The organism is Variovorax sp. GW822-FHT04E09 (assembly GCF_058800845.1).
In genome coordinates this window covers 1-56,255 of record NZ_JBXAMR010000010.1, presented here as the reverse complement: position 1 = coordinate 56,255, position 56,255 = coordinate 1, and the positions used below count along the sequence as shown (strand labels likewise).

Here is a 56,255-nt window from a genome sequence, read left to right as displayed (position 1 = left end):
AGGATGCGGACCTTGCCCGCGCGGTGGTGCTCGATGGTTTCCGAGGCGGTGTCGACCATCAGCGGCACCTGTCCGCCGATGAGGTCCTGCGCGGCCGGCGCGCCGCCGCGGTAGGCGACGTGCGTCATCGGCACGCCCGAGGCCTGTGCCAGCAGCTGGCCCGCGAAGTGCGGCACCGTGCCGGCGCCCGAGGTCGCGTAATTGGCCTTGCCCGGGTTGGCCTTCATCTAGGCCAGCACCGCCTTCAGGTCGCCCGCCGGCGCACCCGGCCCGGCCGTGACCGCGAAGTCGAAGGTGCTGCCGAGCGAGATCGGCGTGAAGTCCTTCACCGTGTCGTAGCCGAGGTTCGAATACAGCCACGGGTGGATCACCATCGCGCCGCTGGGCGAGAAGATGAGCACGCTGCCGTCCGGCGGCGAGCGCTTGAGTTCGGCCAGCGCCAGCCGGCCGGCCGCGCCGGGCTTGTTGTCGACGATGACGTTCTGTCCGAGCGACACGCGCATCTTGTCGGCCAGGATCCGCGCGACCACGTCGGCCGAGCCGCCCGGCGGAAAGCCGATCAGGATGCGCACCGTGCGCTCCTGCGCGAACGCCATCGGCGCGAGCGCCGTGGCAGTGATGACGGCAGCGGCCTGCGCTGCGAACTGGCGGCGTTGCATGGGGCGGTCTCCTCGGGGTGGTTGTTCTTCGGTGTGCTCTGTGCGTGTAGCCGTCAGCGCAGCGCGGCCAGCAGCGCCTCGTTCTGCGCCGGCAGGCCGACGCTCACGCGCAGCCATTGCGGCAGGCCATAAGGGCCGAGCAGCGAGACCTCGATGCCGGCGGCCAGCAGGCGCGCGTGCACGGCCGGCGCGTCGCCGACCTGCACCATCACGAAGTTGCCCGACGACGGCACGTGCGGCAGGCCCAGCGCGGCGAAGCCCGCGGCGAGCTGCTCGCGCCCGGCGGTGTTGAGTTCGTAGGTGCGCGCCAGGAAGTCGGTGTCGCCCAGCGCCGCCACGGCCGCGGCCTGGGCCGGCGTCGTCACATTGAAGCGCGGGCGGTGCGCGTTCATGCGCGCCGTGAGCGCCGGCTGCGACACGCCGTAGCCGATGCGCAGCCCCGCCAGGCCGAAAGCCTTGGAGAAGGTGCGCGCCACGATCAGGTTGGGCAGGCGGCGCACCCATTCGATGCTGTCGTAGCGCTGCGTGGGCGACAGGTACTCGGTGTAGGCCTCGTCGAGCAGCACCGTCACGTGCGCGGGCACCGATTGCAGAAACTCGCGCAGCGGCGCAGCATCGATGAAGGTGCCGGTCGGGTTGTTCGGGTTGGCCACGAAGACCAGCTTCGTGTCGTCGCCGATGGCGGCGCGCATCGCGTCCAGATCGTGGCCGAAGTCGCGCGAGGGCACGACGGTGGCGCGCGCGTGGGCGTGCGCCGTGGCCGCCGCATAGACGATGAAACCGTACTGCGAATAGACGACGTTCTCGCCGGGCTTCAGGCTGACCTGCGCCGCAAGCTCGAGGATTTCGCTCGACCCGCTGCCCAGCGTGAGCCACTCGGGCGGCACGTCGAGCCGCGCGGCCAGCGCCTGCTTGAGCGCGGTGCCGTTGCTGTCGGGGTAGTTGCCCGCACCTTCGAGGGCGGCGGCCGCAGCGCGGCGGGCCGACTCGGGCATGCCGAGCGGGTTTTCGTTGGAAGCCAGGAGGATCATTGCGGCGGGAGCTGATTATTTAAGAAGTTAAATATATACAGCTGCCACCGGCCCGGCCTCAGGGCCTACCCTTTGAAGCGGCGCTTGGGCTCTTATCGATTACCTTCATTTTTGTCACAGATAAATCTCACTTTCGGCTCTTACTGGCCCGCAAAGTATCGAATACAGTTCTCCCATGGCTTCACCTGGGGCAAGTGCGCCCCACTGCTGCGCCGCCCCCGATTTCCTGTTTTTTGCATTGCGTTCCCCAAGGAGAAACACATGACCGACCGCACCACCGCCCACCGACTCCAGGTCGCGACCGAACTGCACCGCTTCGTCGAAGAGAAGGTCCTGCCCGCCAGCGGCGTGGCCAGCGACGTGTTCTGGAAGGGCTTCGACGCCATCGTCCATGACCTGGCGCCCAAGAACGTCGCCCTGCTCGCCGAGCGCGACCGCCTGCAGAGCGAACTCGACGCCTGGCACAAGAAGAACCCCGGCCCGATCGCCGACATGCCGGCCTACCGCGCCTTCCTGGAAAAGATCGGCTACCTGCTGCCGCAGCCCAAGGGCGTGAAGGCCACCACGGCCAACGTCGACTCAGAACTCGCGCTGCAGGCCGGCCCGCAGCTGGTGGTGCCGATCCTGAACGCGCGCTACGCCCTGAACGCCGCCAACGCGCGCTGGGGTTCGCTGTACGACGCGCTGTACGGCACCGACGCCATCCCCGAAACCGGCGGCGCCGAAAAGGGCAAGGGCTACAACCCCGTGCGCGGCGCCAAGGTCATCGAGTTCGCGCGCAACGTGCTCGACCAGGCCGCCCCGCTGGCCAATGGTTCGCACAAGAACGCCACCGGCTACAGCGTGAAGGACGGCCAGCTGGTCGTCGCGCTGCAGGGCAGCACCACCGGCCTGGCCGATGCGTCGCAGTTCGTCGGCTACCAGGGCGACGCCGCCGCGCCGTCGTCGGTGCTGCTCAAGCACAACGGCATCCACCTGGACATCCGCATCGACCGCAGCACCGCCATCGGCAAGAGCGATGCGGCCGGCGTGAGCGACCTCGTGCTCGAAGCCGCGCTCTCGACCATCCTCGACCTGGAAGACTCGGTGGCCGTGGTCGACGCGGCCGACAAGGTCGTCGCGTACGCGAACTGGCTGGGCATCGTGCAGGGCACGCTCACCGAAGAAGTCGCCAAGGGCGGCAAGACCTTCACGCGCGGCCTGAACGCCGACCGCGAGTACACGGGCGCCAACGGCCAGCCGCTGAAGCTGCACGGCCGCTCGCTCATGTTCCTGCGCAACGTGGGCCACCTGATGACCAACCCGGCCATCCTGTACGAAGGCGGCAAGGAAATCCCTGAAGGCATCCTGGACGCCGTGGTCACCACCACCATCGCCATGATCGACGTCAAGCGCAAGGGCAACTCGCGCACCGGCAGCATCTACATCGTCAAGCCCAAGATGCACGGCCCGGCCGAAGTCGCCTTTGCCAGCGAGCTGTTCGGCCGCGTCGAGCAGCTGCTCGGCCTGCCCGCCAACACCGTCAAGCTCGGCATCATGGACGAGGAGCGCCGCACCAGCGTGAACCTGCAGGCCTGCATCGCCGAGGCCGCCGCGCGCGTGGCCTTCATCAACACCGGCTTCCTGGACCGCACCGGCGACGAGATGCACACCGCCATGCAGGGCGGCCCGATGATCCGCAAGGGCGACATGAAGTCCAGCGCCTGGATCGGCGCCTACGAAAAGAACAACGTGCTCGTCGGCCTGAACTGCGGCCTGCGCGGCAAGGCGCAGATCGGCAAGGGCATGTGGGCCATGCCCGACCTGATGGCCGCGATGCTCGAGCAGAAGATCGCCCACCCCAAGGCCGGCGCCAACACCGCCTGGGTGCCCTCGCCGACCGCCGCCACGCTGCACGCGCTGCACTACCACCAGGTCAGCGTGACCGCCGTGCAGCAGGAACTGGAAAAGATCGACGCCGACGGCGAGCGCGAGAACATCCTGAACGCGCTGCTGCAGGTGCCGATCGCTGCGCAGGCGAAGTGGACCGACGCCGAGAAGCAGCAGGAAATCGACAACAACGTGCAGGGCATCCTGGGCTACGTGGTGCGCTGGGTCGACCAGGGCGTGGGATGCTCGAAGGTGCCCGACATCCACAACGTCGGCCTCATGGAAGACCGCGCCACGCTGCGCATCTCGAGCCAGCACATCGCCAACTGGCTGCTGCACGGCGTGGTCACGAAGGCGCAGGTCGACGAGGCCTTCCAGCGCATGGCCAAGGTGGTCGACGAGCAGAACGCCGGCGACGCGCTGTACCAGCCGATGGCCGGCCACTTCGACACCTCGGCCGCCTACAAGGCCGCGCAAGACCTCGTGTTCAAGGGCATCGAGCAGCCCAGCGGCTACACCGAGCCGCTGCTGCACGCCTGGCGCCTGAAGGTCAAGGCCGCGGCCTGACGCGCGCCTTGCGCAGTGCCGGCCTCCGCCGGCACTGACGCCTCGGAGACACGCAACGAACGGCGCCCTCGGGCGCCGTTCTGCATGGGGCGCGACATGCCGGTAGCATCGACGCCGCCCTCTTCTCTCTCTCCGGTCTCCGTTTCTCCCGATGAACAAGCACGCGGCTTCGCCGCCCCCGACCCGCGGGTCGACCTCGGCCGCGGCCATGCTGGTCGCACTGGCCACCGCCTTCGCGCTGAGCCAGGCCTTTCGCACCGTCGGCGCCATGATGGCCACGCCGCTCACGCAGCACTTCGGCCTCACGCCGCAGGCGCTGGGCACGTGGGCCGGCACCTTCCATTTCACCTTCGGCATCATGCAGCTCGCGATGGGCGTGTCGATCGACCACTTCGGCGTGCGCCGCACCGTGCTCACCGCCTTTCCGCTCGCCATCGCGGGCGCCGCGCTGTGCACCGTGGCGCCGGGCTTCGGCGCGCTGCTGCTGGGGCAGGCGCTGATCGGCGTGGGCTGCGCGCCGGCCTTCCTGGCCTGCACCGTGTTCATCGCGCGGCACTTCGACGCCGCGCGCTTCACCGCCATGTCGGGGCTGGTGATGAGCCTCGCGGGCATGGGCATCCTGTTCACCGGCACGCCGCTGGCGCTGCTGATCGAGGCCGCCTCGTGGCGCGCCGGCTACGCCGCGCTGACCGCCTTCGCCGTGCTCTCGTGGATCGTCATCTTCTGGCGCGTGCACGAGCCCGCGCGACCAACGATTACATCGGACGAACCCGCGCCCGAACGCCAGTCCCTGCGCCAGGCCGTGCGCGACCTGCTGCCGCTGTTCGCCATGCCGCACACGCTCGGCCTGCTGTGCTTCGCCTGCGTGTCGTATGCCGCCTTCATCACGCTGCGCGGCCTGTGGCTCGGCCCCGTGCTGCACGACCGCCACGGCCTCTCGCTCGTGGCCAGCGGCAACGTGGCGCTGGTGATGACCGTCGCCGGCATGGCCAGCCCCATGCTGTTCGGCCGCCTCGACCCCGGCGGCGCGCGCCGCACGCGCTGGATGATGCGCTGCGCCTTCGCCGGCGCGGCGATGTTCGCTGCCATGGCCCTCACGCAGTCGCGCGCCATCGACATCGGCCTGCCGATCGTCTACGGCATGCTGTCGGGCTACAGCGTGCTGCTGTACGCGTACACCAAGAACGCCTACCCGGCGGCCGTGACGGGCCGCGCGATGGCGCTGCTCAACATGGCAATGTTCCTCGGCGTCTCGCTGATGCAATGGACCACCGGCGTCGCCGCCTCCTGGGCCGTGGCCCAGGGCAGCGAGCCGTTTCGCGCGGTGTTCCTCACGGTGAGCGGGATGCTGGCGGCGGGGACGCTGGCGTTCTGGGTGCTGCCGCGGGCGAAGGTGCCAGTGCGTCCCACGCCCTGATCGCCGACACGCGGCCTCACGCCGCATCCCCCAACCGCGCCCGTACCTCGCGCCGGCTCAGCTGCCGCTTGGCAACGGCATAGACATCGTGACGCCCATACATGTCGAAGTGCGTAGGCAGGCCCGGCGCTGAACGTCGCGCCGCGCCGCAGCGCGTGACCATGCAACGGCGCAGCACGTCGTAGCACTTGGGCTCCGCCTGCGTCGCGCTTGCGCGCTCAGAAAACTTCGCCAGCACGACCTCGAACCAGCAGCCGTCGACGCAGTGCCACTGCGTGGTCTCGTCGATCACGTGGTAGACCGCGTAAGGCGTGTCGCCCCGCCGCGCGGCCCGGTCCACACGGCGCGCCGCGCGCGCCTCGCGCAGGCGCCGGTTCGGCAGCAGGATGCCGGTGACCGGGTGCACGAACAGCTCGACGCCCGGCGCTTCGTGCAGCGGCACGCCGTCGCGGGTTCCCCAGCGGTAGGGTCGCACCCGCACCTCGCCATCGCACAGCACCGCGTCGCGCGCCACGAAGTCGTCGACGTGCAAAAAGATGTGCGCCTGCACCGTGCTGCGGCGATCGATGCCGCTGCACAGCTCGGCGTACACCTTGTCCCACGGCCGGTGCACCTGCTTGTGCAGCCAGCGCTTGAGCGGCTGGAGGTTTTCGCTCAGCCATTTCGGATGCTGCAGGCCGCGCTTCATGCCCAGGTGCGAACCGCGCTCGGGGCTGTTGCGCCACGGGCGGCCATCGCCCTGCACGCGCCAGCCGCCGCGCGGACGCTCGACGATCACCTTGTCCATGTCGTCACGCATCGTCGGCCCTCCGTGCGATGTCGCGCGCGGCTTTCTGCAGCGCCACCTTCTGCGCGCGCCGCTCGGCGCGGTGGGTGCGCAGGTGGCGGCCTGCGCCCTGGCTGGATTCGCGGCGCGCCATCGCGGCCACCACGGGATTGCGCGGTGCCGACGCGGGCACCGCAAAGTAGAACCGGCCCAGACGCTTGTCGTCGTCGCGGGCCTTTCGTTGAGCACTCATGTGCACACACTCCGAAAGAAACAAAAAGGCCCCGGCGAATGCAGTTGCGCGCGGGGCCCTTGTCGATTCGGCCGCGGCGGATGCGAAAGAGCACATCCGGCCGGGGCGGTCGGTGTGCGTCAGGTGTTCAGTGAACGGTTCATTGGTTGGTGTTCTCGCCCGGGAGGTTGATCGTCGCCGGGCGTGGTGTCGGAAAAAACTGTCGCTGAAAAAGGAAGGGCGGATTCTGGCGAGGGCTCGCGCCGCGCGCAAGCGGGGCGCGCAGTGCTGTGGCGCAAAGCTGACAGCACACGCCGGTTGAATCCGCTTCGCGCATCGCGCCGTATGGCATCTCAAGCGCATCGCGCCTCCGAGCTGTTGGCGGTTTCCACAGAGCCTTTCCTTCCAGGAGACATCCATGAAAAAACTCGTGATCGCCCTCGGCGTGTCGGTCCTGCTCGGCGCGTGCGCCGGCAGTGGCATGAGCAACGCCAGCAGCAGTGCCGCCACCCCCATGGTCGGCGGCGCGCCGATGTACCCGACGAAGGACATCGTCGACAACGCGGTGAATTCGAAGGACCACACGACGCTGGTCGCCGCGGTGAAGGCGGCCGACCTCGTGGCCACGCTCAAGAGCCCGGGCCCGTTCACGGTGTTCGCGCCCACCAACGCCTCGTTCGCGGCACTGCCGGCCGGCACGGTCGACACGCTGCTCAAGCCCGAGAACAAGGCCACGCTCACCAAGGTGCTGACCTACCACGTGGTGCCCGGACGCATGGACAGCGCGGCGCTGACGAGCGCGATCAACGCGGGCGGCGGCAAGGCGATGCTCAAGACCGCCAGCGGCGGCACGCTCACGGCCACGATGAGCGGCGGCACGGTGTGGGTGACCGACGCCAAGGGCGGCACGGCGGCGGTGACGATCGCCAATGTCTACCAGTCGAACGGCGTGATCCACGTCGTCAACAAGGTGCTGCTGCCAGGTTGAGTCAGCTCCGCTGCGCGGCCTCCGCTTCGTCGCGCAGCCATTGCGCGAAGTCCTGCGCGTCGCGGTTGCCCGCGGCGCGCCGCGACATCTCGATGAAGTAGCCGCGGTGCGATGCCACGCCCTGGCCGAGCGGCGCCACGAGCCGGCCGTCGCGCACCAGTTCGCGCAGCAGCGGCAGGCGCCCGATCACCACGCCCTGCCCCGCCACCGCGGCGGCCACCGCATCGGCGTACTGCGAGAAGCGCAGCGTGCTCTTCATGCGCAGGTCTTCCAGCACCATCACCTTGAGCCACGGCTCCCAGTCGGCGGTCGGGGCTTCGCTGTGATCCGGGTACTCGATGGTCAGCAGCGTGAGCTTGGAAAAATCGGACAGCTCGCGCAGCGACGCGGCCACCTGCGGCGCGCACAGCGGAATCACCGACTCCTCGAACAGCGCCGGACCCACGCCGCGGCCGATGGGTACGAAGCGCACCGCGAGATCGAGCCGGCTCACGTCCAGGTCGAGCACGTCGAGCGTGGCCGACACACGCACGTCGACCTGCGGATGCGTGCTGGTGAAGCGCGCCAGTTTCGGAATGAGCCACAGCGACGCGAAGCCCGGCGTGGTGGTGATCGACACCTGCCGCGGCGCGGCGCTGGCGCGCACGCGCGCAGTGGCGTCGCGCAGGCGCTCCAGACTGTCGGTGACGGCGCGCTGCAGCACGCCGCCGGCCTCGGTGAGCGCGAGCGCACGGTGGCGGCGCTCGAACAGCAGCACGCCCAGGCTGGCTTCGAGCTGCTGGATCTGCCGGCTCACGGCCGACTGCGTGAGGTGCAGCTCGCCCGCCGCCAAGGTGAAGCTGAGCCGGCGCGCGGCGGCCTCGAAGCTGCGCAGCAGCTCGAGCGGTGGCAGCTCGCCGGCAGGGGTTTTCGCATTCTCTGGAGGCATGCAACGAGTTCCGAATGACCGCGTGTAAGAGAGGGTTCGGCTCACTATATTCATTCGTATCACGAATGCAATGGAGGTTCCCATGAGCACCACCGACCGGTCCCCTTCCACCTTTTTCTCCTCGTCGAGCTCGCGCTTCCACGTGAGCCTGCCCAGCCGCGCCGTCTTCGCCGTGCCCGACGGCGCGGGCGTGGGCATCGAATGCCGCAGCGGCGCGGTGTGGATCACGCTCGACCGCGACCCGCGCGACATCGTGCTCGGGCCGGGCGAGCGCTTCGAAAGCACCGAGCACCGCCGCGTGCTGGTGTCGGCGCTGGAGTCGTCGTGCATCTCGGTGTCGGACGCGCAGCCCGCCGCGCTGCCGAACCCGGCCTCGCGCGCACAGGCTCGCGTGCGGTCGCCTTGGCGACTGGCGCTGCACGGGTTGTCCCCGGCTTGACCGCGGGCGCCGTGGCATCGAACCTCGATGCCATGGACCGCCCCCGCAGGGAGCAGCACCGCGCGCCGCCGTGACGACAGGCGGCTTTTTGCTTTGGGCGTCCGTTTTCCTTCTTGGCCTTGAAAGGGACACGCCCATGACCACCACTTCCGGCGCAGCGCTCGCATGACCGCGCCGCAACCCACACCCCAACCCTGCATCCTGTGCGAGCAGGCCGACGGCATCGCCACGCTCACGCTGAACCTGCCGCACAAGCTGAACCCGATCGCGAAAGACCTGCAGGTCGAACTGCGCGACGCGCTCGAGCGCATCCGCGACGACCGCACGGTGCGCGCCGTGATCCTCACGGGCGCCGGCAAGGCCTTCTGCGTGGGCGCCGACCTGAGCGCGATGGCGCCGCCCGGCGAACCCGGCCAGACGCTCGGCGACCAGACCGCCGAGTGGATGCAGAAGCTCAGCAACCCGCTCATCGAGACGCTGCGCACGCTGCCGGTGCCGGTGGTGGCAGCGGTCAACGGCCCGGCGGCCGGTGCGGGCGTAGGCCTGGCGCTCGCGGCCGACGTGACCATCGCGGCGCGCAGCGCCTACTTCTACCTGCCCTTCCTGCCCAAGCTCGGCATCGTGCCCGACCTGGGCTGCACCTGGGCCATCCCGCGCCGCGCCGGCCGTGCGCGCGCGATGGGCATGGCGCTGCTGGACGAGCGCCTGAGCGCCGGGCGCGCCGTCCAGTGGGGCCTGATCTGGGCCTGCGCCGACGACGAGCAACTGATGGACGAGGCCCGCGCCATCGCGCAGCGCCTGGCGCGCCTGCCGGCGCACGCGGTGCTCGAAGCGCGCGAGGCCTTCGACGCCTCGGAGCACCACACGCTGAAGGAACAACTGCACTACGAGAGCGAGCGCCAGCGCGCGCTCATCGACCGCCCCAGCTTCCGTGAAGGCGTGAGCGCCTTCCTGCAGAAGCGCCCTCCCGTTTTCGAAACCCGCTGACGTCCCCATGACCATCGAACGCACCCTCTTCACCGCCGACCACGAGGCCTTCCGCGACAGCTTCCGCCGCTTCATGGACAAGGAGATCGCGCCCTTCCACGACGACTGGGAAGAGCAGGGCTACGTCGACCGCGCCGTCTGGACCAAGGCCGGCGAGAACGGCTTCCTGTGCATGGCGCTGCCCGACACCTACGGCGGCGCGGGCGCCGACCTGCTGTATTCGGTGATCCAGTTCGAGGAACTGTGGGCACGCGGCTTCACGGGCATCGGCTTCGGCCTGCACAACGAGATCGTTGCGCCGTACATCCTGCGCTACGGCACCGAGGCGCAAAAGCAGCACTACCTGCCGAAGCTCGCCAGCGGCGAGATGGTCGGCGCCATCGCCATGAGCGAACCCGGCGCGGGCAGCGACCTGCAGGCGGTGAAGACCAGCGCCCTCCGCCAGGCCGACGGCAGCTACCTGCTCAACGGCAGCAAGACCTTCATCACCAACGGCTGGCATGCCGACCTGGTGATCGTGGTCGCCAAGACCGACCCGGCCGCGGGCGCGAAGGGCACGAGCCTGTTCCTCGTCGAGCGCGGCATGCCGGGCTTCGAGAAGGGCAAGCGCCTGAAGAAGCTGGGCCTGAAGGCGCAGGACACGTCCGAGCTGTTCTTCAACGACGTGCGCCTGCCCGCCGAGGCGCTGCTGGGCGAGGTCAACCGCGGCTTCGTCTGCCTGATGGAGCAGCTGCCCTGGGAGCGGCTGCAGATCGCGATCAGCGCGGTGGCGGCGTCGCAGGCCGCCATCGACCACACCGTGGCCTACGTGAAGGAGCGCAAGGTGTTCGGCCAGCCCGTGGGCAACTACCAGAACACGCGCTACACGCTGGCCGAGCTGCAGACCGAGGTGCAGGTGGCGCAGGTGTTCGTCGACAAGTGCATCGAGCTGCTCATGGCCGAGAAGCTCGACACCGCCACCGCGAGCATGGCCAAGTACTGGACCAGCGACCTGCAGTGCAAGGTGATGGACGAGTGCGTGCAGCTGCACGGCGGCTACGGCTTCATGTGGGAGTACCCGATCACCCGCGCGTACGCCGACGCGCGCGTGCAGCGCATCTACGGCGGCACCAACGAGATCATGAAAGAGGTGATCACGCGCGCGATGGGCCTCGGCGGGCGCTGACCCACGCGTCATTTGGCACCACTGGCGCCATGGAAAGGGCTGCGGGAGAATGCCGCGCATGCCCATCCTCAACGCCTTCTACGCCCAGTCGGGCGGCGTCACCTCGGTCATCAACGCCTCGGCCTGCGGCGTGATCGAGACGGCGCGCCAGCACCCGGACCGCATCGGCACGCTCTATGCCGGGCGCAACGGCATCCTCGGCGCGCTCACCGAGGACCTGATCGACACCAGTGCCGAGCCGGCCGAGGCCGTTGCGGCGCTGCGCAGCACGCCCTCGGGCGCGTTCGGTTCGTGCCGCTACAAGCTCAAGTCGCTCGAAAAAAACCGCCGCGAGTACGAGCGCCTGATCGAGGTGTTCAAGGCGCACGGCATCGGCTACTTCTTCTACAACGGCGGCGGCGACTCGGCCGACACCTGCTTCAAGGTGAGCCAGCTGTCGCAGTCGATGGGCTACCCGCTGCAGGCCATCCACGTGCCCAAGACCATCGACAACGACCTGCCGCTGACCGACTGCTGCCCGGGCTTCGGCTCGGTGGCGAAGTACGTGGCGGTGTCCACGCTCGAAGCCTCGTTCGACGTGCGCTCGATGGCCGCCACCTCCACGAAGGTGTTCGTGCTCGAGGTGATGGGCCGCCACGCCGGCTGGATCGCCGCGGCCGGCGGGCTGGTGGCCGACCATGGCATTCCGGTGGTGGTGCTGTTCCCCGAGATCGAGTTCGATGCGGCCCGCTTCCTGGCGCGCGTCGATGCCATGGTGCAGCAGCACGGCTACTGCTCGGTGGTGGTGTCCGAAGGCTGCCACCATCCCGACGGCACCTTCCTGGCCGAGCAGGGCGCGCGCGATGCCTTCGGCCATGCGCAGCTGGGCGGCGCGGCGCCGGTGGTGGCGCAGATGGTGAAGGAGGCGCTGGGCCACAAGTTCCACTGGGCGGTGGCCGACTACCTGCAGCGCGCGGCACGCCACATCGCCTCGGCCACCGACGTGAAGCAGGCCTACGAGTTGGGCCAGCGCGCGGTCGAGCTGGCGCTCGAAGGCCGCAACGCGGTGATGCCGACCATCGAACGCACGAGCGACGTGCCCTATGCCTACACGCTGGGCGCGGCGCCGCTCGAAGCGGTGGCCAATGTCGAGAAGCCGATGCCGCGCGACTTCATCTCGGACGACGGCTACGGCATCACCGAGAAGTGCCGCCGCTACCTGCTGCCGCTGATCGCGGGCGAGGACTACCCCGCCTACCGCGACGGCCTGCCGGTGTACGCGACGCTGCGCAACGTGGCGGTGCCGAAGAAGCTGCCGGCCTTCGCGCTCGCATGACGGTGGTCATCGACACCGCGCGCTGTCCGCTGTGCGGCGAGGCGAACCGCTGCGCGATGGAGATCGAGCGCGAGACCGGGCAGGCGCAGCCGCCCTGCTGGTGCATGGCCGCCGATTTTTCGCTGGCCCCGCTCGACACGCTGCCGCCGGCGCTGCGCGGCCAGGCCTGCATCTGCGCGCGCTGCGCCGCAGGAAAGCCGCCGCCTCAGGACTGAGCGACGTCGCCCTGCGACTGCGACTGGGACTGTGATTGGGACTGCGACTGCCCCTGTGCAGGCTCGGCAGCTTCCGTCGCAGCTTCCGCCACATCCCCCGCCGTCACCATCGTCGGCGCCGTGCCGCTGCGCTGCGCGGTGACCACGCCGTGGATGAACTGCAGCTTGCCCACCGCCGCGCGCGGCAGCACGAAGGGGTAGTAGTCGGGCTGGCCCATGCTGCGCGACAGCTCGTTGAGCATGCTGGTCAGCAGCACCCAGCCGTTGATGAAGTCCAGGAATTTCGCGGCGTCGGGATGCTCGGGCTGCCACAGGTCGGCGGCGGTGAACAAATCGTTCTGCAGCTCCACGTTGCTCGCGTCGATGCCGAAGCTCATGGCCGTGTCGGCGGTGTCGGCCATGTGCAGGTAGTGGGCCCAGGTCTCGGCCCAGTCTTCCCACGGGTGCATGCTCGCGTAGCTGCTGACGAAGCGCTGCGCCCAGTCGGGCGGCGGGCCCTGTTCGTAGTGCTGCTGCAGCGCGGCGCCGTAGTCGGCGCGCTCGTCGCCGAAGAGCGCGCGGTAGTCGTCGATCCAGCGCGTGGGCAGCACCAGCAGGTCCCAGTAGTAGTGGCCGATCTCGTGGCGGAAGTGGCCCAGCAGCGTGCGGTAGGGCTCGTGCATCTCGGCGCGGATGCGCTCGCGCACGGCGTCTTCGGCCTCCTCGGCGTTGAGCGTGATCAGGCCGTGCTCGTGGCCCGTCATCACGTGCGGGGCGCCCGGCATGTTGCTGAGAAAGTCGAAGGCCAGCCCGTGCACCGGATCGGCATGGCGGCTCACCACCGGCAGGCCGAGCGCGAGCAGCTGCGAGATCAGGCGGCGCTTGGGCATCTCGAGCTTGCGCCAGAGTTCGCCGTTGGCCTCCACCGACAGGTCGGGGATGGTGCGCGTGACGCTGCAGGCCAGGCAGTAGCCGGGCGCCAGGCCCTGCGTGTCGGCGGGAATGGCCTCGCCCTCGCGCGGCTGCGCCACCATCCAGTTGCAGGCGGCCGGCGTCATGAGGTTGGCGCAGCGGCGGTAGGTGGCGCCGTGCGGGTCGCCGAAGACGGTGAAGGTGTCGGGCAGCGCGCCCTCGCCTTCGGCCGGCGCCAGCGGCACCACGCCGAGCCGGTCGATCACGTAGCCCAGCGGCGTGTGGCAGGCCAGGCACTCGCTGTTGCGCAGGAACACGGGGCGCCCGCACTGGCAGCGGTAGGCGCGGCTGACGGTGGGGGCGGCGAGTTCGGCCGCGAGCGTGGGAGCGGCGTCGGGCACGGCGGGGTCGGCCGGTTCATTGACGGGTTCTTGAATCGACGGGTTCATGGCTTGTTTGTTCTTTTGATGACGACTTGACGCACAGGGGACAGCCGCCGCATTGTGCGACCGGCCCGCGCGCGGTCGACGCCGCAAACACCGATATGCTTGTAGGACGACGGACCCGCGACCGTCCCTGCGCCGCCCCATGACCTCCCCCAAAACCCCTGACACGCCGCCCTCCATGGGTGTCCTGCGCGCCCGCTACGGCGAGCGCTACCGCTGGTACCTGCTGCTGTCGGTCATGGTCGGCACGATGGCGTCCATCATGTCCTCGACCATCGTCAACGTGGCGATCCCCGACATGAGCCACCACTTCGCGCTGGGCCAGGAGCGCGCGCAGTGGGTCAGCTCGGGCTTCATGGTGGCCATGACGGTGTCGATGCTCACCACGCCGTGGCTGCTGTCGCGCTACGGCTACCGGCGCACCTACGTCGGCACCATGCTGTTGCTGCTGGCCGGCGGCATCGTCGGCGGGCTGGCCAACCACTACCCGCTGGTGCTGCTGGCGCGCGTGGCCGAGGGGCTGGCGGCGGGCGTGGTGCAGCCCATTCCGGCCATCATCATCCTGCGCGCCTTCGAGCCGCACGAGCAGGGGCGCGCCAGCGGCATCTTCGGCATGGGCGTGGTGCTGGCGCCGGCCATCGGGCCGAGCATCGGCGGCGTGCTGGTCGACCTGTTCGGCTGGCGCTCGATCTTCTTCATGGTGGTGCCCTTCTGCCTGGCCTCGATCTGGCTGGCCTACAGGTTCGTGCCCAAGACCGCGCCCGGCGGCGTGGCCGCGACGCGCGGCAGCGGGCTCGATGCGCGCGGCCTGGCGCTGGGCACCGTGGGCACGCTGTGCCTGCTGAACGGGCTGGTCGAGCTGCGCGGCGATTCGCCGCTGCAGGCCGCGCTGCTGCTGGCCGGCGCGCTCATCGCCTTTGCCGCCTTCGTCTGGTGGCAGCGCCGGCTCATGGCCTCGGGCGGCGCGCCGCTCATGAACCTCGCGCTCTTTCGCTACCGCCAGTTCGCCATGGGCAGCCTGGTCGCCTTCATCTACGGCACCGCGCTGTTCGGCTCGACCTACCTGCTGCCCGTGTACATGCAGGTGGGGCTGCACCTGTCGGCCTCGCACGTGGGCACCACCCTGCTGCCGGCCGGCATCGTGCTGGCCTTCACCATCGCGGGCGTGGGCCGGCTGGCCGACAAGCAGCCGACCTGGCTCCTGGTGAGCATCGGCCTGGCGCTGCTGGCGGTGTCGTTCGCGCTCATGGCCGTGCTGCGGCTGGACAGCCCGCTGTGGCTGCTGGTGGTGTTCGCGATCGTCGGGCGCATCGGGCTGGGCTTCATCCTGCCCTCGCTCAACCTCGGGTCGATGCGCCCGCTGGCCAAGCCGCTCATCCCGCAGGGCGCCAGCGCGATCAGCTTCGTGCGCATGCTCGGCGGCGCCGTTGGCGTGAGCCTGTGCGCCATCATTCTCGAATGGCGCCTGGCGGCGCACGGCGACTCGCTCGCCAACCCGGTGAGCACCGCGGCGCGGCTGGCCGCCTTCGACGAGGTGTTCCTGATGCTGGCCGGCCTGTGCGCGCTGGCCGTCTGCGCGGCCTGGCAGCTTCGCGAGCCGCCCGGCGAGGACACGGCGCAACACAGGGGGTAAACCCCGGCGGCGCGGGGACTCGCTTTCGCTTTCAATTGTTATCAGTTGTATCTAAAAGCGGAATCGGTTCCATGCATCGCAGACGTTTTCTCGCCGCCTCGGCCGCGGCGACGGCCGGACTCGGCCCCCTCCTTTCCTTGCCTTCCACCGCGCTGGCCGCCGAGAACGGCGTCAGCGACGGCGAGATCGTGCTCGGCCACACCGGCATCCTGAGCGGGCCGCTGGGCGTGCCGATCAAGGTCGTGATGGCCGGCGCCGGGCTGGCCTTCGACGCGGTCAATGCGCAGGGCGGGCTCGCGGGCCGCAAGCTCAAGCTGATCTCGCTCGACGACGAGCTCAAGCCCGAGAAGGCCGTCGCCAACTATGAGAAGCTGCTCGCCGAGCACCGCGCCTTCGCCTTCTTCGGCTGCGTGGGCTCGGGCACCACGGCCGCCGCGGCCAAGGTGCTGGGGCAGAGCGGCGCGCCGATGGTGGGCGGCTACGCGGTGTCGGATTCGGCGCGCGAGAAGGTCGCGGGCGCAGGCTATTTCGTGCGCGCCACCTTCGCGCGCGAGGCGCAGGCGCTGGTGCAGCACCTGAGCACCATCGGCGTCTCGCGCATCGCGGTCGCCTACCTCGACAACCCCGGCGGCGCCGAAGTGGCGCGGCTGGTCGAGGCGGCGCTCGACGCGCTCAAGCTCAAGCCCGTGGCCGCGGTGCCCGTGAAGGGCGACGGCACGACCAACGAGGCTGCGGGCAAGGCGCTGGCCGACAGCCAGGCGCAGGCCGTGCTCATGTACCTGGGCGGCGGCATCGGCGGCGAGGTCATGAAGAGCGCCTGGGCCGCCGGCGGTCGCCAGATGTTCTACGGCATGTCGATCGTGCCGGGCGACGTCACGGCCAAGCTCGTGGGCGACAAGACCAGCGGCCTGGCCATTTCGCAGATCGTGCCCTACCCCTGGAGCGAGGTCGACGCCACCGCGCGCGAGTTCCGCCAGCTGGCCGAGCGCGCCAAGGTCGACATCGGCTACCTCAGCTACGAAGGCTATGTGAACGCGCTCGTGATGATCGAGGCCCTGCGCCGCACCGGCCGCGACCTCACGCGCGCGAAGCTGCACGCCACGCTGAAGGCGATGAAGCTGCGCATCGGCAACATGGAGATCGACTTCACGGGTGCGAGCAACACGGGGTCGCGCTTCATCGAGATGGTGCGGGTGACGAAGGAAGGGCGCTTCCTGCGATAGAGACAGAGGCCGGCCCCGCTCACAGCCCCAGCTGCGTGAGCGCCCAGGCCACCGTGCCCAGCTGCATCACGTTGAGCACCATGCCCGCGATGTGGAGCTTTCGGAACTGCACGATCGACGTGTCCGTGGCCGGGATCGTGTGGCGCAGAAGGTCCATGCGCGGAATGATGAGCCAGCGGCGCAGCGCGAAGGCCAGGCCGGCGATGAAGGCCATGCCGACTGCGAAGAAGGGCTTGCCGCACCACGCATAGCTGAGCGCCGCCGCGCTCGCGGTGAGCACCACGGCCACGTAGTAGACGTTGAACAGGCCGCGAATGAAGCGCGAATCCAGCGGCGTGTCGTGCGAGAGCACGAGCAAGGGCAGCGAGCCCATCATGAAGAACCCCATCCAGACCAGCAGGATGACGGTCGCCATGAGCGCAACGACGATGGGAAGCATCTTTGAAAACCCTCCGCGGCGCGCAAGCATACGCCCGCTCGGGCGTGGCGTCTCTCGGCGCTTACACGGCGCGCGCAGCCGCCGGCACCCGTGCTCCGCCATCGGCCACCAGCGCCGCGCCGGTCACGAACGAGGCCTCGTCGCTCGCGAGGAACAGGCAGACAGCCGCCATCTCTTCGGGCGTGGCCATGCGGCCGAGCGCGATGCGCGCCACCGTCTGCGCGCGCGCGGCATCCTCGTCGATGCCGCGTTCGGCGGCCAGGTCGCGCATCTCCTGGCGGCTCATGGGCGTGTCGACCCAGCCGGGGCACAGCGCGTTCACGCGCACACCCTGCGGGCCGTAGGCCTGCGCAGCCGAGCGCGTGAGCGCGACCACGCCGGCCTTGCTGGACGCATAGCTGGCCATGCCGGCGCCGGCGTTGAAGGCCGCGACCGAGGCGATGTTGACGATGGCGCCACCACCTTGCGCGACCATGCCGGGCAGCACGGCGCGCTGGCAGCGCATGGTGCCGCCGAGGTTGACCTCGTGCAGCCGCTGCCAGTCGCCGTCGTCGATGTCGGCCGCATCGTCGTTGCGGACGATGCCGGCGCAGTTCACCAGCACGTCGATGCGCCCGAATGCGGCCTGCACCGCGGCCACGGTGGCGCGCACGGCCGCGTCGTCGGTCACGTCGCAGTCGAAGGCCGGGTCGTCGCCCACCGGCTGCGGACGCGGCCAGCCGGCCACCGCGACGCGCGCGCCCTCGGCCGCGAAGCGCGCGGCCACGGCGGCGCCGATGCCGGTCGCTGCACCGACGACGAGGCAGGCCTTGCCATGCAGGCGCGCGGTCATTCCGATGCCTCCGCGAAGAACGGGCTTTCAGGCAGCGTCGAGCCGCCATCGACCACGATCGTCTGCCCCGTGATGTAGCGCGCCGCGGGACTCGCCAGGAAGCGCATCGCGTAGGCGATGTCTTCAGGCCGCCCCAGTTCGCCGGCCGGGATGTGGCGCGCGATGCGCGCGGCCTTCGCCGGGTCGGACAGCAGCGAGCCGCCCTGCTTGGCGATGTAGCCCGGCTCCACGCCGTTCACGGTGATGCCCTCGCGCGCGTACTCCAGCGCTGCGGTGCGGATGAAGCCGTTCACGCCGGACTTGCTGGCCGCGTAGTGCGCGCTGCCCGGCATGGCCACGCGCGGCCCGGTCACCGACGAGGTGACGAGCAGCCGCCCGCCGCCGCGCGCACGCAGGTGCGGCACAGAAGCCTGCGTGAGCCAGAAGCAGGCCTTGAGGTTGACGGCCAGCGTGTGCTCCAACTGCTCGTCGGTCATCGCGTCGATGGCGGCCCAGGGGTTGACGGCCGCGTTGTGGACCACGATGTCGAGCGCGCCGAACACGCGCACGGCCTCGGCCACCGCGCGCTCGGCCTCGTCGCGCCGGCCGATGTCGCAGGCCAGCGCTTGCGCCGCGAAGCCGCGTGCGCGCAGCTCGGCCGCCACGGCCTCGCCCGCACTGCCGGTGCGGTTGGCGATGAGCACCGAGGCGCCCGCTTCGGCGAACACCTGCGCGATGGCCGCGCCGATGCCGCGCCCGCCACCGGTGATCAGCGCCACCTTGCCCTGCAGGCCGAAGAGATCGGGCGTGCTCATCCCTTGCACTCCCGCACGAACTCGGCGAAGGCCGCGTTGTGCTCGTCGACCTCGCGCTCGGTGGTGCCGGGGCAGCACAGCATCATGTTGTGGAAGGGCGTGATGAGCACGCCGCGGTTCATCATGTACAGGTGCAGCAGCGCTTCGAGCTCGCCGTCGCGCGTGCGGCGCACGTCGCTCGCGTTGCGCGGCGCGTCGGCACAGAAGAGCGTCTCCACGCGCGCACCGACCTGCGTCGCATGCCAAGGCAATCCCGCCGCGGCGATGCTGGCGTTGACGCCTTCGGCCAGGCGTTGCGCCAGCACCAGCATGCGATCGAAGGCCTCGGGCGTGAGCACCTGCGAGAGCACCGCGCGCATCACGGCCACGGTGAGCGCGTTGCCCGCGAGCGTGCCGCCGAAGCCGGCGTGCGCCGACTGGCGCTTGGTCGGGTGCAGCTTGGGCAGCACCTGCCAGACGCGCTCGGCGGTCTCGGCACTCAGCCCGAAGGCGGCGGCGGGAATGCCGCCGGCAATGGCCTTGCCGATCACGAACATGTCGGGGTCGAGGCCGTGCTGTCGCGTGTAGCCGCCCGGCCCGCTCGAGATGGTGTGTGTCTCGTCGATGACGAGCAGCGTGCCGGTCTCGCGCGTGAGGCGGCGCAGCGCGTCGTGAAAGCCGGGCGCGGGCGCGATCATTCCGTAGTTGGTCATGGCCGGCTCGGCCAGCACGCAGGCCACGTCGCCGGCGCGCAGCGCGCGCTCCAGCGCGGGCACGTCGTTGAACTCGACCACGGCCGACAGCTGGTCGTGCGGAAAGCCGTTGGGGTGGATATCGTTGCGCATCGCGACGGCGCCGTCGCGCAGCTCCACATGCGCCTCTTCCACCGAGCCGTGGTAACAGCCCGAGAACACCAGCACGCGCGGCCGTCCCGTGACCATGCGCGCCAGGCGGATGCAGGCGCGGTTGGCGTCCGAGGCCGAGGTCGTGAGGTTCCAGTACGGCAGGCCGAAGCGGCGCGACAGCTCTTCGCCGACCCAGGCCGCATCGTCGGTCGGCAGCATCAGCGAGCTGCCCACGCGCGCCTGCCGCGCCAGCGCCTCGACCACCGCCGGGTGGCCGTGGCCGCACATGCCGCCGGTGTCGCCCAGGCAGAAGTCGGCGTAGCCATTGCCGTCCACGTCGACAAAGCGCGCGCCGTAGGGCAGCTGCGCGTCCTGCACGTACAGCGGCCAGCCGCCGATCCAGCGGCGCATCCAGTGCGAGGGCGCGCCGTAGAGCCAGGCCTGCTGGCCCTGCGCAAAGCGTTCGCCGCTGCGCGCGTGGGTGCGCGCATAGCGCGCCTGTTCGGCCTGCATCAGGGCCTGCACGCGCTCGCGCGGCACGGTGGGTTCGAAGGTCGGGGTCATCGCAAACTCGGTCAAATGGAAGAAGAAGGAGAAACGCCCAGCATCGACAGCGCCTGCGCGTAGCTCGCGCCCGGATGCATCACGTCGAAGTGCACGGTGCGCAGGCCCACGCGCTGCGCGCCGGCGATGTTGCGCAGCTGGTCGTCGACGAACACGCAGGCGTCGGCGGGCAGGCCGAGCTGGTCCAGGCACTGCTGGTAGGCGCGCGCATCGGGCTTGAGGATGCCGGTGTGCGTGGCGTCCACCACCACGTCGAAGGCGCTCATGAAGGGCAGGCGCTGGCGAAAGCCCGCGCCATAGAACAGGTCGAGCTCGTTCGACAGGATGGCGAGCCGGCAGCCGGCGCGCCGCGCCGCCTCGATGGCCGCGAGCGCCTCGGGGCGGATGGCGGCCTCGGGGTCGGCGCCGCGTGCGCGCTGCACGAAGGTCTCCATGCGGTCCCAGCGTTCACCGACCAGCGCGCCCACTTCGCGCGTGCGCGCCATCCAGTAGTCGCGCTCCGAGAGCTTGTCGGCCTGCATGTCGCGCCACAGCGGATCGCTCGCGAGGTCGAAGGGGCCGCGCCAGGTCAATGTGCCGTGCGGCAGCGACAGCGCCTCTTCGGTGAGTGCGTGGGTCTCGAACAGCGTGCGGCTGATGACGCCGCCGAAGTCGAGCACGAGGGCTTGTGCGGCGGGGCTCATGCGAGCCTCCCAGCGGGCACGGTGCCGTCGGCCACCCAGGCGTCGAACACGCGCAATGCGGCGTCGCAGAAGGCGCCGTCGTTGATGTGCGCATCGAGCTCGACGAACCGCGCCGGGTCCACGCTGCCGCGCAGTGCCTCGGTGAAGGCCGCGAGGCCTTCGGGGTCGTGCAGCGGCTCGCCGGGGCGGTCCCATCCTTCGATGCCCTGCAGCGGCATCAGCAGGCAGGTGGCACCCTCGGCGCGCGCGAGGCGGCGCGCGATCTCGGCGGCCACGCCACGGCGGAACGCGGGCGCACTGAGCGCCGAGGCCAGCAGCCGGTTGTGGATGTGCGTGGGCCGCCCTTCCAGGCCTTCGGGCGTGGACTGCCAGGCCGGGTAGTCGAGCATGTCGATGGCGCCGGGCGCGACGATCTGCGGCGTGCCCGCGCGGCCCGCACCGAGCAGGCGATCAGGCCCGGCCGTCACGCACGAGCCGCCGAGCTGGTTGGCCAGCTCCTGCAGGCTGAAGTCCATCACCGCGCAGAAGCGGCCTTCGGCGGCCAGTGCCTCGAAGGCGCGACCGCCCATGCCGGTGGTGTGGAACACGGCGACCTCGTAGCCGCGCGCCTCGAGCGCGGGCTTGAGCGTCTTCATGTAGGTGAGCGCGCTGGAGCCCAGCGAGGTCATGCCCACCAGCGGCTTCTCGAAGGCCGGCACGCAGGCCTGGCGGCAGGCGCCGAGCACCGCGCCCGCGGCCTGGCTCAAGGCCGAGCGGCACAGACTGTTGAGGCCGTAGAGACCGCCGGCCCACAGCACCATGATGAGGTCGGGCGGGATGCGCTCGGGCGGCAGCAGGTGCGAGTAGGCGATGGTCGACACCAGCACCTTCGGCACGCCCAGCGGCAGCGCCTGCGCCACGTCGAGCGCCAGGTCGGTGCCCATGGTGCCGCCCAGCGCGAGCAGGCCGTCGATGCGGCCCTCGGCCTGCCAGCGCGCGGCGAGCTTCGCGGCGCCGCGTGCCATCAATGTCATGGCGCTGTTCTCGTCGCCGCTGTGCGCCACCTCGGCCACGGTCTTGCCGGCGGCCGCGGCCACTTCGGTGTTGGGAATGTCGGGCGTGAAGGGCGCGCCGTCGAGCACGCCCACGTCCATCACGACGACACGGCCGCCGCCGGCCTCGATGCATTCGCGCATGAACAGCAGCTCGGCGCTCTTGGTGTCGGCGGTGCCGATCAACAGGATCGTGGGCGATGCACTCACAGCGTCGCTTCCACGTCGGCGAACGCGCCTTCGAGCGCATCGACCATGAAGTCCACCTCCTCGCGCGTGATGACCAGCGGCGGCGAGAGGATGAGGTTCGGCCCCGAGATGCGCACCATCAGCCCGCGCTGGTAGGCCGCCTGCGCCACCTTGGCGGCGATCGGGTTGCCGCGCGGCAGCGTGGCGCGCGTGGCCTTGTCGGCCACCATCTCGATGCCCAGCATGAGGCCCATGCCGCGCACGTCGCCGACGAAGCTGAACTTGTCGACGAAGGGCCGCACGCGCGCCTGGAAATGCGCGCCCACGCGCGCCGCGTTGCCGGGCACGTCGAGCGCCTCGATCTGGTCCAGCGTGGCGAGCGCGGCGGCTGCGGCCACCGGGTGCGCGCTGTAGGTGTAGCCGTGGCCCACCGCGGCCTGGCCCGTGGGGTCGTTGAGGAAGACCTCGGCCACCTTGCTGCCGATGGCGGTGGCGCCCAGCGGCACGTAGCCCGACGAGATGCCCTTGGCCAGGCACCACAGGTCGGCCTTCACGTTCCACAGCCGCGTGCCGAACATCGCGCCGCCGCGCCCGAAGCCGGTGACGACCTCGTCGGCGATGAGCAGCACGCCGTACTTGTCGCAGATCTCGCGCACGCGCGGCCAGTAGTTGGGCGGCGGCACGATCACGCCGCCCGCGCCCTGGATCGGCTCGGCGATGAAGGCGGCCACGGTGTCGGGGCCCTGGAACTGGATCTCGCGCTCCAGCTGCGTGGCGCAGATCTCGCCGAGTTCTTCCGGGTCCTGCGTGTAGGGGTTGCGGTACAGCCACGGCGTGTCGACATGGAAGCAACCCGGCAGCAGCGGCTCGTAGGCGCGGCGGAAGTTCAGGTTGCCGTTCACGCTCATGCCGCCGAAGTGCACGCCGTGGTAGCCCTGGCGCAGCGCGATGAACTTGAAGCGGTCGGCCTGGCCCTTGAGCTTCCAGTACTGGCGCGCGAGCTTGAGCGCGCCCTCGACCGCGTCGGAGCCGCCGTTGCTGAAGAACACGGCGGCCACGCCGTCGGGTTCCATGGTCTTGACCAGGCGCGCCGACAGCTCGATGGCGCGCGGGTGCGTGGTGCCGCGGAACACGTTGTAGAAGGGCAGCTCGTCCAGCTGCGCCACGATGGCGTCGCGCACCGGCTGGTTGCTGTGACCCAGGTTCGCGGCCCACAGGCCGCCGACGCCGTCGAGCATCTTGTGGCCGTCGACGTCCCAGATCCAGCAGCCCTGGCCGCGCGCAATGATGTCGGGCTTGGTCTTGAGCATGGCCTGCGGATGCGCCATGGGGTGCCACAGGTACTGGGCGTTGTCTTGCTTGAGCGCCGCCACGGCGGCGGCATCGGTCGTTGTCATGCAGGTCTCCGGAAGTATTCGATGCGCGTGCTCAGGACGGCACGCCGACGGTGAGGGTCTTGACCTCGGTGTAGTGCAGCAGGCCCTCGGCGCCCATCTCCTGGCCGATGCCGCTTTCCTTCCAGCCGCCGAAGGGCATCTCGGGCTGCGAGACGCCGAAGTGGTTGATGCCGACCATGCCGGCCTCGAGCGCGTCGCCCAGGCGGTGCGCGGTGTGCAGGTCGCGCGTGAAGGCGTAGGCGCCCAGGCCGTAGGGCAAGGCATTGGCCTGCGCGATGGCTTCGTCCAGCGTGTCGTACGGCTGCAGCACGGCGATGGGGCCGAAGGGCTCCTGGCGCATCACGCGGCTGTCGGCCGGTGCGTTGGCGATCACGGTGGGCTCGAAGAAGAAGCCGGGGCGCTGCGCGCGGTGGCCGCCGCACAGCAGCTGCGCGCCGCGTTCCACGGCGTCGTCGACGAAGCGCTGCATGTCCTCGATGCGGCGCGCGTGCGCGAGCGGGCCCATCTGCGTGGCGGGGTCGGTGCCCTCGCCCAGGCGCAGTGCGCGCGCGGCCTGCACGAAGGCGTCGCTCCATCCGCCGAAGCGCGCGCGCGGCACGTAGAAGCGGATCGGCGACGCGCACACCTGGCCCGCGTTGCGGAACTTGGCGGCCAGCGACTGCTTGAGCGCGAAGGGAAAGTCGGCGTCGTCGCAGACGATCACCGGCGCGTGGCCGCCGAGTTCGCCGGTGAAGCGCTTCACATGCCGCGCCGCCTGCTCGCCCAGCAGCTTGCCCACGGCCACCGAGCCGGTGAACGACACCTTGGCGATCGCCGGATGGTCGATGAGGAAGGACGACACCTCGGCCGGGTCGCCGCACACCATGTTGAGTGCGTCGGGCGGCACACCCGCGTCGAGAAAGGCGCGCACCAGCAGCATGCAGGTGCCCGGCGTTTCTTCCGCCGGCTTGATGACCACGCTGCAGCCCGCGGCCAGTGCACTCGCGAGCTTGCGCGCCGGCAGGTTGGCCGGAAAGTTCCACGGCGTGAAGGCCGCCACCGGCCCCACCGGTTGGCGCATCACCGACTGCGAGAGGATGCCCTCGACGCGCGGCGGCACGAGGCGCCCGTACAGGCGCTTGGCCTCCTCGGCCTGGAAGTCGATGATGTCGGCCGACAGCGTGACCTCGCGCAGCGACTCGGCCAGCGGCTTGCCTTGCTCGAGGGTGAGCACGTGCGCAATCGTCTTGGCCTGCTCGCGGATGTTCTGCGCGGCGGCGCGCAGGATGTTGCAGCGCTCGAGCGCGCTCTTGCCGCGCCACTGCACGAAGCCGCGGCGCGCGGACGCGGCCGCTTCGGCGAGTTCGTCGCGGCCGGCCAGCGGCAGCTGCGCGATGACTTCTTCAGTGGCAGGGTTGACGACCGCGCGGCGGCCGCCGGCGGTCTGCGTGCGCCATTGGCCGGCGATGTGCAGTGCGAGTTCGGGGTAGTCCATGCCCTGCACGATAGGGAGCGAGCCCCTTGCCGCGTTATCGAAAACTGGCAAACCTCGCGCGGCCTCGTGCGTGATGCGCAAGGGCCTTCCTATACTGTCCGCGCCGATCTTCTTTCACGACGCCTTCACGCCACGACCTCACCGTGCCCCGTTCACGCACCCCTTCCCGGCCCAGCGCCAAGCCCCTGCCCAAGGCACGCAGCAGCGCCGCGAGCGCCCCGGCCTTCGACCTCGAGACCTTCCTGCCCTTCCAGCTCTCGGTGGTCGCCAACCGCGTGAGCCAGACGGTGGGCCAGTCGATTGCCAGCCGCTTCTCGCTGCAGATTCCGGAGTGGCGCATCGTCGTGGTGCTGGGCAAGTACGGTGCGCTGTCGGCGCTCGAAATCGCACAGAAGACGAGCATGGACAAGGCCCGCGTGAGCCGCGCGCAGCACCGGCTGGTGGACCTGGGGCTGGCCAACATGCACCCCTCGGCCGATGACCGCCGCAAGGTCATCGTGTCGCTCGAGGAAGAAGGCCTGGCGCTGTACCGCGACATGGTGCCGCTGGCACACGACACGGCGCAGCGCCTGTTTTCGCAGCTCACGGCGGACGAGCGCCAGGTGCTGCAGACCATCGTGCAGAAGCTGTTCGACAGCACCACCGGCTTCGAGCCCAGCGGCGAACTCGAATAGGCCACGGTCGGGTGGCTTAGGGGTTTGCCCTGTCACTTTAAGATCGTTGTCAACGAAACAATCTGGTCTGGAGATTGCTTCCGGCACGGGTCTTCGCACCCCTGCCACCGCTTCGCCGGACCGCCATGACCAGCCAGACCGCCTCCGTTCTTCCCGCCCCCACCGTCGCGACGCGCTGGACCCTGTCCACGCACGACATCGACGCCTACGCCAGCGGCCAGAACGGCTGGCACCTGGCGTGCGACATGCTCTCGGGCGGCAGCTTCGCCGGCTTTCTCGACCACGTGCAACTGCCCGGCCTGCGGCTGGTGCGCGAGACCACCAACCGCGCGCTGCGCCAGCACGGCGAGATGAACCCCGACTGCTGCGGCTTCGCCCTCACCTGCCGGCAGGACGGCGAGGCGCGCTTCTCGGGCCAGCGGCTGGACACCGAGTCGGTGATGGTCGGGCGCTGCGACGAGCTCGACCTGTGCAGCCCGCCGGGCTTCGAGCTGACGGGCATCGTGGTCGACAACGCGCTGCTGCAGTCGCTCACCGAACGCCTGAATGACCGCGCGCCGCCGGCCTGGCTCGAACGGCGCGTGGTGCTGCACTTCGACGACCCCACCATGCAGTCGCTGCGCGGCACCTTGCGCGGCGCCTTCAGCGCGCTCGACGCGATGCCCGGCCTGCTCGACGACCCCGTCGCCACGGTGCAGCTGCGCGACGACGTGCTGCTGGCCTGGCTCAACGCGCTGCCCGAAGACGTCGACCTGCGCGAGCTGCGCGCCACCGAGGCGCACCGCCGCGTGGTGCGCCGCGCCTGCGAGCTGATGATGTCGCGGCCCGACGAGCCGCTGTCGATGCTGCAGGTGTGCAGCCGCATCGGTGCGAGCCAGCGCAAGCTGAACTACTGCTTCCAGGAAACGCTGGGCCTGAGCCCCGCGCGCTACCTGCGGGCGCTGCGCCTGAACGGCGTGCGCCGCGCACTGAAGCGGCCCGAGTCGCGCTCGGTGCAGGACATCGCGGCGCACTGGGGCTTCTGGCACCTGAGCCAGTTCGCGACGGACTACCGGCGCCAGTTCGGCGAGCTGCCCTCGCAGACGCTGCGCGGCGCGGCGCTCACGAGGCACTGATCCGGTGCACGGGCCGAGGGGAATCCCTCGGTTTTCGGAGCGCCAGTTTTGCCGTTTTTTGATACCTGCTTGCGGAGGCGGTCGCTATCGTTGACCGCCATATGTCCGCCACGCTGCCACCCCTTCCCAGCGCCCGTTCGCTCGCCGCCGCCCTGCAACGCCGCGAGCTCTCGTGCCGCGAACTGATGCAGACCTGCCTCGCGCGCATCGAGCGCCTCAACCCGCAGGTCAACGCGCTCGTGTCGCTGCAAGCGCCCGAAGAGATGCTGCGCCAGGCCGACGCCTGCGATGCGCAACGCGCGCGCGGCGACGCTGTGGGCCGGCTGCACGGCTTCCCGATGGCGCCGAAGGATTTCGTTGCCACCGCCGGCCTGCCGACCACCATGGGCAGCCCGGTGTTCGCGAAGCAGGTCACGCCGCACGACGCGATCATGGTCGAGCGCCTGCGCCGCGCCGGCGCGCTCTTCGTGGGCCGCAGCAACACGCCCGAGTTCGGCCTGGGCTCGCACACCTACAACACGGTGTTCGGCACCACGCGCAACGCATGGAACCTCGACCACGCGGCCGGCGGCAGCAGCGGCGGCGCCGCGGTGGCGCTCGCGCTGCACATGCTGCCGGTGGCCGACGGCAGCGACATGATGGGTTCGCTGCGCAACCCCGCGGCCTGGAACCACGTCTACGGCCTGCGCCCCTCGCTGGGCCGCGTGCCCACCGGGCCGGGGCCGGAGCTGTTCTTCCAGCAGCTGGGCTGCGAAGGGCCGATGGGCCGCACGCCCGAGGACGTGGCCTGGCTGCTGTCGGTGCAGGCCGGTTACGACGCGCGCTCGCCGCTGAGCCTGGCCGGCGACGGCGAGGCCTTCGCGCAGCCGCTCGATGCGGAGTTGCGCGGCCAGCGCATCGCGTGGCTCGGCGACCTCGGCGGCCACCTGCCGATGGACCCGGGCGTGATGGCGCTGTGCGAATCGGCGCTGCGGCATTTCGACACGCTGGGCTGCAGCGTCGCACCTGCCGTGCCCGCCTTCGACTTCAACGCCCTGTGGACCGCCTGGCTGCGTCTGCGCGGCTTCATCGTGGCCGGCGCGCTGCGCGGGCTGCATGCCGATCCGGCCACGCGCGCGCAGCTCAAGCCCGAGGCCTGCTGGGAGATCGAGCAAGGCGAGCGCCTGAGCGCCGCCGCGCTGCATGAGGCGGCCGTCACGCGCACGCAGTGGCATGCCGCGCTGCTGAAGCTCTTCGAACGCTTCGACTTCCTGGTGCTTCCGGCCGCGCAGGTGTTCCCGTTGCCGGTGGACGTGCACTGGCCGCGCGAGGTCGGCGGCCGCGCCATGAACACCTACCACCGCTGGATGGAAGTGACCATCGGCCCCTCGCTCGCCGGCCTGCCCGCGATGGCCATCCCGGCCGGCTTCTCGCAGGCCGAGGGCACGCGCGGCCTGCCGATGGGCCTGCAACTCATCGGCCGCCCCGGCGCGGACCTCGACGTGCTGCGCATGGCGCACGGCTGGCACCAGGCCGTGCCCTTCGCGAACGTGCAGTCGCCGCTGCTGCAGCCGTAGCAACCACAAGCCCCCTGTTTCCGTACTCCGACACATCACACACACCCCGAGGAGAGAACCCATGCGCAGACGTTCGCTGATTGCTGCCGGCCTGGCCGCCGGCCTGTCCCCCATCGCCCTGCCCGCCCTGGCGCAGGGCCTGGGAGGCAAGACCCTGAACCTGATCGTGCCCTACCCCGCGGGCGGCGGCTCCGACATCAACGCGCGCCTGGCCGCGCCCGAGCTGTCGCGGTTGCTGGGCCAGCCGGCCATCGTCGACAACGTGCCCGGCGCCAGCGGATCGCTCGGCGTGATGAAGGCGGCCAATGCGCCGGCCGACGGCACGGCGCTGCTCGTGGGTTCGCCGATGGAGCTGATGCTCACGCCGCTCACGCTCAGCAGCGCGCGCTACAAGGCCGAGGACTTCCGCCCCATCGGCGTGATGGCCGTCACCTCGATGGTGCTGCTGGCGCGCAAGGACCTGGGCGCGGGCAGCGTCGACGAACTCATCGCGCTCTTGCGCCGGCCCGACACCAAGGAGCTGAGCTACGGCAGCATCGGCCCCGGGTCGCTGTACCACCTGCTGGGCGAGCGCTTCATGCAGCAGACGGGCACCAAGATGCTGCACGTGCCCTACAAGGGCTTCGCGCCGCTGGTGAACGACCTGCTGGGCGGGCAGATCGACCTGGTGTTTGCGCCGTTGGCCGGCAACGTGCCCGACCTGCTGGACGCCGGCAAGGTCAAGGCGCTGGGCATCGCGGCCTCGGCGCCGCACGAGCGCTTCACCGCCATTCCGCTGATCCGCAACAGCAAGGGCCTGGACGACTTCGTCTACAGCCTGTGGGCGGGCATCCAGGTGTCGCACCGCGTGCCCGAGGAGGCGCAGCAGCGGCTGCACACGGCCTTCAACCAGATGATGCTCAAGCCCGAGCTGCGCCGCGCGCTGGAACTCGGCGGCAGCAAGGTGGCGCCCGAACAGACGCTGGCCGAGCTGCGCCGCGGCTACCAGGCCGACATGGAGCGCTACCGCGCCATCGCCAAGTCGGTCAACCTGCGGCCCGAATGACATCCGCGGGCACGGGCCCGCGTTTTGCCAGTTTTCGATAACGCCGCGGCGGCGCGCAGAGAGAGGATGCGGACCTGTCCATCCTTCATCCGCCAAGGAGAACCTCCATGTCCGCCGACCTTTTCCCCGCAGCCTCCGGCGCCCTCACGCGCCGCCAACTCGTCATCGGCGGCGGCGCGGCCGCGCTGGCCGGCGTGCCCGCGCTGGCGCATGCGCAATCGAAGACCATCAAGATCGGCTACCTCACCACGCTGTCGGGCGTTCGCGCCAACTTCGGCGAGGCCGATCCGTGGAGCCTGGAGCGCGTGCGCGCCGCGCTGAAAGACGGCCTGACCATCGGCGGCACGACCTACAAGGTGGAGATCGTGGTGCGCGACACGCAGTCCGACGCCAACCGCGGCGCCACCATGTCCAGCGAACTGCTGCTGCGCGAGAAGGTCGACCTGCTGCTGGTGCAGGACAGCGACGCCGCGCTGGCCGCCGGCCAGCTGTGCGACGTCAACGGCGTGCCGATGGTCTCGACCATGGGGCCGTGGCAGGCCATCACCTTCGGGCGCGGCTCCACGCCGCAAAAAGGCTTTCCGTTCTCCTTCCATTTCTTCTGGGGCGCCGACGACGTGCTGAAGAACTTCTTCGGCATGTGGGAGCCGCTGAAGGTGGAGCGCACGCTGGGCACGCTGTACATCGACAACGGCCCGGGCCACGCCTTCGCCGATCCGGCCACGGGCATCCCGGGCGGCGCCAAGCAGCGCGGCTACAAGGAGACCAACGGCGGCTTCTTCAAGATCGCGACCGACGACTTCAGCAACCAGGTCTCCAGCTTCAAGGCGGCGCGCGCGAACATCGTCTCGGGCTTTGCCTACGCCAACCACTTCGCCACCTTCTGGAAGCAGGCACAGCAGGCGGGCTACCGGCCCGAGGTGGTGACGATGGCCGCGTCGTTCCTGTTCCCGAGCGCGGTGGAGTCGCTGGGCGCGGCGGGCAACGGCATGTCGACCGAGGTCTGGTGGACGCCCAACTTCCCGTTCAAGTCCTCGCTCACGGGCCAGAGCGCCAAGGCGCTGGCGGCCGACTGGGAGGCCACCACCGGCAAGCAGTGGACGCAGCCCATCGGCTACGGCCACGCGCTGTTCGAGGTCGGCATCGCCGCGCTGAAGAACGCCACCAACCCGAAGGACAAGAAGGCCGTGCGCGACGCGCTGGCCAACCTGCAGCTCGATTCGGTGGTGGGGCGCATCGACTTCAAGGGCAGCCCGATCAAGAGCGTGGCCGTCACGCCGATGGTGGCGGGCCAGTGGCGCAAGACCAAGGCGGGCAGCAAGTTCCCGTACGAGCTGGTCATCACGCACAACAGCACCGCCAAGCAGATTCCGGTGGAAGACGAGCTCAAGCTGCTGTCGCAGCTCAAGGCTGCATGAGCGATTGCCTCGTCATCGACGGCCTGTGCAAGCGCTACGGCGAGATCGTCGTGGCCGACCAGGTGGCGCTCTCGCTCGCGCGCGGCGAGTGCCTGGGCGTGGTCGGGCCGAACGGCGCGGGCAAGAGCTCGCTGTTCAACCTGATCACCGGCGTGGCCGTGCCCGACGCGGGCAGCATCCGGCTCGAAGGCCGCGAACTCGTCGGGCTGCGCGCCGATGCACGGGCGCGGCTGGGCGTGGCGCGCGCCTTCCAGATCCCGCAGCCCTTCGCGCACCTGAGCGCCTACGAGAACGCACTGGCCGCCGCCACCTTCGCCGCGCGGCTGCCGCGCGCGCAGGCCGCGCGCCAGGCCTGGGCCGTGCTGGAACGCACCGGGCTGGCCGACCGCGCCGACGTGCCGGCCGGCCGCCTGCCGCTCCTGGACCGCAAGCGGCTCGAGCTGGCCAAGGGCCTGGCGGCGCGGCCGCACCTGCTGCTGCTCGACGAGATCGCCGGCGGCCTCACCGAGGCCGAGGTGCAGGTGCTGGTGGCGCTGGTGCTCGAGCTGAAGCAGGACGTGGCGATGATCTGGATCGAGCACATCGCGCAGGCCTTGATGGCCGTGGCCGACCGCATCATGGTGCTGAACTTCGGCCGCAAGCTGCTGGAAGACACACCCGCCGCCGCCATGGCCAGCCGCGAGGTGCGCGAGGTCTACATGGGCGTGGGCGACGAAGACACCTTGCAGGAGAGCACCCATGTCGCTGCTTGAAGTGCGCGAGCTGTGCAGCCACTACGGCGACCTGCAGGCGCTGTTCGACCTCTCGCTCGACGTGGCGGAAGGCGAGGCCACCGCGCTCATCGGCGCCAACGGCGCGGGCAAGTCGACGCTGATTCGCGCCATTGCCGGGCTGGGCTCGCGCAGCCGCGGCGCCATCCGCTTCGACGGACAGGCCATCGAGGCCGAGCCGGCCGAGCGCATCGCGCGCCGGGGCATCGCGCTGGTGCCCGAGGGGCGGATGCTGTTCCCCTCGCTCAGCGTCGAAGAAAACCTGCGCATGGGCGCGCTGTGCGGCCGCACGGGCCACTGGACGCTGCCCACCGTGTATGCGCTGTTCCCGATCCTGCAGGAGTTTCGCCACCGGCCGGCCACGCAGCTGTCGGGCGGGCAGCAGCAGATGGTGAGCATCGGCCGCGCGCTCATGGCCAACCCGCGCCTGATGCTGTGCGACGAAATTTCGCTGGGCCTGGCGCCGGTCGTCATCGAGCAGATCTACCGCGCCTTCGGCGACATCCGCGCGCAGGGCACGGCGCTGCTCGTGGTGGAGCAGGACGTGACGCGCGCCTGCCGCATCGCGCAGCGCGTGTACTGCCTGCTCAAGGGCCGCGTCACGCTGGCGGGCCGCGCGAGCGACTTCAGCGCGGCGCAGATCGCCAACGCCTACTTCGGACACTGAACACCACCCCACCATGGCCTGGCTCGAAACCCTCATCAACGGCGTGCTGCTCGGCGGCCTCTATGCGCTCTTCGGCCTCGGGCTGGCGCTGGTCTTCGGCGTGATGCGCATGGTCAACCTCGCGCACGGCGAGTTCGTGGTGCTGGCGGCGTACTTCGCGGTCTTCCTGGCCACGCAGTTTCCCGGCGTGTCGCCGCTCTTCTTCATCGCGCCGGTGGCGCTGGCGGCCTTCGGCATGGGCTACCTGCTGCAGCGGCTGCTGCTGAACCGCGCGGTGGCCACCGACGATCCGCTCACGCCGGTGCTGGTCACCTTCGGCATCGCGGTGGTGCTGCGCAACCTGATGGTCGAGCTGTTCGGCGCCGACCCGCGCGCGCTCGACGGCGGCGCGCTGGCCACGGCCGGCTTCGAGATCGGCGGGCTGCGCATCGGCTGGTACCCGGTGCTGGTGCTGGTGCTCGCGGTGCTGGCCTTCGGCGCGCTGCAGTGGCTGCTGCAGCACTCGCGCTTCGGCCTCGTGGTGCGCGCCACCTCGGACCACCGCGAGATCGTGCGCACGATGGGCGTGCGCCCGCGCCATGTGTATGCGGTGGTGATGGGGCTGTCGCTGGCCTTCGCGTCGGTGGCGGGGCTGCTGCTGGCGCTGCGCACCTCGTTCACGCCGTTCTCGGGCGTGGAGCGGCTCTTGGGCGCGTTCGAGGTCGTGATCATCGGCGGCCTGGGCTCGTTCCGCTGGGCGCTGGTCGGCGGCATCGCGCTGGGCGTGGCGCAGCTCGTGGGCCAGCGGCTCGATTCCAACGCGGGCGCGCTGTACGCCCACCTGCTGTTCTTCGCGGTCCTGATGGTGCGCCCCAACGGCATCGCTGGCGCACGTACCTGAGATGACTTCGATGCGTCCTCCGTCCCTCGCCCCCTGGATCGGCTTCACCGCCGCGGCCCTTGCCATCGCCTTCGCGCCCACCGTGGCCGACGGCGGCCTGCTGCGCCTGCTCAGCGAGGTGCTGATCACGCTGGCCATGGCCCAGATGTGGAACCTGCTGGCCGGCTACACCGGGCTGGTGTCGATGGGCCACCAGGCCTTTGCCGGCATCGGCGCCTACCTGCTGTTCGTGGCCTCCGACCGGCTGGGCATCTCGCCCTACTGGATGGTGCCGGTGGCGGGCCTGGGCGGCGCGCTGCTGGCCGCGGTGGTGGCGCCGCTGATGTTCCGCCTGCGCGATGCCTACTTCTCGATCGGCATGTGGGTGCTGGCCGAGATCGTGCGCCTGCTGGTCGCCAAGTTTCCGCTGTTCGGCGGCGAGTCGGGCGTGCCGCTGCAGGCGGTGCGGCTGGTGGAGGCCGAGAGCTTCCAGCAGAACGCGTTCTGGATCTCGGGCGCCATCGGCCTGGCGGCGGTGGCCGGCGTGTACCTGCTGATGCGCTCGCCCTTCGGCCTGGGGCTGATGGCGGTGCGCGACAACGAGCTGGCCGCCACCAGCATCGGCGTGAACGTGTGGCGCAACCGCTTCATCGCCTTCGTGCTGTCGGGGCTGGGCTTCGGGCTGGCCGGCGGGGCGCACTTCATGGGCACGATGTTCGTCTCGCCCGACTCGGCCTTCGACATCAACTGGGTGGTGACGGCGATGTTCATCGTGATCATCGGCGGCATCGGCACCATCGAGGGGCCGCTGATCGGCACCGTCATCTACTTCGGGCTGCGCGAGCTGTTCAACACCTGGTTCGCGATGTCGGGCGGCTGGTACCTGATCGCGATGGGCTGCATCGCCATCGCTGTCATGCTGCTGGCACCGCGCGGCCTGTGGGGGCTGGCGCGCGAGCGCTGGGGCTGGCGCGGCCTGAGCGTGCAGCGCCATCCACCACCGCACGACGAAGCCTCGCTGCCCGCACCTCTTCCTCCCTCCACGCAAGGACGCACCGCATGAAGACCACCGCCTTCTTTCACGACGAACGCACCTTCTGGCACGTGCCCGGCGGGCTGCATGCCCTGTTCCTGCCGGTGGGCGGCTGGGTGCAGCCCATGGCCGGCAGCGGCATGGCCGAGTCGCCCGACTCCAAGCGGCGCATCAAGTCGCTGATGGACGTGTCGGGCCTGAGCGCGCAGCTCGACGTGCTGAGCGCGCCGATGACCAGCGAAGAAGACCTGCAGCGCGTGCACCCCGCCGGCTACCTGCAGAAGTTCAAGGCCGCCAGCGACGCCGGCGGCGGCGACCTGGGCGAGGTCGCGCCCTTCGGCCCGGGCAGCTACGAGATCGCGAAGCTCTCGAGCGGCCTGGCCATTGCGGCGATGGACAGCGTGCTGCAGGGCCGCCACCGCAACGCTTTTGCGCTCACGCGCCCGCCGGGCCACCACTGCCTGCGCGAGCACAGCATGGGTTTCTGCCTGTTCAACAACATCGCGGTCGCCATCGAGACCATGAAGGCGCGCCACGGCCTGGGCCGCGTGGCCGTGATCGACTGGGACGTGCACCACGGCAACGGCACGCAGGAGATCTTCTACGACCGCCCCGACGTGCTCACGCTGTCGCTGCACCAGGAGAACTGCTTCCCGCCCGGCTACAGCGGCGCCGAAGACCGCGGCACGGGCGCGGGGCTGGGCTTCAACGTCAACATCCCGCTGCAGCCGGGCGGCGGGCACGCGGCCTACATGCATGCCTTCGAGCGCATCGTGACGCCGGTGATCGACCGCTACCGGCCCGAGCTGATCGTGGTGGCGAGCGGGCTGGACGCCAACGGCGTCGATCCGCTGGCGCGCATGCAGCTGCACCCCGAGTCGTTCCGCCAGATGATGCGGCAGGTCAACGCGCTGGCCGCGAAGCACTGCGACGGGCGCGTGGTGGTGGTGCACGAGGGCGGCTACTCGGAAGCCTGCGTGCCCTTCTGCGGACTGGCGGTGGTGGAAGAACTGTCGGGCCACCGCACCGAGGTGGAAGACCCGTTCAGCGACTTCTTCGGGCTGCAGCAACCGTCGGCGCGCTTCGATGCGTTCCAGCGTGAATTGATTGGCGAGATGGCGGCGTTGCACGGGCTCTGAGACGGCGGCATGGACTAAGCTCGTCGCTGCCGGCCCGTGGCCGCGCGTCCTGCTTCAGAGTCCATGCCCCGCTTCATCAACCGCCGCACCGTCGTCGTTCTTTCTGCCCTCGTCCTCGTCGCCCTGCTCGGCCTGTGGGGCGCGAGCCGCTTCAACGTCAACCCGGCGCACGCACCCGGCGAAGTGATCGACCAGTTCGAGGGCGTGCCGGTGTACTACAACGGCGCCATCAACCACGTCGACGGGCGCAGCGTGGCGCCCGACGGCTACAACATCGGCCTGCGCTGGCAGTGCGTGGAGTTCGTCAAGCGCTACTACTACGAGCGGCACCAGCACCGCATGCCCGAGGCGCGCGGGCACGCCAAGGCCTTCTTCGACGCGGCCGTGGCCGATGGCGCGCTGAACGCGGCACGCAACCTGGTGCAGCACCGCAACGGCAGCGCGGTGGCGCCCGCCGTGGGCGACATCGTGGTGTTCGCGCCGTGGCTCTTCAATCCCTACGGCCACGTGGCGATCGTGTCGCGCGTGGACGCCGACGCGGTCGAGATCGTGCAGCAGAACCCCGGGCCCTTCGGCACCTCGCGCGAACGCCTGTCGCTGGCGCTCACCGCCGACGGGCGCACGCAGCTGGGCACCGAGCGCGTGCTCGGCTGGCTGCGGCTGCCCACCACTGCTGCTGCCTCCCCGAAACCCTGAATCGCGGTCTAATCACAGCCATGTGCCAATTGCTAGGGATGAACTGCAACACGCCGACCGACGTGACTTTCAGCTTCACGGGGTTCGCGCAGCGCGGTGGCCGCACCGACCACCATGCCGACGGCTGGGGCATCGCGTTCTTCGAGGACCGCGGGCTGCGCCACTTCGTCGACCACCAGCCGGCCTGCGAGTCGCCGGTGGCGGAGCTGATCCGGCGCTACCCGATTCAAAGCCGCAACGTCATCGCGCACATCCGCAAGGCGACGCAGGGCGAGGTCAACCTGCAGAACTGCCACCCCTTCGTGCGCGAGCTGTGGGGCCGCTACTGGGTGTTCGCCCACAACGGCGACCTGAAGGACTTCCGCCCGCGCCTGCACGGCAACTTCCACCCGGTGGGCAACACCGACAGCGAACACGCCTTCTGCTGGATCATGCAGGAGCTGGCCAAGTCGCACGCGGGCGTGCCCAGCGTCGAGGAGCTCACGCTCACGCTGCGCGAACTGGCGCCGCAGCTGGCGGCGCACGGCACCTTCAACTTCATGCTGTCGAACGGGCAGGCGCTGTGGGCGCATGCCTCCACCAACCTCTGGTACGTGGAGCGCCGCCACCCCTTCGTGACGGCGCAGTTGTCTGATGAAGACCTGGAGATCGACTTCGCCCAGCACACCACGCCCACCGACCGCGTGGCCGTGGTGGTGACGGCGCCGCTCACCACCAACGAGACCTGGACGCCCTTCGCCTCGGGCGAGTTGCATGTGTTCGTGGACGGCCAACGGATGCCGCGCTGAGGCCTGACATTCAGTCTTTTGGCTGACACTTTTTTGCAACAGCGCAAGAAAGTATCGATGAGTGAGTGCAAACAATGAACAATAACTGTTCTCATTTGCATCCGGTCGATCTTTCATGCCCGCTCCCCATTTCTTTCTCCGCCCGACCGTGGCCGCCTCGCTGCTGGCCCTTCACGCCCTGACGGCCCTGGCGCAGACACCGCCCGCCGAACCGGCGGCCCCCGCCAGCGGCACGCTGAGCACCGTCACCGTCGAAGCCAGCGCCGACGCCTCGGCCGAAGGCCTCACCAAGCCCTTCGCGGGCGGGCAGGTGGCGCGCGGCGGGCGCGTGGGCATCCTGGGCACCCAGGACATGATGGATTCGCCCTTCTCCAGCACCAGCTACACGCACGAGCTGATCCAGAACCAGCAGGCCAAAAGCGTGGCCGACGTGCTGCAGAACGACCCCTCGGTGCGCGTGGCGCGCGGCTTCGGCAACTTCCAGGAGTCGTACTTCATCCGCGGCTTCGTGGTGAATTCGGACGACATTGCCTACAACGGCCTGTACGGCCTGCTGCCGCGCCAGTACATCTCGTCGGAGCTGTTCGAGCGCGTCGAGGTGCTGCGCGGCGCGAGCGCCTTCTTGAACGGCGCCACGCCCACGGGCGGCGGCATCGGCGGCAACATCAATCTGCTGCCCAAGCGCGCGCCGAACGAGCCGCTGACGCAGGTCACGCTGGGCACGGCCAGCGGCTCGCAGAGCTATGTGTCGACCGACATCGCGCGCCGCTTCGGGCCCGACCAGAGCCTGGGCGTGCGCCTGAACGCGGCCCACCGCGACGGCGGCACCGGCGTGGACGCCGAGCAGGTCAAGCTCGACGTGGCCTCGGTCGGCTTCGACTGGCGCAGCCGCAACGCGCGCATCTCGGCGGACCTCGGCCACCAGGAACACCGGCTCACGCGCACGCGCCCGAACGTGACGCTCGGCACCGGCGTGACGCGCGTGCCGTCCGCGCCCGACAGCCAGCTCAACTACGCGCAGCCCTGGACCTACTCCAACGAGCGCGACACTTTCGGCTCGCTGCGCGGCGAGTACGACCTCACCGACAACGTCACGGCCTGGATCGCCGGCGGCGCGCGCAAGAGCCACGAAGGCAATGCGCTGGCCGGCCTCACGCTCACGAACAACCTCGGCATGGGCAACATGTCGCGCTTCGAGAACCAGCGCCAGGACAGCACCCGCACGGCCGAGGCCGGCGTGCGCGGCAAGTTCACGACCGGCCCGGTGAACCACACGGTGGTGGCCTCGTACTCGTACTACCAGCTCAAGGAGAAGAACGCCTACAAGTGGGACTTCTTCAACCCCCTGAAGACCCACCTGTACGCGCCCGTCGGCTACCCGATCCCGGCCTACACGGCGAGCGCGTTCCGCGGCAACGACATGGACAACCCCGCGCTGCTGACGCAGACGCGCCTGAGCAGCCTGGCGATCGGCGACACCCTGTCGTTCCTGGACGACCGCGCGCAGCTCACGCTCGGCGTGCGCCGCCAGAAGCTGGAAAGCACCGACTTCGCCTACGACACCGGCAAGCCCACCGCGTACGAGAAGAGCCGCACCAGCCCGATGGCCGGCTTCGTGTTCAAGCTGCAGCCGCAGGTGTCGCTGTACGCGAACTACATCGAGGGCCTGAGCAAGGGCGACACCGCGCCCACGGTGTCAACCGCCGGCGCCGTGCGCAACGCGGGCACGCAGCTCTCGCCCTATGTGTCCAAGCAGAAAGAGATCGGCATCAAGTTCGACGGCGGCCGCATCGGCGGCGGCCTGGCCTTCTTCACCACCGACAAGCCGCGCGCCCTCGTCAACAGCGCCGGCTACTACGTGGCCGAAGGCCGCGACCGCCACCAGGGCCTGGAGCTGACCGCGTTCGGCGAAGCGGCCAAGGGCGTGCGCCTGATGGGCGGCATCACCTTCCTGGACGCCAAGCAGCGCGCCACGGGCGACGCCACGACCGACGGCCGCCGCGTCATCGGCATCGCGAAGACGCAGGGCACCCTCGGCGTGGAATGGGACGTGCCGGGCGTGCGCGGCCTGTCGCTGGACGGCCGCGTGGTGGCCACGGGCCCGAGCTACGCCGACGCCGCCAACACGCTGCGCGTGCCCGGCTGGACGCGCTTCGATGTCGGCGCGCGCTACCTCACCGAGGTGGCCGGCAAGCTGGTGACGCTGCGCGCGCGCATCGACAACCTGACCAACCGCAATTACTGGGCCTCGGTGGGCGGCTACCCGAACAACGGCTACCTCGTGCTCGGCGCGCCGCGCACCTTCACGCTGTCGGCGTCGGTCGACTTCTGATCAGGCCGAGGCTAGGTGCGCCTCGAGCGCATCGATGAACATCTTCGGCACGTCGAAGCCGGTCTGTTCGGTGATCTCCTGAAAGCAGGTCGGGCTGGTCACGTTGATCTCGGTGACCGAGTCGCCGATCACGTCGAGCCCGATCAAGAGCAGGCCGCGCGGCGCCAGCACCTTGCCGATGGCTTCGGCGATCTCGCGGTTGCGCGCCGTGAGCGGCTGGGCCACGCCCTTGCCGCCGGCCGCGAGGTTGCCGCGCACCTCGGTGCCCTGCGGAATGCGCGCCAGCACGAAGGGCGCCGGCTCGCCCGCGATGATCAGGATGCGCTTGTCGCCCTGCGTCACCTCGGGCACGAAGCGCTGCACCATGATGGTTTCGGCGCCGTCCTTGTTGAGTGTCTCGACGATGGAGCCGAGGTTGAGCGCGTCCTGCTTCACGCGGAAGATGCCCATGCCGCCCATGCCGTCGAGCGGCTTGAGGATGATGTCGCCGTGCTCGGCATGGAAGTCGCGCACGGCCTGCGCGCTGCGCGTGACCAGCGTGGGCGTGACGAACTGCGGAAACTCCATGATCGCGAGCTTCTCGGGGTGGTCGCGCAGCGCGCGCGGCGAGTTGACCACCTTCGCGCCCTCGCGCTCGGCCTGCTGCAGCAGGTGCGTCGAGTAGATGTACTCGGCATCGAAGGGCGGGTCCTTGCGCATGAGCACGGCATCGAAGTCCTTCAGCGCCTTCGACTCGACGATGTCGACGCGGTACCAGTCCTTCGGGTCACCCGTCAGCGTGATCTGCTGCACCACCGCCGAGACGCGCCCGCCGGAGGTCCACTGGATGTCCTGCGGCAGGCAGGCCGCGATGCGGTGGCCGCGGCGCTGGGCCTCGCGCATCATCGAGAAGGTCGTGTCCTTGTAGATCTTGAAGTGATCGAGCGGGTCGGCGACGAAGAGGATGTTTTTCATCAGGCGTTCTTTCCGGCGCCGGGAGCGGCGGCTGTGGAGGGGTTTTCTGGCGGCATGTTGCCGGAAGCGGCGATGTCCTTGCCGGCGGGGGCTTTTTCAACAGGCACCTGCACCTGTGCACGACCGACCTGCTGCACCGCCAGCGCCACCGCGCCGGCCACCACGCCCCAGAAGGCGGAGCCGATGCCGGCCAGCGTCACGCCCGAGAGCGTGACCAGGAAGGTGATGAGCGCGGCCTCGCGGTGGGCCTCGTCGCGCACCGCCGCCGCCAGCCCGCCGCCGATGGTGCCCAGCAGCGCCAGCCCGGCGATGGCCGCGACCAGCTCTTTCGGGAAGGCCGTGAGCAGGCCCGTGACGGCCGCGCCGAACAGGCCGATCACCACATAGATGGCGCCGCAGCTCACGGCCGCCGTGTAGCGCCGCGCCGGGTCTTCGTGCGCCTCGCGGCCCATGCACATGGCGGCCGTGATGGCGCTCAGGTTGAGCGCGAAGGCGCCGAAGGGCGCAAGCACCAGCGTGGCAAGGCCGCTGATCGTGATGAGCTTGCTGACCGGCAGGTCGCTGTAGCCGCTGGCGCGGATCGCCGCCACGCCGGGCAGGTTCTGCGACGCCATGGTCACGACGAACAGCGGCAGCGCCAGGCTCACGATGGCCTGCCAGGTGAACACCGGCACCGTGAACACCGGCCAGGTGAGCGAGAGGTGCACGGCCGACCACGCCAGCTCGCCGCGCGCGGCCGTGAAGGCGATGGCCACCAGCAGCGTGAGCGGCACCGCGTAGCGCGGCAGCAGGCGCTTGCCCACGAGGTAGGTGGCGAGCATCAGCAGCACCAGCGGCAGCGCGGTCTGCGCCGCCGTGAAGGCCGAGATGCCGAAGCGCGCGAGCACGCCGGCCAGCAGCGCCGAGGCGATGGCCATCGGGATCTTGTTCATCACGCGCTCGAACCAGCCCGTGGCGCCCGCGAGCACGATCAGCACCGCGCAGACGATGAAGGCGCCCACCGCCTCGCCCATGCCGTAGCCCGCGCCGGCCACGGCCAGCACGGCCGCGCCGGGGGTGCTCCAGGCGATCATGACGGGCTTGCGCCACCACAGCGAGGGCAGCGCCGAAGCCAGCCCCATGCCGATGCCCAGCGCCCACATCCACGAGGCCGCCATCTCGGGCGTGGCGCCGAAGGCCTGGGCGGCCTGGAACACGATGGCCACCGAACTCGTGAAACCCACGAGCACGGCGACGAAGCCCGCGGTGAAGGCCGAAAGGCTCAGGTCCTTGAAGAATCGCATGCCGCGATTCTGCCCGCGACATCTCTTCGCCAGAAACACCGCGGAACCGGCTTTGCCGGGCCGCAGGTGTTGCCCCCGGTAGGGGGTTGGCGAAGCGACACGAAGTGCGCGTAGCCTGGGGGCGAGCCTAAATCTCGATCTTGGAGCCGAGCTCGACCACGGCGTTGTTCGGCAAGCCCAGGAAGGCCGCCGCGCCGCTCGCGTTGTGGTGCATCTGCGCGAACAGCTTCTCGCGCCAGGGCGCCATGCCGCTGCCCAGCGTGGGGATCACGACGTCGCGCGAGAGGAAGTAGCTGGTCGTCATCGGCTCGAGCTGGCAGCCGCGCATGCGTGCGTTGTCGAGCGCGCGCGGCAGGTCGATGTCGTTCTTGAAACCGTAGTGCACGATCACCTGCCAGCAGTGGTTGCCCAGCGCCTCGATCTCGATGCGCTTGTCCATCGGGATCCAGGGCACCTCGTGGTTGCGCACGGTGACGAACATGTTCTGCTCGTGCAGCACCTTGTTGTGCTTGAGGTTGTGCAGCAGCGCGTTGGGCACCACGCCCGGTTCGGCCGTGAGGAACACGGCCGTGCCGTCCACGCGCGCGGGCGGGCTCATGAACACCGAGCCGAGGAAGGACTTCAGGTCGATCGCGTCGGCGTGCTGCGCCTCGCCCATGAGGCGACGGCCTTCCTTCCAGGTGACCATCAGCGTGAACACGGCGCCGCCGATCAGGAGCGGGAACCAGCCGCCTTCGAACAGCTTGAGCAGGTTCGAGGCGAAGAACAGGAAGTCGACCACGAAGAAGATCGCGGTCGAGGCGATGCACAGCGCCAGCGGCAGCTTCCATGCGTAGCGGATCACGAAGAAGGTGAGGATCGTGGTGATCAGCATGTCGGTGGTCACGGCGATGCCGTAGGCCGCGGCCAGGCTGCTCGAGGTGCGGAACATCACGACCGCCATCACGATGGCGACGAACAGGCCCCAGTTGACCAGCGGGATGTAGATCTGGCCGGCCGTGCGCACGCTGGTGTGCTCGATGTTCAGGCGCGGCAGGTAGCCCAGCTGGATCACCTGGCGCGTGACGCTGAAGGCGCCGGTGATGAGGGCCTGCGAGGCGATCACCGTCGAGAGCGTGGCCAGCAGCACCAGCGGAATGAGGGCCCATTCAGGCGCCATCATGAAGAACGGGTTCTTCACGGCCTCGGGGTTCTCCAGCAGCAGCGCGCCCTGGCCCAGGTAGTTGAGCGTGAGCGCCGGCATGACGACCGAGAACCACGCGATGCGGATCGGCTTCTTGCCGAAGTGGCCCAGGTCGGCGTACAGCGCCTCGGCACCGGTCACGCACAGCACCATCGCGCCCAGCAGGATGAAGCTGGTGCCCGGGTTGTCCCAGATGAACTTCAGCGCATACCAGGGGCTCAGCGCCTTGATGATCTCGGGGTGGTGCGCGATCTGCCACACGCCCAGCACGGCGATGGCCGCGAACCATGCCAGCGTGACGGGGCCGAAGAACTTACCGATGCCCGCCGTGCCGCGCTTTTGCACCGCGAACAGGCAGAACAGCACGACCAGCGTGATCGGGATCACGTAGTGCTTGAAGTGCGGCGACACCACCTCCAGGCCCTCGACCGCCGAGAGCACCGAGATGGCCGGCGTGATCACGCCGTCGCCGTAGAACAGCGAGGTGCCGAAGATGCCGACGATCAGGAGCAGCTGGCGCAGCCTGGGCTTGTCGGCCACCGCCTGGGAGGCCAGCGCGAGCATCGCGACCAGGCCGCCCTCGCCTTCGTTGTCGGCGCGCAGCACGAGCACGACGTACTTGATGGAGACGATGACCGTGAGAGTCCAGAAGAACATCGACAGGATGCCGTAGACGTTCTCCACGGTGAACGGCACATGGCCGTGACCGAAGACTTCCTTGACCGCATAGAGAACGCTGGTGCCGATGTCGCCGTAGACGACGCCGATGGCGCCGACGATGAGGCCGGCAGAGATGTTTTTGGGGGCTGACACGGGGGTCGATGGGAAAAGGTTGGCTCGCAATGATCGACGCGTCAGTCACGCCGGGGTGCCGCGGCCGTGCCGCGCATCCCTCCGCCCTTTTGGTTCCGTTGCTGTGGGGCCGCTATTTTGCCGTTGCCCGCCGACGCCGCAACCCGCCCCCGCCGCTCATTCGTAGATTTCGGCGTCCGGGTCGGTCGCTTCCATCTCGTAACTGGCCGCGACCATGGCCAGGCGGCCCACCACGCCATACATGTAAAAACGGTTGGGGGCGCTGGCGCCGGGCTTGGCGCCCGGCTGCGGCAGCTGCGCGCTTTCCGAGAAGGCCAGCGGCACGTAGCTGGCGCCCGGCTGCTTGAGGTTCTCGTCGGCGGCGCGCTCGGCGTGCACGCGGTAGAAGCCGCCCACCACGTAGCGGTCCATCATGTAGACGACCGGCTCGGCCACGCCGTTGTGCACGCGCTCGTTGGTGAGCACGCCTTCCTGCACGATCAGCTCGGTGGGCTCGCGCAGGTCGCGCCCGGCGCTGGTCTTGGCGGGCGACGAGGTGGCAGTGCGCGACTTGCCGATCAGCGCCTCGACCTCCTTGGCGTCGCGCACGGTCACGACGCCGGGGCTTCCGCTGCCGCTGTGGCCGCCCTTGACGACCACGAAGGGCTTCTCGTTGATGCCGTATTCCTTGTACTTGCGGCGCACCTTGGTGAGCACCGCGTCGACATGGCTGGTGAGCACGTCGATGCCGCGGCCCTCGGCCACGTCGACGCCTTCGGCGCGCGCGTAGATCGGGTTGATGAGCCAGGGGTCGATGCCCAGCAGCTTGCCGAAGCGCTTGCACAGCTCTTCGTAGCTGTGCAGGTGGTTGCTCTTGCGGCGCACCGACCAGCCCGCGTGCAGCGGCGGCAGCAGGTACTGCTCGTGCAGGTCTTCGAGGATGCCTGGTGTTCCTGCAGAAAGCTCGTTGTTGAGCAAAATTGTGCAGGGATCGAAGTTCTTCAGGCCCAGGCGGCGCTTGGAGCGCACCACCGGTTCGAGCGTCACGGTCTCGCCGTTGGGCAGCTCGATCTTCTTGGGCGACTTGATGGCCGGATCGATCGAGCCGATGCGCACATTGAGGCCCGCCATGTGGAAAATGCGCACGAGTTGCGCGACGTTGGCGAGATAAAAGGTGTTTTTCGAGTGGTTTTCAGGAATGACGAGCAGGTTGCGCGCTTCCGGACAGATCTTCTCGATGGCCGCCTGCGCGGCCTGCACCGCCAGCGGCAGCATTTCCTTGGTGAGGTTGTTCCAGCCACCGGGGAACAGGTTGGTGTCGACCGGAGCCAGCTTGAAGCCCGCGTTGCGGATGTCGACGGCGCTGTAGAACGGCGGCGTGTGCTCCATCCACTCGAGGCGGAACCAGCGCTCGATGGCGGGCATCGAGTCGAGCACCCGCTGCTCCAGTTCGTTGATCGGGCCGGTCAGGGCAGTGACGAGATGCGGAACCATGCAGCGGCCTTGTTGGTTTTGTGCTTAAAGGTGGAGTGGAATTGTAGGATTTGGGGATGGCGCGCCCGATGACAAGCAGCCAAAGAGAACAAAGCACCCCAATCCACAACACACGTTGCAAGAACACCGCGGCACGGGCCTCGCCGCGCCGCCGGCCCGATGGCCCCGGCCCTTCGGACCCCGATTAACCGCGGACTTCGCCCTGCCCCAGCACCACGTACTTGAGCGAGGTCAGGCCTTCGATGCCGACCGGGCCGCGCGCGTGGAACTTGTCGGTGCTGATGCCGATTTCGGCGCCCAGCCCGTACTCGAAACCGTCCGCGAAGCGTGTGCTCGCATTCACCATAACGCTGGCCGAATCGACCTCGCGCAGGAAGCGTTGGGCGTTGATGTGGTCGCGCGTGACGATGGCGTCGGTGTGGTGGCTCGAGTAGCGGTTGATGTGCGCAATGGCCTCGTCCAGCCCCGCCACCACCTTGATGCTGATGACGGCGGCCAGGTACTCCTCGGACCAGTCGGACTCGACCGCATCGATCACCTTGGCCTGCGGATGGTGCGCCTCGCTGGCGCGCAGGATCGCGGCGGCGGCCGGGTCGCAGCGCATCTCGACGCCCTTGGCGGCGAAGATGGCGGCGATCTCGGGCAGGAAGTGGTCGGCCACCGAGGCCGCCACCAGCAGGCCTTCGGCGGCGTTGCAGGGGCTGTACTTCTGGGTCTTGGCGTTGTCGACGATGCGCAGCGCCATGTCGAACTCGGCCGTGTCGTCCACGTAGACGTGGCAGTTGCCGTCCAGGTGCTTGATGACCGGCACCTTGGCGTCGCGGCTGATGCGCTCGATCAGGCCCTTGCCGCCGCGCGGAATGATCACGTCGACGAATTCGGGCATGGCGATGAGCTGGCCCACGGCCTCGCGGTCGGTGGTCTGCACCAGCTGCACCGCATCGACCGGCAGGCCGGCTTCGGCCAGCGCGTCGGACACCAGGAGCGCCAGCGCCTTGTTCGAGTCGATGGCTTCCGAGCCGCCGCGCAGGATGGCCGCGTTGCCGCTCTTGATCGCCAGGCTCGCGGCCTCGATGGTCACGTTGGGACGGCTCTCGTAGATCATGCCGAAGACGCCGATCGGCACGCGCATCTGGCCCACGCGGATGCCGCTGGGCTGCTGCTTCATGCCGATGATCTCGCCGATCACGTCGGCCATGCCGGCCAGCTGCTCGCAGCCCTCGGCCACGGTCTCCAGGACCTTGGGCGTGAGCTTGAGCCGGTCGACCATCGGGGCCGACAGGCCGGCGGCCGTGGCACGGGCCAGGTCTTTCTCGTTGGCGACGGCCAGCGCGGGGCCGGCTTCGCGCAGGCGCCGGGCCAGCGCCTTCAGTGCTCTGTTTTTGGTAGCTGCATCCGCACGGGCCATGAGGAATGCAGCGGCTTTGGCTTGCAGACCGAGGGTCTGCATGTGCTCGCTGACGTTGAACGCGTTCATGACTGGCATTTTCCCACGCGGACCTTCGGCCCGGCTGACGCGGGCCTTTTAATGGCGATCGACGTCAGGCCCGGCGCGGCGCCGCGGCCGTGCTGCAGGCCCGGCACAGCATCAGCGCCAGCCGCTGCAGCGCCTGCCAGCCGCTGGCGGGCCAGTCGGGCTGCTTCAGGCCCTTGCAGATGCCGTCGACCAGATGGGCTGCGCGCAGCAGCCGGGTCAGCATGCGGTCGTCCAGGCGCGGCAGCACGCGCTCGAAGGCGCGCTCGCGCGGGCCCCAGATGCGGTTCTCGCGCAGCGCCATCGGCAGCGGGCGGCCGGCGGCCATGGCGTCCTTCACGCGCTTGAGGGCGCGGATGTCCTCGGCGATCGTGTAGTGCACCAGCACCTCGGCCTCGCCCTCGGCCTGCAGGCCGTCGAGCATGCGCGCCACGCGCTGCGGGTTGCCGGCCAGCACGGCCTCGGAGAGCTTGAACACGTCGTAGCGCGCCACGTTGTTGACCGCGCCCTCGACCTGCTCCCAGCTCAGTTCGCCCGCCGGGTGCAGCAGCGCGAGCTTCTGGATTTCCTGGTGCGCGGCGAGCAGGTTGCCTTCGACGCGGTCGGCAAAGAACTGCAGCGTGCGCTGGCCTTCGTCGCCGGGCATCACGCGCTGGTTCTGCAACCCCAGGCGCTGGGCGATCCATTGCGGCAGCGCGGCGCGCTCGATCGGGTCGACCTGGATGCTCACGCCGTTGTTCTCCAGCGCCGAGAACCAGGCGCCGGTGCGCGTGGCCTTGTCCAGGCGCGGCAGCATCACCAGCGTGAGCGTGCTGTCGTTGCCGGGCGCGCCCTCGGCCAGCTGCTGCAGGGCGACGCTGCCGTCCTTGCCGGGCTTGCCCGAAGGAATGCGGATCTCGACGATCTGCTTGTCGGCGAAGAGCGAAAGCGAGCCCCCGGCCGCCAGCACCGCGCTCCAGTCGAAGTGCGCGCCGGCCACGGTGTACGAGCTGCGCTCGGTGTGGCCCTGGGCGCGCGCGGCGGCGCGGATGGCGTCAGCCGCCTCCTGCGCGAGCAGCGGCTCGTCGCCGTGGATCGTGTAAAGCGGCTTCAGGCCCTTTTGCAGGTGGGCGCCGAGCTGGGCACTGGCAAGTTGCATTGAAAAAAGAACGGAAGCGACGCTTACAGGGACTGCACCGCCGCCAGCCGGCGCATCAGCTGCTGCGCGATGTCGGCCTGCATGTCGCGGAACAGCAGGTCGGCCTCGCCTTCCTTGGCCAGCGCGTTGGTTTCGTTGAAGCTCAGGTCGCGTGTCTGCGAGACCTCGGACGCGGGCAGCAATTCCTTGCCGCCCGGCGTGCGCAGGCTGAAGCGCACGCGCAGGCGCAGCTGCAATTCGCGCAGCAGGCCGGCGGAGTTGGTCGAGATCACGAAGCGGTCGCGGTCCTCGCCCAGCACGACCAGCACGGCGTCGGCGGTGCTGGCCTCTTCCTTGGGCACCAGCGTCACGTTGCCGGCCGCGCGCAACTCGCGCCGCAGCTGGTTGATGAGCGCCGTATTGCCTTCCAGCGACAGCGTCTTGAACGCGAAGTTCGGCGCCTTGCGCAGCGCGAAGCCGCAGCCGGACAGGGCCAGCGAAGCGCCTGCCACGCCGAGGCCCAGGAGAAAGCCGCGGCGCGGCTGCGAGGCATTGCGAATGTTCATGCGTCTGTCGTTTCCGTCGTTCTGCAGTGTCGGGTTCAGATGACCACGTTGACCAGGCGCCCGGGCACCACGATCACGCGCTTGGCCGGCGCGCCTTCGGCGAAGTTGACGAAATCGTCGCAGGCGAGTGCCAGCCGCTCGATCTCGTCCTTCGAAGCACCGGCCGGAACCAGCAGCTTGCCGCGCAGCTTGCCGTTGACCTGCAGCATGAGTTCGACCTCGTCCTGCGCCAGCGCGGCCACGTCGACCACGGGCCAGGGGGCGTCGAGCAGGTCGCCCGATGCCTTGTCGTAGCCGAGCTGCTGCCACAGCTGGTGCGCGATGTGCGGCGTGGCCGGGTACAGGCAGCGCAGCAGGATGCCGAAGCCCTCGCGCGCGGCGGCCGCGTCGCCCGCGCTGCCGTCGGACTTGAAGCCCTCGAGCGCGTTGAGCAGCTTCATCGCGCCCGACACCACCGTGTTGTATTGCATGCGCTGGTAGTCGTAGTCGATCTGGCGCAGCACGGTGTGCACCTCGCGGCGCAGGGCCTGGGCGGGCTTGCCGAAGCTCTGGCCGGCAAGCGCCACGGGCGCCACGTCGGCCTGGGCCACGCCGTAGTTCCACACGCGGCGCAGGAAGCGGTAGCTGCCCTCGACGGCCGCGTCGTTCCACTCGAGCGTGGCTTCGGGCGGCGCGGTGAACATGGTGTACAGGCGCGCGGTGTCGGCGCCGTACTTCTCGATCAGGTCCTGCGGGTCGACGCCGTTGCGCTCGCTCTTGCCCATCTTGCCCACGCCGCCGTACTCGACCTTGGTGCCGTCGGCCAGCGTGCCGCCGGTGATGCGGCCCTGCGCGTCGAGCACCGCCGTGACTTCGAGCGGCGGGAAGTAGTCCTTGCCGCCCTTCTCGTTGCGCTTGTAGAAGATGTGGTTGAGCACCATGCCCTGCGTGAGCAGCTTGGCGAAGGGCTCGTCGGCCTTCACCAGGCCCAGGTCGCGCATGACCTTGGTCCAGAAACGCGCGTACAGCAAGTGCAGGATCGCGTGCTCGATGCCGCCGATGTACTGGTCCATCGGCATCCAGTAGTCGGCGCCCTCGGCGACCATGGCCTTGTCGTTGGTCGGGTCGCAGTAGCGCATGAAGTACCACGACGAATCGACGAAGGTGTCCATCGTGTCGGTCTCGCGCCGCGCGGCCTTGCCGCACACGGGGCACACCACGCCGGCGTGGAAGCCTTCGTGCTTGGCCAGCGGGTTGCCCGAGCCGTCGGGCACGCAGTCGGTGGGCAGCACCACGGGCAGGTCCTTTTCGGGGACCGGCACCGCGCCGTGTTCTTCGCAATGGATGATCGGGATCGGCGTGCCCCAGTAGCGCTGGCGGCTCACGCCCCAGTCGCGCAGGCGCCAGGTGGTCTGCAGCTCGCCCAGGTCCTTCTGGCCCAGCGCATGCGCCACGGCGGCCACGGCCTCCTTGTAGGTCATGCCGCTGAAGTTGTCGGAGTTGATGGTCACGCCGCGCTGCTTGTCGCCGTACCAGTCCTGCCACTTGTGATAGTCGAAGTGCGGCTCGTCGTCGACCAGCACGACCTGGATGATCTCGATGCCGTACTTGTTGGCGAAGGCGAAGTCGCGCTCGTCGTGCGCGGGCACGCCCATCACGGCGCCGTCGCCGTAGCCGATGAGCACGTAATTGCCCACCCAGACCGGCACCTGCTCCTCGGTGATCGGGTGCTTGACCGTGAGGCCCGTGGGCACGCCCTTCTTCTCCTGCGTGGCCAGCTCGGCCTCGGTCGTGCCGCCACCCTTGCATTCCTCGATGAAGGCCGCGACCTTCGGATCGAGCGTGGCGGCGTGCGCGGCCAGCGGATGCTCGGGCGCGACGGCGCAGAAGGTGACGCCCATGATGGTGTCGGCGCGCGTGGTGAACACGTACATGCGGCCGTCCTGGATGAGCTTGCCGCTCGCGTCACGGATGTCATGCGTGAAGGCGAAGCGCAGGCCCTCGCTCTTGCCGATCCAGTTTTCCTGCATCAGCTTGACGCGCTCGGGCCAGCCCGGCAGCTTGTGCTGGGTGTGCTCGAGCAGTTCTTCGGCGTAATCGCTGATCTTCAGGTAGTAGCCGGGGATCTCGCGGCGCTCGACGGTCGCGCCGGTGCGCCAGCCCTTGCCGTCGATCACCTGCTCGTTGGCCAGCACGGTCTGGTCGACCGGGTCCCAGTTGACCACCTGGGTCTTGCGGTAGGCGATGCCCTTTTCGAGCATCTTCAGGAACAGCCACTGGTTCCACTTGTAGTAGCTCGGATCGCAGGTGGCGATCTCGCGGCTCCAGTCGATCGCCAGGCCCATGGCCTGGAGCTGGCCCTTCATGTAGGCGATGTTCTCGTAGGTCCACTTGGCCGGCGGCACGCCGTTCTTCAGCGCCGCGTTCTCGGCCGGCAGACCGAAGGCGTCCCAGCCCATGGGCATCAGCACGTTGTAGCCGCTCATGCGCAGGTAGCGCGTGAGCATGTCGTTGATCGTGTAGTTGCGCACGTGGCCCATGTGCAGCTTGCCGCTGGGGTACGGCAGCATCGAGCAGGCGTAGTACTTCTTGCGGCTCGCGTCCTCGGTGACACGGTAGACATCGGCGGCGCGCCATTGCGCCTGGGCAGCGGACTCGACGTCGCTGGGTTTGTAGCTGGGGTTCATGACATCTCGGCAGGGCCCGGCTCGACGGCGGCCGGGAAGGCGGATTATCGCGCCGTGCGTGATCGTCCCCCGGGCCCCATGCCGGAATCAGGCCCTTTCCTGCGGCGGCGGGGCGGGCGTCCACTCGTCGCCGAACAGTTCCGGCTCGCTGTAGGCCTCCAGATTCGCCCAGTGGTGGGCCGCGTCTTCCCGGTAGAACAGGCTGGCAAGCCCCGCCGCCAGGCGCCGTGCGCCGTCGCTGATGGCGGGAATGTCGCCCGACACCGTGCCGTGCGACAGCGCCGCCGGGTAGCAGAAGCAGTGGATGCGGTCCAGACCCGGGCAGGCGCCGAGCGCGTTTTCCTGGAATTCGAAGGCCGGCCCGAGGTCGGGCGAATCGGCCAGTTCGCGGTCCTCGTCGCCGGGCGCGGGCGTGAAGCGGTCTTTCCAGGTACGAATGTGCGCGGAAATGCCCGCGAATTCGGGGCGGGCGGCCCAGTCGACCTGGAAACCGGTCGACACGATCAGGAAGTCGAATTCGAAATCGCCCTTGGGCGTGGCCACGCGCAGCGCCTCGCCCTGCGGCGCCACGGCCAGGATGGGGCAGCCGAAGTTGAAGAAGGCGTTGGCGTGCCGCGACACCCGCAGCGTGCTGCCGTGCGGCGGCGGCACGTTCAGCACGTTGATGTAGTGGCGGATGCGCCATTTCAGCTCGTCAGGCAGGTCGTAGTGCCCCTGCGTGAGCCCCGGCACGCCGGCGCCCTTGCCCTTGTTGACGCGCGGCAGGTCGGGCCGGCGGATCAGCAGCTCGACGCTGTGCGCGCCGGCTTCGAGCGCGGTGGCGGCGCTGTCCATGGCCGAGGAGCCCGCGCCGACCACGCCCACGCGCAGGCCCTTCAGGCGGCCGTAGTCCATCTCGTCGGAGGAATGCGCCCACTTGGCACGCGGCAGGCCGTCGACAAAGGCGGGCACGGCCGGGCCGCCCAGGCCGTCGCGGCCGGTGGCCAGCACGACGCGGCGCGCCAGCACGCGGCGCTCGCCCTCGGGCGTGCGCAGGTCCAGGCGCACGGCGCTGGCGTCGGGCAACGGTTGCAAGCCAGTCACAGCGGTGTCGTTGCGCACGTCCACGCCCATCACGCGTCGGTACCAGACCAGGTAGTCCATCCACTGCAGGCGCGGGATCTTGTCCAGCGCGGCCCAGGCCTCGGTGCCGAACTGGGCCTCGAACCAGGCGCGGAAGGTCAGCGAGGGCAGCCCCAGCGCCGGGCCCGTGAGCTCCTTGGGCGAGCGCAGGGTTTCCATGCGCGCCGTGGTGGCCCAGGGGCCTTCGCGCCCGGCCGGGGCGCGGTCGAAGACCACGGCGCGGATGCCCTGCTGCGCCAGCGCGCTCGCCGCGGCCAGCCCGGCCTGGCCGCCGCCGATGATGGCCACGTCGAGCACGGGTTCGCCGTCGACCTGGCGCGGTGGCACCCAGACGCGGGCGGGCCAGCCGAGGTAGTCGAGGTCCTGAGCGAGCCGGCGTTCGAGCGCGGCAAGGCCGATGGGTGGGGCAGAGGGGGAGAAAGCGGTGTCGTCGGTGGTCATCGGTCGGGGGTCGGGGCGGCAGCGCCCCGCCCTGCTGAATTTACCCACTTCCGCGCGGCGCCCGCCTGCCACAGCGTACCGCTGGCCCGGATTTCGCATGCCACAATGAATTTCGACCACAGGGGCAGGCATGAGCGGCAGCAACGGCGAATGGTGGCGGGGCGCGGTGATCTACCAGATCTACCCGCGCAGCTTCATGGACAGCAACGGCGACGGCGTCGGCGACCTGCCCGGCATCACGTCGAAGCTCGACCACGTCGCCCGCCTGGGCGTCGACGCGGTCTGGGTCTCGCCCTTCTTCCGCTCCCCCATGAAGGACTTCGGCTACGACGTGGCCGACTACCGCGCCGTCGATCCGCTGTTCGGCACGCTGGACGACTTCGACGCGATGCGCGCACGCATGCACGCGCTGGGCCTGAAGCTCATCATCGACCAGGTGCTCTCGCACACCTCCGACCAGCACGCCTGGTTCGCCGAAAGCCGCAGCTCGCGCGACAACCCCAAGGCCGACTGGTACGTCTGGGCCGATCCCCAGCCCGACGGCACGCCGCCCACCAACTGGCTCTCGGTCTTCGGCGGCTCGGCCTGGCAGTGGGACTCGCGCCGCCGGCAGTACTACCTGCACAGCTTCCTGGCCGAGCAGCCCGATCTCAACTTCCATTGCGCCGAAGTCCAGGACGCCCTGCTCGGCGAGGTGCGCTTCTGGTGCGAGCGCGGCGTGGACGGCTTCCGCTTCGACGCCTGCAACCACCAGTTCCACGACGCGCTGCTGCGCGACAACCCGCCCGCCACGGTCGAATCGATGGGCGAGGTCAGCACCGTGCGCGCCGACAACCCGTATGCGATGCAGGTCCACCTGTACGACAAGAGCCAGCCCGAGAACCTCGTGTTCCTGGAGCGCCTGCGCCGGCTGCTCGACGGCTACGGCGCGGTCGCGCTGGGCGAGGTCGGCGACGAGAACGCGCCCCCGGTCATGGCGCAGTACACCGAACTCGGCAAGCGCCTGCACCTGGCCTACAGCTTCAGCCTGCTCACGGCCGACCACCGCCCGAAGCACCTGCGCCACCAGGTCGAATCGCTCGACGCCGCACTGGCCGTGACGGGCGGCTGGGGCTGCTGGGCGGTGTCGAACCACGACGTGCCGCGCGTCGCCACGCGCTGGAGCGATGGCCAGGCGCCCGACACGCGCCGCGACCGGCTCTGGCTCGCGCTGCTGCTGGCGTTGCGCGGCAGCGCCAGCCTCTACCAGGGCGAAGAGCTCGGCCTGCCCGAGGCCGACGTGCCCTTCGAACTTCTGCAAGACCCCTACGGCCGCGCCTTCTGGCCCGAGTTCAAGGGCCGCGACGGCTGCCGCACGCCGATGCCCTGGACCGCCGATGCGCCCAACGCCGGCTTCAGCACCGGCACGCCCTGGCTGCCGGTGGACGGCGCGCACCTGCCGCTGGCCGTCGACCAGCAGGAGGCCGACCCCGGCTCGATGCTCGCCTTCAGCCGCGCGCTGCTGCACTGGCGGCGCACCCAGCCGCTGCTGCGCACGGGCGCGCTGGCGTTCGTCGATGCGCCCGCGCCGCTGCTGCACATCGTGCGAAGCGACGGGGAGGCGGTGCTGCACGCGATCTTCAATACAGGAATCGAACCTGTCGCGCTTCCCTTGCCCGCGCCGCTGGTGCCGCTGACAGGCCACCCGCTCGCGCCGACCGCGACCGTCACCGCCGGTCCAAAGCCCCTGCTGACATTGGCGCCTTATGGCGTGTTCTTCGGCACGCCTGCCGAAGCAGGAGGACGCTGAACCCCATGCCCCCTTCTCCTTTCCTCCTCCCGGCCGACATCCAGGCGCTGATGCGCGCCGAGCACGGCGATCCGTTCGCCGTGCTCGGCCCTCACGAGACCGCCGACGGCCTCGAGGTGCGCGCGCTGATGCCCGGCGCGCGGCAGGTGGCCGTGGTGCATTCGCGCACCGGCTGGCCGCTGTCGATCCTTGCGCGGCACGAGGGCTCCGACCTGTTCAGCGGCCTCGTGCCCGCGGCCGAGGCGCGCATGGGCTACTCGTTCCAGGTCGACTGGGAGACCGGGCACGCCTCGCGGCTCGAAGACCCCTACCGTTTTCCCTTCGTGCTCGGCGAGACCGACGTGTGGCTGCTGGCCGAGGGCACGCACCTGCGGCCGTGGGAGCGGCTGGGCGCGCACCTGCGCGAGATCGACGGCGTGAAGGGCGTGGCCTTTGCCGTGTGGGCGCCGAATGCGCGGCGCGTGTCGGTGGTCGGCGACTTCAACAACTGGGACGGCCGACGCCACATGATGCGGCTGCGCCGCGAGTGCGGCGTGTGGGAGATCTTCGCGCCGCACGTGGCGACCGGCGACAGCTACGAGTTCGAGATCCTGTCGTCGCGCGGCGAGGTGCTGCGCAAGGCCGACCCCTTCGCGTTCTCGTCACAGCTGCGCCCCGGCACCGCCTGCGTCGTGGCGCCGCTGCCCGCGCCCGTGCCGATGCCCGCCGGGCGCGCCGAGGCCAACGCGCACCAGGCGCCGATCAGCATTTATGAAGTGCACCTGGGCTCGTGGCGCCGCAAGCACCATGGGCAGGAATGGCTGGACTACCGCGAGCTGGCCGACACGCTCGTGCCCTATGTGCGCGACATGGGCTTCACGCACATCGAGCTGCTGCCCATCACCGAGCACCCCTTCGACGGCTCGTGGGGCTACCAGCCCATCGGCCTGTATGCGCCGACCTCGCGCTTCGGCACGCCCGGCGACTTCCGCCATTTCGTCGAAGCCGCGCATGTCGCGGGGCTCGGCGTGATCCTCGACTGGGTGCCCGCGCACTTTCCGACCGACGCGCATGGTTTGGGCAACTTCGACGGCACCGCGCTGTACGAGTACGCCGATCCGCGCGAGGGTTTCCACAACGACTGGCAGACGCTGATCTTCAACTACGCCCGCACGGAGGTGCGCAACTACCTCGTGGGCAATGCGCTGTACTGGCTGGAGCGCTACGGCGTGGACGGCCTGCGCGTGGATGCGGTGGCCTCGATGCTGTACCGCGACTACAGCCGCAAGGCCGGCGAGTGGGTGCCGAATGCGCAGGGCGGGCGCGAGAACCTGGAGGCCATCGACTTTCTTCGCCGCATGAACCGCGTGGTGGGCGTGGAGCGTCCGGGGGCTGTGACCATCGCGGAAGAGTCGACGAGCTTTCCCGGTGTGACGCAGCCGCCGGAAGACGGCGGGCTGGGGTTTCACTACAAGTGGAACATGGGGTGGATGAACGACACGCTGGCGTATGCGGGGACCGATCCGGTCTACCGCAAGCACCATCACCAGCAGATCACCTTCGGGCTGATGTACGCGCACAGCGAGAACTTCGTGTTGCCGCTGTCGCATGACGAAGTGGTGCACGGCAAGGGGTCGATGATCGGGCGCATGCCCGGCGATGAATGGCAGAAGTTCGCGGGGTTGCGCAACCTGTATGGGTACCTGTGGGCTTATCCGGGGAAGAAGCTGCTGTTCATGGGCGGGGAGTTTGCGCAGTACGCGGAGTGGAATGCGGATCGCGGGCTGGACTGGCACTTGCTCGAACATGCGGGGCATCAAGGGGTGCGGCGGTTGGTGCGCGATCTGAACAACGTGTATCGGCACTTTCCTGCTTTGCATGAGCTGGACCACGAGGGGGCTGGGTTCGAGTGGTTGGTGCATGACGATGTGGCGCAGTCGGTGTTTGCGTTTGTTCGGCGGGCTCGGGATGGGGGGGTTGTTGTGGTGGTTTGCAACTTCACGCCTGTGCCTCGGCATGACTATCGGTTGGGGGTGCCTGTGGCTGGCTCGTATCGGGAGGTCATCAATACGGATGGGGTTGTGTATGGGGGGAGTGGGGTTGGGAACGGGGTTGTCGAGAGTTCTCCGGTGGGGTGGCATGGGAAGGCGGATTCTGTTGTTGTCAGCTTGCCGCCGCTCGCTACTTTGATGTGGGTGGTGGCTTGAAACGCTCTGGGCTGGTTTTTGTTCCGGGGCCGGGTCTCGGCCCGGCGGCCGACCTACTTTTCTTTGCTTCGCCAAAGAAACGTAGGCAAAAGAAAGGC

46 protein-coding genes and 2 pseudogenes (1 of these 48 running past the window's edge) are annotated in these 56,255 nt (G+C 69.6%); 25 read left to right on the top strand and 23 right to left on the bottom strand.

All coding sequences use genetic code 11. From position 1 onward, the window contains the following. Both AC1RL8_RS28655 and hisC read right to left on the bottom strand, forming a co-directional pair. A pseudogene (locus AC1RL8_RS28655) lies at positions 1–596 on the bottom strand (Bug family tripartite tricarboxylate transporter substrate binding protein); it reaches 310 nt to the left of the window's first position. A 116-nt stretch (positions 597–712) separates the two neighbouring features. Continuing rightward, positions 713–1,696: pseudogene (gene hisC / locus AC1RL8_RS28650) on the bottom strand (histidinol-phosphate transaminase); the annotation flags it as partial. Positions 1,697–1,951: 255 nt separating this feature from the next. Here hisC and AC1RL8_RS28645 point away from each other — a divergent pair. Continuing rightward, positions 1,952–4,126 (top strand): malate synthase G, encoded by a 2,175-nt coding sequence (locus AC1RL8_RS28645; protein WP_070063724.1) that lies wholly within the window; start codon positions 1,952–1,954, stop codon positions 4,124–4,126. A 151-nt stretch (positions 4,127–4,277) separates the two neighbouring features. Further along, the gene (locus AC1RL8_RS28640; RefSeq protein WP_492686714.1) at positions 4,278–5,543 is read left to right on the top strand and encodes an MFS transporter; all 1,266 of its coding nucleotides are present in this window, start codon (positions 4,278–4,280) and stop codon (positions 5,541–5,543) included. A gap of 16 nt (positions 5,544–5,559) precedes the next feature. Here AC1RL8_RS28640 and AC1RL8_RS28635 read toward each other — a convergent pair whose 3' ends face one another. Further along, positions 5,560–6,342: a hypothetical protein gene (locus AC1RL8_RS28635; protein ID WP_492686713.1), complete on the bottom strand. Its 783-nt coding sequence runs from the start codon at positions 6,340–6,342 to the stop codon at positions 5,560–5,562. Next, positions 6,335–6,562, bottom strand: coding sequence for a hypothetical protein (locus AC1RL8_RS28630; protein ID WP_095949708.1), 228 nt, complete (start codon positions 6,560–6,562; stop codon positions 6,335–6,337). Before AC1RL8_RS28630 ends, AC1RL8_RS28635 begins: the two co-directional genes overlap by 8 nt. 397 nt (positions 6,563–6,959) lie before the next feature. Here AC1RL8_RS28630 and AC1RL8_RS28625 point away from each other — a divergent pair, with 397 nt between their 5' ends. Next, positions 6,960–7,529, top strand: a complete 570-nt coding sequence (locus AC1RL8_RS28625; RefSeq protein WP_139702187.1) for a fasciclin domain-containing protein — start codon at positions 6,960–6,962, stop codon at positions 7,527–7,529. A 1-nt stretch (position 7,530) separates the two neighbouring features. Here the strand turns inward: AC1RL8_RS28625 and AC1RL8_RS28620 are convergent, their stop codons facing one another. Next, on the bottom strand, positions 7,531–8,457 hold the full coding sequence (locus tag AC1RL8_RS28620) for a LysR substrate-binding domain-containing protein (RefSeq protein WP_062479753.1): 927 nt from the start codon (positions 8,455–8,457) through the stop codon (positions 7,531–7,533). A gap of 82 nt (positions 8,458–8,539) precedes the next feature. On the opposite strand from AC1RL8_RS28620, the gene AC1RL8_RS28615 reads away from it, so the two are divergent. The 5 genes from AC1RL8_RS28615 to AC1RL8_RS28595 all read left to right on the top strand — a co-directional run bounded on the left by AC1RL8_RS28615 (position 8,540) and on the right by AC1RL8_RS28595 (position 12,578). Further along, entirely contained in the window at positions 8,540–8,896 is a 357-nt protein-coding gene (locus AC1RL8_RS28615) for a DUF2917 domain-containing protein (protein WP_062479754.1), read from the top strand. 165 nt (positions 8,897–9,061) lie between these two features. Beyond that, entirely contained in the window at positions 9,062–9,883 is an 822-nt protein-coding gene (locus tag AC1RL8_RS28610; protein ID WP_056584360.1) for an enoyl-CoA hydratase-related protein, read from the top strand. Positions 9,884–9,890: 7 nt separating this feature from the next. Beyond that, positions 9,891–11,048 carry an acyl-CoA dehydrogenase family protein gene (locus AC1RL8_RS28605; protein ID WP_492686712.1) on the top strand — a complete coding sequence of 386 codons (1,158 nt, stop codon included), beginning with the start codon at positions 9,891–9,893 and terminating at the stop codon, positions 11,046–11,048. Positions 11,049–11,106: 58 nt separating this feature from the next. Continuing rightward, positions 11,107–12,363 (top strand): 6-phosphofructokinase, encoded by a 1,257-nt coding sequence (locus AC1RL8_RS28600; RefSeq protein WP_492686711.1) that lies wholly within the window; start codon positions 11,107–11,109, stop codon positions 12,361–12,363. Then, positions 12,360–12,578, top strand: a complete 219-nt coding sequence (locus AC1RL8_RS28595; protein WP_070063714.1) for a cysteine-rich CWC family protein — start codon at positions 12,360–12,362, stop codon at positions 12,576–12,578. Before AC1RL8_RS28600 ends, AC1RL8_RS28595 begins: the two co-directional genes overlap by 4 nt. Here the strand turns inward: AC1RL8_RS28595 and AC1RL8_RS28590 are convergent. Next, entirely contained in the window at positions 12,569–13,918 is a 1,350-nt protein-coding gene (locus AC1RL8_RS28590) for a zinc-binding metallopeptidase family protein (RefSeq protein ID WP_492686710.1), read from the bottom strand. The genes AC1RL8_RS28595 and AC1RL8_RS28590 overlap by 10 nt on opposite strands. 139 nt (positions 13,919–14,057) lie before the next feature. Between AC1RL8_RS28590 and AC1RL8_RS28585 the strand changes: the two genes are divergently transcribed. Then, the gene (locus AC1RL8_RS28585; RefSeq protein WP_492686709.1) at positions 14,058–15,548 is read left to right on the top strand and encodes a DHA2 family efflux MFS transporter permease subunit; all 1,491 of its coding nucleotides are present in this window, start codon (positions 14,058–14,060) and stop codon (positions 15,546–15,548) included. A gap of 71 nt (positions 15,549–15,619) precedes the next feature. Continuing rightward, positions 15,620–16,771 carry an ABC transporter substrate-binding protein gene (locus AC1RL8_RS28580; RefSeq protein WP_492686708.1) on the top strand — a complete coding sequence of 384 codons (1,152 nt, stop codon included), beginning with the start codon at positions 15,620–15,622 and terminating at the stop codon, positions 16,769–16,771. A 19-nt stretch (positions 16,772–16,790) separates the two neighbouring features. Here AC1RL8_RS28580 and AC1RL8_RS28575 read toward each other — a convergent pair whose 3' ends face one another. The 8 genes from AC1RL8_RS28575 to AC1RL8_RS28540 form a co-directional block, all read right to left on the bottom strand. Beyond that, entirely contained in the window at positions 16,791–17,210 is a 420-nt protein-coding gene (locus tag AC1RL8_RS28575) for a hypothetical protein (RefSeq protein WP_062479768.1), read from the bottom strand. 61 nt (positions 17,211–17,271) lie between these two features. Next, complete coding sequence (locus tag AC1RL8_RS28570) at positions 17,272–18,042, bottom strand: SDR family NAD(P)-dependent oxidoreductase (protein WP_492686707.1); 771 nt, start codon at positions 18,040–18,042, stop codon at positions 17,272–17,274. Continuing rightward, the gene (locus AC1RL8_RS28565; RefSeq protein WP_492686706.1) at positions 18,039–18,836 is read right to left on the bottom strand and encodes an SDR family oxidoreductase; all 798 of its coding nucleotides are present in this window, start codon (positions 18,834–18,836) and stop codon (positions 18,039–18,041) included. Before AC1RL8_RS28565 ends, AC1RL8_RS28570 begins: the two co-directional genes overlap by 4 nt. Then, complete coding sequence (locus AC1RL8_RS28560; protein ID WP_492686705.1) at positions 18,833–20,224, bottom strand: transaminase; 1,392 nt, start codon at positions 20,222–20,224, stop codon at positions 18,833–18,835. Before AC1RL8_RS28560 ends, AC1RL8_RS28565 begins: the two co-directional genes overlap by 4 nt. A gap of 11 nt (positions 20,225–20,235) precedes the next feature. Further along, positions 20,236–20,907 (bottom strand): HAD-IA family hydrolase, encoded by a 672-nt coding sequence (locus tag AC1RL8_RS28555; protein WP_492686704.1) that lies wholly within the window; start codon positions 20,905–20,907, stop codon positions 20,236–20,238. Beyond that, positions 20,904–22,148 (bottom strand): Tm-1-like ATP-binding domain-containing protein, encoded by a 1,245-nt coding sequence (locus AC1RL8_RS28550; RefSeq protein WP_492686703.1) that lies wholly within the window; start codon positions 22,146–22,148, stop codon positions 20,904–20,906. Before AC1RL8_RS28550 ends, AC1RL8_RS28555 begins: the two co-directional genes overlap by 4 nt. After that, on the bottom strand, positions 22,145–23,524 hold the full coding sequence (locus tag AC1RL8_RS28545) for an aminotransferase class III-fold pyridoxal phosphate-dependent enzyme (RefSeq protein WP_492686702.1): 1,380 nt from the start codon (positions 23,522–23,524) through the stop codon (positions 22,145–22,147). Before AC1RL8_RS28545 ends, AC1RL8_RS28550 begins: the two co-directional genes overlap by 4 nt. Before the next feature lie 31 nt (positions 23,525–23,555). After that, positions 23,556–24,998 (bottom strand): NAD-dependent succinate-semialdehyde dehydrogenase, encoded by a 1,443-nt coding sequence (locus AC1RL8_RS28540; protein ID WP_492686701.1) that lies wholly within the window; start codon positions 24,996–24,998, stop codon positions 23,556–23,558. 143 nt (positions 24,999–25,141) lie between these two features. Between AC1RL8_RS28540 and AC1RL8_RS28535 the strand changes: the two genes are divergently transcribed. The 13 genes from AC1RL8_RS28535 to AC1RL8_RS28475 all read left to right on the top strand — a co-directional run bounded on the left by AC1RL8_RS28535 (position 25,142) and on the right by AC1RL8_RS28475 (position 39,090). Next, positions 25,142–25,672: a MarR family winged helix-turn-helix transcriptional regulator gene (locus tag AC1RL8_RS28535; RefSeq protein WP_070063702.1), complete on the top strand. Its 531-nt coding sequence runs from the start codon at positions 25,142–25,144 to the stop codon at positions 25,670–25,672. 125 nt (positions 25,673–25,797) lie between these two features. After that, positions 25,798–26,787 carry a helix-turn-helix domain-containing protein gene (locus AC1RL8_RS28530; protein WP_492686699.1) on the top strand — a complete coding sequence of 330 codons (990 nt, stop codon included), beginning with the start codon at positions 25,798–25,800 and terminating at the stop codon, positions 26,785–26,787. A 101-nt stretch (positions 26,788–26,888) separates the two neighbouring features. Beyond that, positions 26,889–28,343: an amidase gene (locus AC1RL8_RS28525; protein WP_492686698.1), complete on the top strand. Its 1,455-nt coding sequence runs from the start codon at positions 26,889–26,891 to the stop codon at positions 28,341–28,343. A gap of 61 nt (positions 28,344–28,404) precedes the next feature. Further along, positions 28,405–29,388: a Bug family tripartite tricarboxylate transporter substrate binding protein gene (locus AC1RL8_RS28520; RefSeq protein WP_062477691.1), complete on the top strand. Its 984-nt coding sequence runs from the start codon at positions 28,405–28,407 to the stop codon at positions 29,386–29,388. Positions 29,389–29,495: 107 nt separating this feature from the next. Continuing rightward, a complete protein-coding gene (locus AC1RL8_RS28515) occupies positions 29,496–30,806 on the top strand; it encodes an ABC transporter substrate-binding protein (RefSeq protein WP_307636095.1) in 1,311 nt (436 codons plus the stop codon). Then, on the top strand, positions 30,803–31,558 hold the full coding sequence (locus tag AC1RL8_RS28510; protein WP_492686697.1) for an ABC transporter ATP-binding protein: 756 nt from the start codon (positions 30,803–30,805) through the stop codon (positions 31,556–31,558). Before AC1RL8_RS28515 ends, AC1RL8_RS28510 begins: the two co-directional genes overlap by 4 nt. Then, complete coding sequence (locus AC1RL8_RS28505) at positions 31,545–32,243, top strand: ABC transporter ATP-binding protein (protein ID WP_492686696.1); 699 nt, start codon at positions 31,545–31,547, stop codon at positions 32,241–32,243. The genes AC1RL8_RS28510 and AC1RL8_RS28505 overlap by 14 nt, the downstream gene beginning before the upstream one ends. A gap of 13 nt (positions 32,244–32,256) precedes the next feature. Beyond that, complete coding sequence (locus AC1RL8_RS28500) at positions 32,257–33,123, top strand: branched-chain amino acid ABC transporter permease (protein WP_062477701.1); 867 nt, start codon at positions 32,257–32,259, stop codon at positions 33,121–33,123. 10 nt (positions 33,124–33,133) lie between these two features. Beyond that, positions 33,134–34,165 carry a branched-chain amino acid ABC transporter permease gene (locus tag AC1RL8_RS28495; RefSeq protein WP_492686695.1) on the top strand — a complete coding sequence of 344 codons (1,032 nt, stop codon included), beginning with the start codon at positions 33,134–33,136 and terminating at the stop codon, positions 34,163–34,165. Further along, on the top strand, positions 34,162–35,274 hold the full coding sequence (locus AC1RL8_RS28490) for a class II histone deacetylase (RefSeq protein ID WP_492686694.1): 1,113 nt from the start codon (positions 34,162–34,164) through the stop codon (positions 35,272–35,274). Before AC1RL8_RS28495 ends, AC1RL8_RS28490 begins: the two co-directional genes overlap by 4 nt. A gap of 63 nt (positions 35,275–35,337) precedes the next feature. Beyond that, on the top strand, positions 35,338–35,970 hold the full coding sequence (locus tag AC1RL8_RS28485) for a CHAP domain-containing protein (protein ID WP_492686693.1): 633 nt from the start codon (positions 35,338–35,340) through the stop codon (positions 35,968–35,970). A 20-nt stretch (positions 35,971–35,990) separates the two neighbouring features. Then, positions 35,991–36,758: a class II glutamine amidotransferase gene (locus AC1RL8_RS28480; RefSeq protein ID WP_062477710.1), complete on the top strand. Its 768-nt coding sequence runs from the start codon at positions 35,991–35,993 to the stop codon at positions 36,756–36,758. 115 nt (positions 36,759–36,873) lie between these two features. Next, the gene (locus AC1RL8_RS28475) at positions 36,874–39,090 is read left to right on the top strand and encodes a TonB-dependent receptor (protein ID WP_492686692.1); all 2,217 of its coding nucleotides are present in this window, start codon (positions 36,874–36,876) and stop codon (positions 39,088–39,090) included. Here the strand turns inward: AC1RL8_RS28475 and gshB are convergent, their stop codons facing one another. The 9 genes from gshB to AC1RL8_RS28430 all read right to left on the bottom strand — a co-directional run bounded on the left by gshB (position 39,091) and on the right by AC1RL8_RS28430 (position 52,182). Then, the gene (gshB, locus tag AC1RL8_RS28470) at positions 39,091–40,044 is read right to left on the bottom strand and encodes a glutathione synthase (RefSeq protein WP_095743317.1); all 954 of its coding nucleotides are present in this window, start codon (positions 40,042–40,044) and stop codon (positions 39,091–39,093) included. Next, positions 40,044–41,327 carry a benzoate/H(+) symporter BenE family transporter gene (locus tag AC1RL8_RS28465; RefSeq protein WP_492686691.1) on the bottom strand — a complete coding sequence of 428 codons (1,284 nt, stop codon included), beginning with the start codon at positions 41,325–41,327 and terminating at the stop codon, positions 40,044–40,046. Before AC1RL8_RS28465 ends, gshB begins: the two co-directional genes overlap by 1 nt. A 127-nt stretch (positions 41,328–41,454) precedes the next feature. Then, positions 41,455–43,323, bottom strand: a complete 1,869-nt coding sequence (locus AC1RL8_RS28460; protein WP_062477721.1) for a potassium transporter Kup — start codon at positions 43,321–43,323, stop codon at positions 41,455–41,457. Between the two features lie 156 nt (positions 43,324–43,479). Continuing rightward, complete coding sequence (gene gshA, locus AC1RL8_RS28455) at positions 43,480–44,796, bottom strand: glutamate--cysteine ligase (protein WP_062477724.1); 1,317 nt, start codon at positions 44,794–44,796, stop codon at positions 43,480–43,482. A gap of 184 nt (positions 44,797–44,980) precedes the next feature. Then, positions 44,981–46,273 (bottom strand): glutamate-5-semialdehyde dehydrogenase, encoded by a 1,293-nt coding sequence (locus AC1RL8_RS28450; RefSeq protein WP_492686690.1) that lies wholly within the window; start codon positions 46,271–46,273, stop codon positions 44,981–44,983. Positions 46,274–46,337: 64 nt separating this feature from the next. Further along, a complete protein-coding gene (gene holA / locus AC1RL8_RS28445; protein WP_062477727.1) occupies positions 46,338–47,408 on the bottom strand; it encodes a DNA polymerase III subunit delta in 1,071 nt (356 codons plus the stop codon). A gap of 23 nt (positions 47,409–47,431) precedes the next feature. Further along, positions 47,432–47,953, bottom strand: coding sequence for an LPS-assembly lipoprotein LptE (locus AC1RL8_RS28440; protein ID WP_062477729.1), 522 nt, complete (start codon positions 47,951–47,953; stop codon positions 47,432–47,434). Between the two features lie 35 nt (positions 47,954–47,988). Continuing rightward, positions 47,989–50,619 carry a leucine--tRNA ligase gene (leuS, locus tag AC1RL8_RS28435; protein ID WP_095949735.1) on the bottom strand — a complete coding sequence of 877 codons (2,631 nt, stop codon included), beginning with the start codon at positions 50,617–50,619 and terminating at the stop codon, positions 47,989–47,991. Between the two features lie 87 nt (positions 50,620–50,706). Next, positions 50,707–52,182 carry an FAD-dependent oxidoreductase gene (locus AC1RL8_RS28430; protein WP_492686689.1) on the bottom strand — a complete coding sequence of 492 codons (1,476 nt, stop codon included), beginning with the start codon at positions 52,180–52,182 and terminating at the stop codon, positions 50,707–50,709. A gap of 130 nt (positions 52,183–52,312) precedes the next feature. Here AC1RL8_RS28430 and AC1RL8_RS28425 point away from each other — a divergent pair, with 130 nt between their 5' ends. Next, positions 52,313–53,971, top strand: a complete 1,659-nt coding sequence (locus tag AC1RL8_RS28425) for an alpha-amylase family glycosyl hydrolase (protein ID WP_492686688.1) — start codon at positions 52,313–52,315, stop codon at positions 53,969–53,971. 5 nt (positions 53,972–53,976) lie between these two features. Beyond that, the gene (gene glgB / locus AC1RL8_RS28420) at positions 53,977–56,157 is read left to right on the top strand and encodes a 1,4-alpha-glucan branching protein GlgB (RefSeq protein ID WP_492686687.1); all 2,181 of its coding nucleotides are present in this window, start codon (positions 53,977–53,979) and stop codon (positions 56,155–56,157) included. Positions 56,158–56,255: the final 98 nt, after the last annotated feature.

Excerpts from the sequence above, each read along its gene's own strand:
- AC1RL8_RS28645 (WP_070063724.1), top strand. The coding sequence starts at position 1,952 with ATGACCGACCGCACCACCGCCCACCGACTCCAGGTCGCGACCGAACTG.
- AC1RL8_RS28640 (WP_492686714.1), top strand. The coding sequence starts at position 4,278 with ATGAACAAGCACGCGGCTTCGCCGCCCCCGACCCGCGGGTCGACCTCG.
- AC1RL8_RS28635 (WP_492686713.1), bottom strand. The coding sequence starts at position 6,342 with ATGCGTGACGACATGGACAAGGTGATCGTCGAGCGTCCGCGCGGCGGC.
- AC1RL8_RS28630 (WP_095949708.1), bottom strand. The coding sequence starts at position 6,562 with ATGAGTGCTCAACGAAAGGCCCGCGACGACGACAAGCGTCTGGGCCGG.
- AC1RL8_RS28625 (WP_139702187.1), top strand. The coding sequence starts at position 6,960 with ATGAAAAAACTCGTGATCGCCCTCGGCGTGTCGGTCCTGCTCGGCGCG.
- AC1RL8_RS28620 (WP_062479753.1), bottom strand. The coding sequence starts at position 8,457 with ATGCCTCCAGAGAATGCGAAAACCCCTGCCGGCGAGCTGCCACCGCTC.
- AC1RL8_RS28615 (WP_062479754.1), top strand. The coding sequence starts at position 8,540 with ATGAGCACCACCGACCGGTCCCCTTCCACCTTTTTCTCCTCGTCGAGC.
- AC1RL8_RS28610 (WP_056584360.1), top strand. The coding sequence starts at position 9,062 with ATGACCGCGCCGCAACCCACACCCCAACCCTGCATCCTGTGCGAGCAG.
- AC1RL8_RS28605 (WP_492686712.1), top strand. The coding sequence starts at position 9,891 with ATGACCATCGAACGCACCCTCTTCACCGCCGACCACGAGGCCTTCCGC.
- AC1RL8_RS28600 (WP_492686711.1), top strand. The coding sequence starts at position 11,107 with ATGCCCATCCTCAACGCCTTCTACGCCCAGTCGGGCGGCGTCACCTCG.
- AC1RL8_RS28595 (WP_070063714.1), top strand. The coding sequence starts at position 12,360 with ATGACGGTGGTCATCGACACCGCGCGCTGTCCGCTGTGCGGCGAGGCG.
- AC1RL8_RS28590 (WP_492686710.1), bottom strand. The coding sequence starts at position 13,918 with ATGAACCCGTCGATTCAAGAACCCGTCAATGAACCGGCCGACCCCGCC.
- AC1RL8_RS28585 (WP_492686709.1), top strand. The coding sequence starts at position 14,058 with ATGACCTCCCCCAAAACCCCTGACACGCCGCCCTCCATGGGTGTCCTG.
- AC1RL8_RS28580 (WP_492686708.1), top strand. The coding sequence starts at position 15,620 with ATGCATCGCAGACGTTTTCTCGCCGCCTCGGCCGCGGCGACGGCCGGA.
- AC1RL8_RS28575 (WP_062479768.1), bottom strand. The coding sequence starts at position 17,210 with ATGCTTCCCATCGTCGTTGCGCTCATGGCGACCGTCATCCTGCTGGTC.
- AC1RL8_RS28570 (WP_492686707.1), bottom strand. The coding sequence starts at position 18,042 with ATGACCGCGCGCCTGCATGGCAAGGCCTGCCTCGTCGTCGGTGCAGCG.
- AC1RL8_RS28565 (WP_492686706.1), bottom strand. The coding sequence starts at position 18,836 with ATGAGCACGCCCGATCTCTTCGGCCTGCAGGGCAAGGTGGCGCTGATC.
- AC1RL8_RS28560 (WP_492686705.1), bottom strand. The coding sequence starts at position 20,224 with ATGACCCCGACCTTCGAACCCACCGTGCCGCGCGAGCGCGTGCAGGCC.
- AC1RL8_RS28555 (WP_492686704.1), bottom strand. The coding sequence starts at position 20,907 with ATGAGCCCCGCCGCACAAGCCCTCGTGCTCGACTTCGGCGGCGTCATC.
- AC1RL8_RS28545 (WP_492686702.1), bottom strand. The coding sequence starts at position 23,524 with ATGACAACGACCGATGCCGCCGCCGTGGCGGCGCTCAAGCAAGACAAC.
- AC1RL8_RS28540 (WP_492686701.1), bottom strand. The coding sequence starts at position 24,998 with ATGGACTACCCCGAACTCGCACTGCACATCGCCGGCCAATGGCGCACG.
- AC1RL8_RS28530 (WP_492686699.1), top strand. The coding sequence starts at position 25,798 with ATGACCAGCCAGACCGCCTCCGTTCTTCCCGCCCCCACCGTCGCGACG.
- AC1RL8_RS28525 (WP_492686698.1), top strand. The coding sequence starts at position 26,889 with ATGTCCGCCACGCTGCCACCCCTTCCCAGCGCCCGTTCGCTCGCCGCC.
- AC1RL8_RS28520 (WP_062477691.1), top strand. The coding sequence starts at position 28,405 with ATGCGCAGACGTTCGCTGATTGCTGCCGGCCTGGCCGCCGGCCTGTCC.
- AC1RL8_RS28515 (WP_307636095.1), top strand. The coding sequence starts at position 29,496 with ATGTCCGCCGACCTTTTCCCCGCAGCCTCCGGCGCCCTCACGCGCCGC.
- AC1RL8_RS28510 (WP_492686697.1), top strand. The coding sequence starts at position 30,803 with ATGAGCGATTGCCTCGTCATCGACGGCCTGTGCAAGCGCTACGGCGAG.
- AC1RL8_RS28505 (WP_492686696.1), top strand. The coding sequence starts at position 31,545 with ATGTCGCTGCTTGAAGTGCGCGAGCTGTGCAGCCACTACGGCGACCTG.
- AC1RL8_RS28500 (WP_062477701.1), top strand. The coding sequence starts at position 32,257 with ATGGCCTGGCTCGAAACCCTCATCAACGGCGTGCTGCTCGGCGGCCTC.
- AC1RL8_RS28495 (WP_492686695.1), top strand. The coding sequence starts at position 33,134 with ATGCGTCCTCCGTCCCTCGCCCCCTGGATCGGCTTCACCGCCGCGGCC.
- AC1RL8_RS28490 (WP_492686694.1), top strand. The coding sequence starts at position 34,162 with ATGAAGACCACCGCCTTCTTTCACGACGAACGCACCTTCTGGCACGTG.
- AC1RL8_RS28485 (WP_492686693.1), top strand. The coding sequence starts at position 35,338 with ATGCCCCGCTTCATCAACCGCCGCACCGTCGTCGTTCTTTCTGCCCTC.
- AC1RL8_RS28480 (WP_062477710.1), top strand. The coding sequence starts at position 35,991 with ATGTGCCAATTGCTAGGGATGAACTGCAACACGCCGACCGACGTGACT.
- AC1RL8_RS28475 (WP_492686692.1), top strand. The coding sequence starts at position 36,874 with ATGCCCGCTCCCCATTTCTTTCTCCGCCCGACCGTGGCCGCCTCGCTG.
- gshB (WP_095743317.1), bottom strand. The coding sequence starts at position 40,044 with ATGAAAAACATCCTCTTCGTCGCCGACCCGCTCGATCACTTCAAGATC.
- AC1RL8_RS28465 (WP_492686691.1), bottom strand. The coding sequence starts at position 41,327 with ATGCGATTCTTCAAGGACCTGAGCCTTTCGGCCTTCACCGCGGGCTTC.
- gshA (WP_062477724.1), bottom strand. The coding sequence starts at position 44,796 with ATGGTTCCGCATCTCGTCACTGCCCTGACCGGCCCGATCAACGAACTG.
- AC1RL8_RS28450 (WP_492686690.1), bottom strand. The coding sequence starts at position 46,273 with ATGAACGCGTTCAACGTCAGCGAGCACATGCAGACCCTCGGTCTGCAA.
- holA (WP_062477727.1), bottom strand. The coding sequence starts at position 47,408 with ATGCAACTTGCCAGTGCCCAGCTCGGCGCCCACCTGCAAAAGGGCCTG.
- AC1RL8_RS28440 (WP_062477729.1), bottom strand. The coding sequence starts at position 47,953 with ATGAACATTCGCAATGCCTCGCAGCCGCGCCGCGGCTTTCTCCTGGGC.
- leuS (WP_095949735.1), bottom strand. The coding sequence starts at position 50,619 with ATGAACCCCAGCTACAAACCCAGCGACGTCGAGTCCGCTGCCCAGGCG.
- AC1RL8_RS28430 (WP_492686689.1), bottom strand. The coding sequence starts at position 52,182 with ATGACCACCGACGACACCGCTTTCTCCCCCTCTGCCCCACCCATCGGC.
- AC1RL8_RS28425 (WP_492686688.1), top strand. The coding sequence starts at position 52,313 with ATGAGCGGCAGCAACGGCGAATGGTGGCGGGGCGCGGTGATCTACCAG.
- glgB (WP_492686687.1), top strand. The coding sequence starts at position 53,977 with ATGCCCCCTTCTCCTTTCCTCCTCCCGGCCGACATCCAGGCGCTGATG.